The organism is Sphingopyxis sp. MG (genome assembly GCF_002953155.1).
GTDB classification, from domain to species: Bacteria; Pseudomonadota; Alphaproteobacteria; order Sphingomonadales; family Sphingomonadaceae; genus Sphingopyxis; species Sphingopyxis granuli.
In genome coordinates this window covers 506,079-563,249 of sequence record NZ_CP026381.1, presented here as the reverse complement: position 1 = coordinate 563,249, position 57,171 = coordinate 506,079, and the positions used below count along the sequence as shown (strand labels likewise).

At 67.2% G+C, this 57,171-nt stretch carries 53 protein-coding genes and 1 tRNA gene (2 of these 54 running past the window's edge); 22 read left to right on the top strand and 32 right to left on the bottom strand.

The genetic code is table 11. The features are described from left to right. The 7 genes from ruvB to pal all read left to right on the top strand — a co-directional run. Positions 1 to 30, top strand: the 3' end of a protein-coding gene (gene ruvB / locus C3E99_RS02580) for a Holliday junction branch migration DNA helicase RuvB (RefSeq protein WP_104959354.1). Its footprint begins 999 nt before the window's first position; only the last 30 of its 1,029 coding nucleotides appear in the window; its start codon lies beyond the left edge, outside the window; it ends in the stop codon at positions 28 to 30. A 99-nt stretch (positions 31 to 129) separates the two neighbouring features. Next, positions 130 to 594 (top strand): YbgC/FadM family acyl-CoA thioesterase, encoded by a 465-nt coding sequence (locus tag C3E99_RS02575; protein WP_067112396.1) that lies wholly within the window; start codon positions 130 to 132, stop codon positions 592 to 594. Beyond that, a complete protein-coding gene (tolQ, locus tag C3E99_RS02570) occupies positions 588 to 1,286 on the top strand; it encodes a protein TolQ (RefSeq protein ID WP_076074278.1) in 699 nt (232 codons plus the stop codon). Before C3E99_RS02575 ends, tolQ begins: the two co-directional genes overlap by 7 nt. Beyond that, positions 1,286 to 1,792, top strand: coding sequence for a protein TolR (tolR, locus tag C3E99_RS02565; protein ID WP_067181655.1), 507 nt, complete (start codon positions 1,286 to 1,288; stop codon positions 1,790 to 1,792). Before tolQ ends, tolR begins: the two co-directional genes overlap by 1 nt. A gap of 9 nt (positions 1,793 to 1,801) precedes the next feature. Beyond that, on the top strand, positions 1,802 to 2,626 hold the full coding sequence (locus C3E99_RS02560) for a hypothetical protein (RefSeq protein ID WP_076074275.1): 825 nt from the start codon (positions 1,802 to 1,804) through the stop codon (positions 2,624 to 2,626). Positions 2,627 to 2,632: 6 nt separating this feature from the next. Continuing rightward, a complete protein-coding gene (tolB, locus tag C3E99_RS02555; protein ID WP_104959353.1) occupies positions 2,633 to 4,006 on the top strand; it encodes a Tol-Pal system beta propeller repeat protein TolB in 1,374 nt (457 codons plus the stop codon). A gap of 105 nt (positions 4,007 to 4,111) precedes the next feature. Then, on the top strand, positions 4,112 to 4,624 hold the full coding sequence (pal, locus tag C3E99_RS02550) for a peptidoglycan-associated lipoprotein Pal (RefSeq protein WP_199775057.1): 513 nt from the start codon (positions 4,112 to 4,114) through the stop codon (positions 4,622 to 4,624). Here the strand turns inward: pal and C3E99_RS02545 are convergent. The 16 genes from C3E99_RS02545 to C3E99_RS02475 form a co-directional block, all read right to left on the bottom strand. Beyond that, positions 4,611 to 5,354, bottom strand: coding sequence for a prepilin peptidase (locus tag C3E99_RS02545; RefSeq protein ID WP_076074271.1), 744 nt, complete (start codon positions 5,352 to 5,354; stop codon positions 4,611 to 4,613). The two genes, pal and C3E99_RS02545, sit on opposite strands and share 14 nt — an antisense overlap. A gap of 6 nt (positions 5,355 to 5,360) precedes the next feature. Further along, a complete protein-coding gene (gene gspN / locus C3E99_RS02540; RefSeq protein WP_076074269.1) occupies positions 5,361 to 6,080 on the bottom strand; it encodes a type II secretion system protein N in 720 nt (239 codons plus the stop codon). Continuing rightward, positions 6,077 to 6,547, bottom strand: a complete 471-nt coding sequence (gspM, locus tag C3E99_RS02535) for a type II secretion system protein GspM (protein ID WP_234002569.1) — start codon at positions 6,545 to 6,547, stop codon at positions 6,077 to 6,079. Before gspM ends, gspN begins: the two co-directional genes overlap by 4 nt. An 8-nt stretch (positions 6,548 to 6,555) precedes the next feature. Then, positions 6,556 to 7,713, bottom strand: coding sequence for a type II secretion system protein GspL (gene gspL, locus C3E99_RS02530; protein WP_076074264.1), 1,158 nt, complete (start codon positions 7,711 to 7,713; stop codon positions 6,556 to 6,558). 1 nt (position 7,714) lies between these two features. Further along, the gene (gene gspK / locus C3E99_RS02525) at positions 7,715 to 8,719 is read right to left on the bottom strand and encodes a type II secretion system minor pseudopilin GspK (protein ID WP_076074263.1); all 1,005 of its coding nucleotides are present in this window, start codon (positions 8,717 to 8,719) and stop codon (positions 7,715 to 7,717) included. Further along, positions 8,716 to 9,591: a type II secretion system minor pseudopilin GspJ gene (gene gspJ / locus C3E99_RS02520; RefSeq protein WP_267894966.1), complete on the bottom strand. Its 876-nt coding sequence runs from the start codon at positions 9,589 to 9,591 to the stop codon at positions 8,716 to 8,718. The genes gspK and gspJ overlap by 4 nt, the downstream gene beginning before the upstream one ends. Continuing rightward, complete coding sequence (gspI, locus tag C3E99_RS02515; protein ID WP_234002568.1) at positions 9,588 to 10,049, bottom strand: type II secretion system minor pseudopilin GspI; 462 nt, start codon at positions 10,047 to 10,049, stop codon at positions 9,588 to 9,590. Before gspI ends, gspJ begins: the two co-directional genes overlap by 4 nt. Beyond that, on the bottom strand, positions 10,039 to 10,530 hold the full coding sequence (locus tag C3E99_RS02510; protein WP_104959351.1) for a GspH/FimT family pseudopilin: 492 nt from the start codon (positions 10,528 to 10,530) through the stop codon (positions 10,039 to 10,041). Before C3E99_RS02510 ends, gspI begins: the two co-directional genes overlap by 11 nt. Beyond that, positions 10,505 to 10,966, bottom strand: a complete 462-nt coding sequence (gene gspG, locus C3E99_RS02505) for a type II secretion system major pseudopilin GspG (protein ID WP_076077597.1) — start codon at positions 10,964 to 10,966, stop codon at positions 10,505 to 10,507. The genes C3E99_RS02510 and gspG overlap by 26 nt, the downstream gene beginning before the upstream one ends. Before the next feature lie 33 nt (positions 10,967 to 10,999). After that, positions 11,000 to 12,217: a type II secretion system inner membrane protein GspF gene (gene gspF / locus C3E99_RS02500; protein ID WP_076077589.1), complete on the bottom strand. Its 1,218-nt coding sequence runs from the start codon at positions 12,215 to 12,217 to the stop codon at positions 11,000 to 11,002. Next, complete coding sequence (gspE, locus tag C3E99_RS02495; protein WP_076077592.1) at positions 12,210 to 13,691, bottom strand: type II secretion system ATPase GspE; 1,482 nt, start codon at positions 13,689 to 13,691, stop codon at positions 12,210 to 12,212. Before gspE ends, gspF begins: the two co-directional genes overlap by 8 nt. Positions 13,692 to 13,708: 17 nt before the next feature. Continuing rightward, entirely contained in the window at positions 13,709 to 15,913 is a 2,205-nt protein-coding gene (gene gspD, locus C3E99_RS02490) for a type II secretion system secretin GspD (protein WP_076074257.1), read from the bottom strand. 4 nt (positions 15,914 to 15,917) lie between these two features. Continuing rightward, positions 15,918 to 16,787: a type II secretion system protein N gene (locus C3E99_RS02485; RefSeq protein WP_083675015.1), complete on the bottom strand. Its 870-nt coding sequence runs from the start codon at positions 16,785 to 16,787 to the stop codon at positions 15,918 to 15,920. 171 nt (positions 16,788 to 16,958) lie between these two features. Beyond that, positions 16,959 to 17,153: a hypothetical protein gene (locus tag C3E99_RS19600; RefSeq protein WP_158682067.1), complete on the bottom strand. Its 195-nt coding sequence runs from the start codon at positions 17,151 to 17,153 to the stop codon at positions 16,959 to 16,961. Between the two features lie 288 nt (positions 17,154 to 17,441). Further along, complete coding sequence (locus tag C3E99_RS02480) at positions 17,442 to 20,123, bottom strand: TonB-dependent receptor domain-containing protein (RefSeq protein WP_104959349.1); 2,682 nt, start codon at positions 20,121 to 20,123, stop codon at positions 17,442 to 17,444. 82 nt (positions 20,124 to 20,205) lie between these two features. After that, a complete protein-coding gene (locus C3E99_RS02475) occupies positions 20,206 to 21,786 on the bottom strand; it encodes a hypothetical protein (RefSeq protein WP_067113713.1) in 1,581 nt (526 codons plus the stop codon). A gap of 319 nt (positions 21,787 to 22,105) precedes the next feature. On the opposite strand from C3E99_RS02475, the gene C3E99_RS02470 reads away from it, so the two are divergent. Further along, a tRNA-Leu gene (locus tag C3E99_RS02470) sits at positions 22,106 to 22,192 on the top strand. 367 nt (positions 22,193 to 22,559) lie between these two features. Here C3E99_RS02470 and C3E99_RS02465 read toward each other — a convergent pair. From C3E99_RS02465 to C3E99_RS02410, 12 genes are all read right to left on the bottom strand, one after another. After that, positions 22,560 to 23,783 carry an NAD(P)/FAD-dependent oxidoreductase gene (locus C3E99_RS02465; protein WP_104959348.1) on the bottom strand — a complete coding sequence of 408 codons (1,224 nt, stop codon included), beginning with the start codon at positions 23,781 to 23,783 and terminating at the stop codon, positions 22,560 to 22,562. A gap of 13 nt (positions 23,784 to 23,796) precedes the next feature. After that, positions 23,797 to 24,861 (bottom strand): zinc-binding dehydrogenase, encoded by a 1,065-nt coding sequence (locus C3E99_RS02460; protein ID WP_067108300.1) that lies wholly within the window; start codon positions 24,859 to 24,861, stop codon positions 23,797 to 23,799. Positions 24,862 to 24,898: 37 nt separating this feature from the next. Further along, complete coding sequence (locus C3E99_RS02455; protein ID WP_067108298.1) at positions 24,899 to 25,192, bottom strand: putative quinol monooxygenase; 294 nt, start codon at positions 25,190 to 25,192, stop codon at positions 24,899 to 24,901. Beyond that, the gene (locus C3E99_RS02450; RefSeq protein ID WP_076074253.1) at positions 25,192 to 26,460 is read right to left on the bottom strand and encodes an acyl-CoA dehydrogenase family protein; all 1,269 of its coding nucleotides are present in this window, start codon (positions 26,458 to 26,460) and stop codon (positions 25,192 to 25,194) included. Before C3E99_RS02450 ends, C3E99_RS02455 begins: the two co-directional genes overlap by 1 nt. 68 nt (positions 26,461 to 26,528) lie before the next feature. Further along, on the bottom strand, positions 26,529 to 27,572 hold the full coding sequence (locus C3E99_RS02445; RefSeq protein WP_234002567.1) for a phosphotransferase family protein: 1,044 nt from the start codon (positions 27,570 to 27,572) through the stop codon (positions 26,529 to 26,531). Positions 27,573 to 27,632: 60 nt separating this feature from the next. Next, positions 27,633 to 29,180: an acyl-CoA synthetase gene (locus tag C3E99_RS02440; protein WP_104959346.1), complete on the bottom strand. Its 1,548-nt coding sequence runs from the start codon at positions 29,178 to 29,180 to the stop codon at positions 27,633 to 27,635. Between the two features lies 1 nt (position 29,181). Then, positions 29,182 to 29,997, bottom strand: a complete 816-nt coding sequence (locus C3E99_RS02435; RefSeq protein WP_076074248.1) for a VOC family protein — start codon at positions 29,995 to 29,997, stop codon at positions 29,182 to 29,184. Continuing rightward, positions 29,994 to 30,782, bottom strand: coding sequence for an enoyl-CoA hydratase/isomerase family protein (locus tag C3E99_RS02430; protein WP_067108291.1), 789 nt, complete (start codon positions 30,780 to 30,782; stop codon positions 29,994 to 29,996). Before C3E99_RS02430 ends, C3E99_RS02435 begins: the two co-directional genes overlap by 4 nt. Further along, positions 30,779 to 31,591 carry an enoyl-CoA hydratase-related protein gene (locus C3E99_RS20060; protein WP_076074246.1) on the bottom strand — a complete coding sequence of 271 codons (813 nt, stop codon included), beginning with the start codon at positions 31,589 to 31,591 and terminating at the stop codon, positions 30,779 to 30,781. Before C3E99_RS20060 ends, C3E99_RS02430 begins: the two co-directional genes overlap by 4 nt. Beyond that, positions 31,588 to 33,021 (bottom strand): aldehyde dehydrogenase family protein, encoded by a 1,434-nt coding sequence (locus C3E99_RS02420; RefSeq protein ID WP_076074243.1) that lies wholly within the window; start codon positions 33,019 to 33,021, stop codon positions 31,588 to 31,590. Before C3E99_RS02420 ends, C3E99_RS20060 begins: the two co-directional genes overlap by 4 nt. Beyond that, the gene (locus tag C3E99_RS02415; RefSeq protein WP_076074241.1) at positions 33,014 to 34,141 is read right to left on the bottom strand and encodes an NAD(P)-dependent alcohol dehydrogenase; all 1,128 of its coding nucleotides are present in this window, start codon (positions 34,139 to 34,141) and stop codon (positions 33,014 to 33,016) included. The genes C3E99_RS02420 and C3E99_RS02415 overlap by 8 nt, the downstream gene beginning before the upstream one ends. A 47-nt stretch (positions 34,142 to 34,188) precedes the next feature. After that, positions 34,189 to 36,603: a TonB-dependent receptor gene (locus C3E99_RS02410; RefSeq protein ID WP_076074238.1), complete on the bottom strand. Its 2,415-nt coding sequence runs from the start codon at positions 36,601 to 36,603 to the stop codon at positions 34,189 to 34,191. 175 nt (positions 36,604 to 36,778) lie between these two features. Here C3E99_RS02410 and C3E99_RS02405 point away from each other — a divergent pair, with 175 nt between their 5' ends. From C3E99_RS02405 to C3E99_RS02340, 14 genes are all read left to right on the top strand, one after another. Continuing rightward, positions 36,779 to 37,438: a TetR family transcriptional regulator gene (locus C3E99_RS02405; RefSeq protein WP_067108281.1), complete on the top strand. Its 660-nt coding sequence runs from the start codon at positions 36,779 to 36,781 to the stop codon at positions 37,436 to 37,438. 104 nt (positions 37,439 to 37,542) lie between these two features. Further along, on the top strand, positions 37,543 to 38,901 hold the full coding sequence (locus C3E99_RS02400) for a cytochrome P450 (RefSeq protein WP_234002566.1): 1,359 nt from the start codon (positions 37,543 to 37,545) through the stop codon (positions 38,899 to 38,901). 62 nt (positions 38,902 to 38,963) lie between these two features. Further along, positions 38,964 to 39,749, top strand: coding sequence for an SDR family NAD(P)-dependent oxidoreductase (locus tag C3E99_RS02395; protein ID WP_076074236.1), 786 nt, complete (start codon positions 38,964 to 38,966; stop codon positions 39,747 to 39,749). 25 nt (positions 39,750 to 39,774) lie between these two features. Further along, positions 39,775 to 40,629 carry a transketolase gene (locus tag C3E99_RS02390; RefSeq protein WP_199775056.1) on the top strand — a complete coding sequence of 285 codons (855 nt, stop codon included), beginning with the start codon at positions 39,775 to 39,777 and terminating at the stop codon, positions 40,627 to 40,629. Then, positions 40,626 to 41,624, top strand: coding sequence for a transketolase family protein (locus tag C3E99_RS02385; RefSeq protein ID WP_076074233.1), 999 nt, complete (start codon positions 40,626 to 40,628; stop codon positions 41,622 to 41,624). Before C3E99_RS02390 ends, C3E99_RS02385 begins: the two co-directional genes overlap by 4 nt. A gap of 5 nt (positions 41,625 to 41,629) precedes the next feature. Further along, positions 41,630 to 42,445: an SDR family NAD(P)-dependent oxidoreductase gene (locus C3E99_RS02380; RefSeq protein WP_067181582.1), complete on the top strand. Its 816-nt coding sequence runs from the start codon at positions 41,630 to 41,632 to the stop codon at positions 42,443 to 42,445. Beyond that, positions 42,418 to 43,275: an SMP-30/gluconolactonase/LRE family protein gene (locus C3E99_RS02375; protein WP_076074231.1), complete on the top strand. Its 858-nt coding sequence runs from the start codon at positions 42,418 to 42,420 to the stop codon at positions 43,273 to 43,275. Before C3E99_RS02380 ends, C3E99_RS02375 begins: the two co-directional genes overlap by 28 nt. A gap of 215 nt (positions 43,276 to 43,490) precedes the next feature. After that, complete coding sequence (locus C3E99_RS02370; protein ID WP_199775055.1) at positions 43,491 to 44,699, top strand: NnrS family protein; 1,209 nt, start codon at positions 43,491 to 43,493, stop codon at positions 44,697 to 44,699. A gap of 95 nt (positions 44,700 to 44,794) precedes the next feature. After that, positions 44,795 to 45,190 (top strand): MarR family winged helix-turn-helix transcriptional regulator, encoded by a 396-nt coding sequence (locus C3E99_RS02365; RefSeq protein ID WP_158682065.1) that lies wholly within the window; start codon positions 44,795 to 44,797, stop codon positions 45,188 to 45,190. Positions 45,191 to 45,249: 59 nt separating this feature from the next. Next, the gene (locus C3E99_RS02360; protein ID WP_067108263.1) at positions 45,250 to 46,383 is read left to right on the top strand and encodes a nitronate monooxygenase; all 1,134 of its coding nucleotides are present in this window, start codon (positions 45,250 to 45,252) and stop codon (positions 46,381 to 46,383) included. A 28-nt stretch (positions 46,384 to 46,411) separates the two neighbouring features. Beyond that, positions 46,412 to 48,016, top strand: a complete 1,605-nt coding sequence (locus C3E99_RS02355; RefSeq protein WP_234002565.1) for an AMP-binding protein — start codon at positions 46,412 to 46,414, stop codon at positions 48,014 to 48,016. Then, entirely contained in the window at positions 48,013 to 49,074 is a 1,062-nt protein-coding gene (locus C3E99_RS02350) for an acyl-CoA dehydrogenase family protein (RefSeq protein ID WP_076074223.1), read from the top strand. Before C3E99_RS02355 ends, C3E99_RS02350 begins: the two co-directional genes overlap by 4 nt. After that, entirely contained in the window at positions 49,071 to 50,258 is a 1,188-nt protein-coding gene (locus C3E99_RS02345; protein ID WP_076074220.1) for an acyl-CoA dehydrogenase family protein, read from the top strand. The genes C3E99_RS02350 and C3E99_RS02345 overlap by 4 nt, the downstream gene beginning before the upstream one ends. Before the next feature lie 149 nt (positions 50,259 to 50,407). Beyond that, on the top strand, positions 50,408 to 51,685 hold the full coding sequence (locus C3E99_RS02340; protein ID WP_076074218.1) for a M20/M25/M40 family metallo-hydrolase: 1,278 nt from the start codon (positions 50,408 to 50,410) through the stop codon (positions 51,683 to 51,685). Between the two features lie 142 nt (positions 51,686 to 51,827). On the opposite strand, the gene C3E99_RS02335 is transcribed toward C3E99_RS02340, so the two are convergent. The 4 genes in view from C3E99_RS02335 to C3E99_RS02320 are tightly spaced (each overlapping or abutting the next) and all read right to left on the bottom strand, a layout consistent with a single transcriptional unit that may run on beyond the window. Continuing rightward, positions 51,828 to 53,105 (bottom strand): alanine racemase, encoded by a 1,278-nt coding sequence (locus C3E99_RS02335; RefSeq protein ID WP_076074215.1) that lies wholly within the window; start codon positions 53,103 to 53,105, stop codon positions 51,828 to 51,830. Beyond that, on the bottom strand, positions 53,098 to 54,513 hold the full coding sequence (locus tag C3E99_RS02330; protein WP_076074212.1) for a D-arabinono-1,4-lactone oxidase: 1,416 nt from the start codon (positions 54,511 to 54,513) through the stop codon (positions 53,098 to 53,100). Before C3E99_RS02330 ends, C3E99_RS02335 begins: the two co-directional genes overlap by 8 nt. Then, a complete protein-coding gene (locus C3E99_RS02325) occupies positions 54,513 to 54,863 on the bottom strand; it encodes a c-type cytochrome (protein ID WP_199775053.1) in 351 nt (116 codons plus the stop codon). The genes C3E99_RS02330 and C3E99_RS02325 overlap by 1 nt, the downstream gene beginning before the upstream one ends. After that, on the bottom strand, positions 54,863 to 57,171 hold the 3' portion of the coding sequence (locus tag C3E99_RS02320; RefSeq protein WP_083675010.1) for a TonB-dependent receptor. The gene runs 22 nt beyond the window's last position; the window shows 2,309 of its 2,331 coding nt (coding positions 23-2,331); its start codon lies off the right edge, out of view; it ends in the stop codon at positions 54,863 to 54,865. Before C3E99_RS02320 ends, C3E99_RS02325 begins: the two co-directional genes overlap by 1 nt.

Here is a 57,171-nt window from a genome sequence, read left to right as displayed (position 1 = left end):
CAGGACGGGCTGTTCGACCAGGGAAAATAGGGGGCCGAACCGCCGCTTTCCCCATCAAATGCCGCGGACCTGCGACGAATTGCGAAACGGGGGTTTGCGACGAGTCGAGCACCCGCTATCGGTCTGTCGATGGTCGATGTTCCGCCACCCTTCATCCCCGGCGCTTTCGTGGGGGCCGCGCATCATTATCGCGTGCGCGTCTATTTCGAGGACACCGACCTGAGCGGCATCGTCTATCACGCCAATTACCTGCGCTATATGGAGCGCGCGCGATCGGACATGCTGCGTATCGCCGGCATCGACCAGCGCGCGGCGATGGAGGGCGGCGAAGGCACATGGGCGGTCACCGACCTTGCCATCCGATATCGCCGCCCCGCGAAGCTCGACGACGACCTGCTCGTCGTCAGCACGGTCGAGGCGGTGCGCGGCGCCAGCGTCGTCATCGCGCAGCGCATCCTTCGCGGTCCGGACGAGTTAACCAACGGACACGTCACCGCCGCCTTCCTGTCGCCCGAGGGCCGGCCGCGCCGCCAGCCCGCGGGCTGGGCCGACCGCTTCACCGCCATCATGAATGGAGAGACCATCCCTTGCTAGACAATATCAAGCTGGCCGCCGACGCGGCGACATTGTCCCCCGTGGCGCTGTTCCTGCAGGCCGACATCATAGTCAAGGCGGTGATGATCGGCCTGCTCGCCGCATCCGTCTATGTCTGGGCGGTGATCATCGGCCACGGCCGCAGCGTCGGCAAGATGATGCGCGCCTCCGAACGCTTCGAGCGCGATTTCTGGCGCGCGGGCAACATCGACAAATTCTATGACGAAAACGGCCGCGAGGAACTGCCGAGCGCCAAGGTGCTGTCAGCTGGGATCAGCGAGTGGCGTCGTTCGACCGCGGGCAAGACCGTCGACCGCGAAGGCACGCGCGAACGGCTGGGCGTCGCGATGAACGCGTCGGTCGAGGGTGAGGTCGACCGGCTGGCCGAGAAGATCGGCCCGCTCGCCACCATCGGGGCGGTCGCGCCGTTCGTCGGGCTGTTCGGCACCGTCTGGGGCATCATGCGCAGTTTCACCGCGATCGCGGCCGAGAACAACAGCAGCCTCGCCGTCGTCGCGCCCGGCATCGCCGAGGCGCTGTTCGCGACCGCGATCGGCCTGTTCGCGGCGATTCCGGCGGTGATTGCCTACAACGCCTTCTCGCAGCGGCTGAACCGGCTCGAATCGCGGCTCGGCCGCTTCGCCGACGGGCTGCACGCAACCTTCAGCCGCGAACTGGAGGTCGAGGGCTGATGGCGATGAGCGGCCCTTCGGGTGGCGCCGGCGGCCGGCGGCGCGGACGCGGCGGACGCCGCGCGCCGATGTCGGAGATCAACGTCACCCCGCTCGTCGACGTGATGCTGGTGCTGCTGATCATCTTCATGATCACCGCGCCGCTGCTCGCCTCCGCGGTGCCGATCGACCTGCCCGAAAGCCGGGCGAAGCCGGTCGAGACCGAGGAGCAGGAGCCGGTGCAGCTGTCGATCGGCGCCGACGACACCATCTATATCGGCGACCAGGCGGTGGCCGAGGCCGACCTGCCCGCGCGGCTGGAGGTCATCGCACGCGAGGATCGCAGCAAGGAACGCCCCCGCCAGATCATGCTGCGCGCCGACAAGGGGCTCGATTATGGCCGGGTGATGCGCGTGATGGGCGAGCTCAACCGCGCCGGCCTGTCGCGCATCGCGCTGGTCACGACCGGATCGTCGGACGCCGCACCCGCCGCGACGGTCACCGACGGTTCAGACAGCGGGCAATAGGCACGAGGCATGGCTGCGGCACAGGCACCAAGGGGCATGGAAAGGCACGGCATCGCCATCGCGGTGGCGCTGCACCTGCTCGTCATCGGCCTGCTGTCGATCCAGTGGACCGCGGGCGACCGGCGCTTCGACAATCCGCCGATGGAGGTCGATCTGATCGCGGAGACGGCGCCGCAATCGACCGCGCCGGTGATCGCCGAAACCCCGCCCGCCGCGCGGCTGGGCGAAGAGGATGCGACCGACATCGCCGCCCCGCCCGAGCCGGTGCCCGCGCCGCCGGAACCCGAACCGATCGTTCGCCCAACGCCCGCACCAGCGCCCAAGCAGGTGGCGAAGCCCGTTCCGGCGCCACCGAAGAAGGCGCCCCCCGCCGCCGAGAAACCGAAACCCAAGCCCGCGCCCAAGGCACCGCCGAAGAAACAGACCAGCGGCCCGACCGGGCGCCTCGACGGCATCGTCGACGGGCTTGCCAAGTCGCAGCCCAAGGCGCCGGCGAGCAAGGGCGCGCCCGCCGCGGCGACCGCGGCCGAGGTGCGCCGGTCGATCGACGTCAGCATCAAGTCGGCGGTCGCGCCGCGCTGGAACGGCTGCCGCGTGTCGGGGGTCGACGTCGACCAGCTCAAGACGGTGGTCAAGTTCCGGCTGACCGAATCGGGCGCGCTCGCGGGTTTCACCAGCGTCACCACGACCGGCGAGAACGACAGCAACAAGTTCCAGGTCCAGCGGCACCAGGAATGCGCGAAACGCGCCGTCGAACTCGCCGCCCCCTTCGACCTGCCGACCGAAAATTACAGCTTCTGGCAGAATTACACGCTCGATTTCATCAAAAGGTAGAGAGAGATGTCCTTTCGCACCACGCTTTCGCTCGCCCTGCTGCTCACCGCCGCGCCGATCGCCGCGCAGGCGCAGGATGCGAGCGCCCCCACCGCGCCCGCCGTCACCCAGACCGAACCGCGCGAGACGATCGAGGGCCAGCTTTCGCAGGAGCGCACGGTGATCGCGGTGCCCGCCTTCGCGACGCCCGCGGTGACGACGGTCGCCGGGCTGCGCACCGACAATCTGGGCCGCGACATCGCGAAGGTGATCGCCGACGACCTCGAGCGTAGCGGCCTTTATGCGCCGCTCGGCCCCGGCAGCGTCCGCGCGATCGGCATGGCAGAGGTCACCGCACCGCGCTTCGCCGACTGGAAGGCGCGCAATGCCGAGAATGTCGTGCACGGCTTCGTGCGCGCGACCGGCACCGGCGGCTTCGTCGTCGGCTGCTATCTCTACGACACCGAACTCGGCAGCGAGCTGGTGCGGCAGGGGTTCGAGATCCAGCCCGCCGACTGGCGCCGCGCCGCGCATAAATGCGCCGACGCCATCTATTCGCGCCTGTCGGGCGAATCGCCCTTCTTCGACAGCCGTGTCGCCTACATTGCCGAGAGCGGTCCGAAGGGGAACCGCATCAAGCGGCTCGCGATCATGGATTCGGACGGCGGCAACCACCGCTTCATCACCAACGGCCAGGCGCTCGCGATCAGCCCGCGCTTCTCGCCCGATTACAAGAAGATCGTCTATGTCAGCTATCTGAACAACCGCGTCCGCGTCTTCATCTACGATGTCGCGGCGGGGACGCAGAAGCTGGTGACCGAAAGCGGTAACGCGACCTTCGCCCCGCGCTGGTCGCCCGACGGCAGGCAGATCCTCTATTCGATGGCGGTCGGCGGCAATACCGACATCTATCGCGTCTCGGCCGAGGGCGGCACGCCGGTGCGGCTGACCACGACGCCGGGCATCGACGTCGGCGGCAGCTTTTCGCCCGACGGCAAGAAGATCGTGTTCGAAAGCGACCGGTCGGGCAGCCAGCAGCTCTACACGATGAACATCGACGGATCGAACCAGCAGCGGATCAGCTTCGGCGGCGGGCGCTACGCCACCCCCGAATGGTCGCCGCGCGGCGACCTGATCGCCTTCACCCGCCTGGGCGGCGGCGAATTCCGCATCGGCGTGATGACCCCGACCGGCGGCGGCGTCCGCATGTTGACCAACAGCTGGCAGGACGAGGCGCCGACCTGGTCGCCGAACGGGCGCGTCATCCAGTTCTTCCGCACCACGGCGGGCCGCGAAGGCAAGTCGACGCTGTGGCAGGTCGACCTGACCGGCGTGAACCTGCGCCGCCTGCCGACGCCGCAGGACGGATCGGACCCGAGCTGGGGGCCGATCCTGCCCTGATCCAATCGGAACCAAAGCGGGGGGCTGGGGTTGCATTATCGCGTGCAACATGGGTTAATCCCTCGCGAAACGACGACGGACCACAACAACAAGAGGACAGAAGACATGACGATACGCAAAAGCACCGCGATGATCGCGGCGATCACCATGCTTGCTGTCGGCGCCTGCTCGCCGAAGCCGCCGAAGGAACTCCCCCCCGCGCCCGAAGGCACCGGAACCGACACCGGCACCAATACCGGCACCGGCGTCGTCCCCGGATCGCAGGAAGATTTCGTCGCCAGCGTCACCTCCGACCGCATCTTCTTCGGCTTCGACCAGTATAATGTCGATGCCGAGGATCAGGCGACGCTGCAGAGCCAGGCGCAGTGGCTCCAGCGCAACCCGGCGGTGCGCGTGACGCTGGAAGGCCATGCCGACGAGCGCGGCACCCGCGACTACAACATCGCGCTGGGCGAGCGCCGCGCCAATGCCGCGAAGAATTATCTCGCCTCGCTGGGTGTCGATCCGTCGCGCATCCAGGTCATCAGCTATGGCAAGGAGCGCCCGGCGGCGCTCGGGTCGAACGAGGAAGCCTGGGCGCAGAACCGCCGCGCGGTGACGGTGGTCATCGGCCGCTGAGCCAGAGCCACAGCGGCACCGCGGCGAAGGCCGCGATGCACGCGAACAGACCGAAGGGGACCCGCCGAAACGCCAGCGGCCGGTCCCCTTTTCCTTGCGTCGCCAGCGTCCAGACCAACCCGGACAGGCTGGCGAGAAGCAGCATCAGCGGCAGCGCCTGCCAGCCGATCCAGCAGCCGATCGCCGCGACCAGCTTGGGATCGCCGCCGCCCATCCCTTCGCCGCCGCGCAGGCGGCGATAGCTCCAGCCGAGCAGCGCCAGCGCGAGCCCGCCGGCCAGCGCGCCGATCCAGCGGTCGAGCAGGCTCGTCCCCAGCATCGGCCCGGCAAAGAGCAGACCGACCGCGGCGAGCACGGCGTTCAGCCTGTCGGGAAGCCAGAGATGCCGCGCATCGAGCAGCGCGAGCGGCAGCAGCAGCCAGCCGAACGCCGCCCAGAGCCATCCGACCGGTCCGGGCACTATCGCCAGCGCAACAACACCGATCGTCGCGGCGCCGAGTTCGACGCGGGCGTGAAAGGGATCGATCGCCGCGCCACAATATCGGCACCGCCCGCGCTGCGCCAGCGCCGACAGCAGCGGCACCAGGTCGCGAACACCGAGCGTCTGCCCGCACGCATCGCAACACGACCGCCCGCGCACCGATCGCCCGGCGGGCCAGCGCAGCACCAGCGTCGCGATGAAGCTGCCCCAGATCAGCCCGATCGCCGCGGCAAGGATGATGTCGGCCACCGATCCTCAGAACCGGCCGCTGGTCGCGAGCCGGAACCCGTCCGGTCCGGGCTTGAATCCCAGCGCGCCGAGCGCCGCCGCCATCGCCGGGTCGCGATCGACATTGATCGCGAACGCCGCGCGATACGCGCCGCTGCCGTCGAACGACAGCGTCAGCCGCTCCATCCCCGACTGGCTCGACAGCGCCGCCTGCGCGCGGCCGTCCGCGCAGGTGAGCGGGCCCGACAGGCCACGCGACAGGTCGAGGCCGGCGATGGGGGCCGCGACCGACAGTTGCAATCGTCCTCCCGCTTCGACGCAGCGGCCATCGGCTCCGAAGCGGACGGTCGCGCCCTCGAAGCGCAGCGTATCGACGGGAATCGCGCCCAGTCCGCCCGACACGCTCGTCACGCCGTCGACCCCCGACAGCCCGCGCGGATCGCTGCCGTGGAGCCGCCCCGCCAGCGCGCCGAGCCGTTCGTCGCTGCGCGAAAAGGCGAGTTCGATCCGTCCCGTCAGCAACGCGAGCGGCGACAGGCTGGCGCGCACCGTGCCGAGCGGCAGGACGCCGAGCCGCGCGTCGATCAGCGTCCCCGACCAGATCGACCCGCGCACCTCACGCGCCGCGATCCCGGCATCATCCGCCCCCGCCAGTCCCAGCGCGAGCCGCAGCGGAAAGGTCGCACCGATCAGCAACAGCGCGAACAGCACCGCCGCCGCGATCCAGCGCCTGCGTCCACCGGTCACCGGCCGCCCTTTCTGAGGTCGGCGGTCATGCCGACGGTGCCGTCGGCGGCGGGGGTGATGCTGAGTTGATCGATCACGAACCCCTGCGCCTCGAGCGCGGCGAGCCAGTCGATCAGCACGGGGGCCTTCGCCGTGGCGATCGCGATCGTCGCCTGCCGCGCCCCGCGCGCCTCGTTGCGATCGAGCGTCAGGCCGATCTCGCCCGCCGACTGCGCCAGATACTGGTCGATCGATGCCGCATCGACCGCCGCCGCGACCGATGAGGCCGGGCGCCGCGAAAGCAGCCGCACCTTGGCCGCGACGCGCCCTTCGCGCTCGACCGCAGCGCGATGCGCGGTGTCCAGATCGACGAACGCGGCATAGGCGGGCCGCGCGAGCGCCCACAGCAGCACCGCAAACGCCAGCACGACGGCGATGCCGACCAGCCAGCGCTCGCGCTGCGTCAACCCCGCCCACCAGTTTTGCACGCTTTCTCTCATGGCACCGCCCGGATCGTCACATTGGCCATCTGCTGCCCGTCGGTGCCCGCCATCGGCTGCGCGGTGATGCGATAGCCGCGAGCCTGGAGCGCGAGGAGGACCTGGTTGACGTCGTCGATACGCGGCGCGGCGAGCGTCGTCGTCAGCGTGCCGTCGGTGCGGTGGGCCAGCGTGCGCAGCGTCACCCCCGGAACATCGCGCATCGCGTCGTAGAGCGCGGAGGCGGGCACCGAAAAGGCCAGCGGGCCGCCCCCCGCCCCGGCGAGGCGCCGGTCGATCTCCGCCTCCGCGGCCGAGGCGTCGGGCGCGGCGATCCCCGCCTGCTTCGCCGCCGCGACGGCCGCAGCATCGGCGCGCCTTGTGTCGGACGCCAGCCGGACGGCGTGCACGACCGGAATCGCCACGCTGACGAGAAGCAGCGCGAGCAGCCCCCGCCCGGCGAGACGCAAGAGCCCCGGATCGACCGCCCAGCGGCGCTTCGGCTTCCACGCCCCGCTGAGCAGGTCGAGCGCGGGCGCGGCGAGCGACAGCAGCAGCGCCTGTTGCATCCGGCCTGCATCGAGCGGCGCGATCGTTCGCCCAGCGGCGATCAGCGGGTCGATCTCCGGATCGGAAGCATAGGCGCGGTCGGGCGTGCGGATGATCCGTTCGCCGCCGACTTCGGCGAGCCAGAGCGCGTCGGCCTCGGGCGGCGGGACCAGCGCCGCGGCGGGCAGGATCGCGGCGGGCGCCAGCCCTTGCGCTTCGAGCCAGCCGGTCCACACCCGCATCGCGGCATGGGTGGTGGTCGCCACCGGCACCACCTGCCCCGCCTCGACCGGTTCGCCGGCGACGATGTGCAGCGCCGCTGCATCGCCCAGACTGTCGCGCAGCGCGTCGATCCGGGCGGCCGCGGCGGCCTGCGCCGGCGCCGCGTCGGAATAGGAGAGCCAGCGAAGCGGCGCATCGGCGGCGGGCGCGAGCGCGATCAGCCGGTCGTCTTCGCCCGCCTCTCCCCTATGCTCCCCGCTCCGTTCCCACGCGTCGACCCAGCCTTCGTCCTGCCCCGAATCGACGATCACGCCGTCGTCGACCCGCAGCCAGGCCGGAGGCGACGCCGATCGGTCGCCAAGCGCCGCGATGCGCGGCAGCCAGAGGAGCAGCGTGCGCGCCATCTCAGTCGCTCTCGCCCCAGTCGCGGCGCACGATCGCCGGCGGGACCGCCCCCGCCACGGGTGCGCCGCCGTGGGCATCGATAAGCGCATTGGCCGTCAGCACCCCATCCCCCATCGTCACCTGCGTCCGCAGCATCAGCCAGCGGCTGCCGACGCCCACCTGCGCGGCGGCATCCTGCGGCGGGTCGATCCGCGCGAGCGACGGCGCATTCCAGAATCGCTCGCTGCTGCCATAGCCGTCGGCGGGGCGTGCCGCCAGCGCCGCCCGCACGTCCGCGACCCCGATCTGGCCGGGGACCAGCATCGCGACCAGCGGCGCCTGTTCGGGCCGCAGCGTGTTGACGTTGATCTTCACCGGCTCGGCGACCGGTAGCGCGCATATCCACGGCCGCAGCCGTGCATAGAGCTTTGGCGTGACCCCGCGCACGGCGCGCAACTCGCTGCTGTCCGCCATCTTGCGGTTGGCGGCGAGGTAGGGCGTCGGCATCGCGCGATAGGCGCCGTCCTCGGCGCCGAGCGGCGCTTCGTTGGCGTCGCTGTCGATCCAGTCGGCGGTCGCGGCGGCGACCGCCTGCGCTTCGCCGCGATCGATGCCGAGCAGCGCCATCAGCTCCGCGAACTGCGCGACAGCGCCGGGCCGCTGGCTGAGCCGGCCCGGCATCGTCTCAGCCGCGAGGCTGTTGAGGTTGAAACAATTGGCGGCATCGGTGAGCCGCGCCGTTCCCGCGCCGCCGGGCAGCGGCAGATCGAAATCGCGGCCGAGCCAACCGCCCGCAAGCGTCAGCTTCGCCGGGTCACGCGCCACGAGGTCGGCGACGCGGCGCAGCGCGATCTGTTCGGCGGCGAAGGCATAGGCGCGCCCCTGATCGACCGTGGCGGCGCTGCCCGCGATGCGCGTCGCCAGCGTCAGCCGATCGAGCGCGGTCGCGGCGATCACCGCCATCACCGCGACGAGCAGCAGCACGCTGAGCAGCGCGGCGCCGCGTTCCTCCCGGCGCCGCTTCATGGCGCGATCTCCGCCGGAACCGGCGGCGGCGGCATGGTCGGCGCGACCAGAAAGGCCATGGTCAGCGGGGCGCGGCCGGTGCGGGTCAGCCGCACCTCGACCGCGCGCGGCAGGCGGTCGCCGGGCTCCGACGTCCAGCTTTCCGACCAGGCTCCGTCGTCGCCGCGATAGCGGATCGTGAGGCCCGTCACGTCGCCCACCAGCCGGTCGCCTTCGGGAAGCGCCGCGCCGTCTAGCATCGGCTGAACGGCGCGGCGCCACTCGCCGCCGACCAGCGCATAGCCGACGCGCTCGACCGAAGGCCGCGGCGCGCCGTCGTGGGCGGCCGCCCCGGCGTGGACGAAGGCGAAGCCGGTCGCCGATCCGAGGAAGGCGGGCACCGCCTCCCCTGCCGGGCCGCGCGTCGAGCGCTGCACCGCCTGCGCAAGATCGTTCGCCATCACCGCGCGCAGCCGGTTGGTCCCGCTCATCGCCTGGAGCCGCGCCTGCACCGCATCCTGCGTATCGACGCTGCTGCGGAGCAGGCCGACCCCGATCGCCGCGATCGCAGCGAAAAGCGACAGCGCGACGAGCATTTCGACGAGGGTGAAGCCGCGCTGCCCGTCAGGGTGGCGCGGCCCCGCGACGGTGCGGGGCCAGAGCGTGAACCCGCAAGGTCGAGTGTCGGCGCCCTGGGTCCCCGCCTTCGCGGGGACACACGGGGGGATTAGAGCGGCGTGCCATAAACCCGCAACACTCCCATATCCGTTCGTGTCGAGCGCAGTCGAGACACCTGTCAGCGCGGCGCAAGGCCGATGGGTGTCTCGACTGCGCTCGACACGAACGGGACGATGGGGCCGATTTAAGGCTCTATGCTCCAGACCCTTCCTCACCGCGACGACCTGACGATCGTCAGCGCCGCCTGACCGCGACCGCTTTCGGGGCGCACGATCAGGTCGATGCGCAGCAGACTATCGTCGGCGGTGCGCGCGACGCGCTGTTCGATGCGCCAGTTGCGGCCGGCGTTGGCAACGCCGACCGCGCTGGTGCCGATCGTCGGCGGCACGGGGTCGGTCCAGATTTCGACCGCGCGATTCTGCGCGACGATGCCCGCGACCGTGCGCTCGTCGAGGTCGCCCGCCGAGCGGACCGCATAGGCGTCGAGCCGCACCAGCGTCAGCGCCGCGATGCTGATGATGCTGAGCGCGACGAGCATCTCGAGCAAAGTGAAGCCGCGATCATCGGCCCTTGATCGCGCCCCGGCGGACGCCGGGGCCCAGAGCGGCGGCGAGCCGCGCTCGATGTCGTGGACCCCGGCTTTCGCCAGGGAACGGTTCCGCCTATTCGTCACGACCGATTTCCCCCGTCGCCGAGACGCGGATCATCGCGCGCGCATCGCCGCTCGACAGCCGCAGCGCCTGCGGCGTCGGGCTGGTGCCGACGCGGTCGAAGAGGATGCGCGCGACCGCCTGTCCGTCCCCGGCCGCGAACGCTGTTCCGGGCGGCCAGTTCCGTTGTTCGAACGCGCGGCCGGGAAGCGGCTGCCACGCGCCGTCGACGCGGCGCGCGAAGCCATAGCCCGAGGGCGCGAAATCGACCGCGACGCTGCGCCCCTCGATCACCGCGACGTCGCGCGCGGCGGCAAGCCGCGCCGCGAGCCGGTCGGCCTCGCTGCGAAGCCCGCGCTCCTCACCGGGAATGGTGAGCACGACCGCGGTGGCGGCCAGCGCGAGGATCGCCAGCACCACCATCAGTTCGACGAGCGTGAATCCCCGATCGCCGGCGCCGCGAAGCCGTGCCGTGGCCTTAGCTGTCTCCGCGGATATCGGCATTGTCGTCGGTCCCGCCCGGCGCGCCGTCGGCGCCGAGCGACCAGACGTCGAACGCCTTTCCGTTCGCGGCGGGCGCCTGATAATTATAGGGCCGTCCCCAAGGATCGTCCGGCAGTTTCTTGATATAGCCGCCGCGACGGTAGCGTTCGGGCTGGCCGAGCGAGGGCGGCGCGGTGACGAGCGCGTTCAGCCCGTCGCTGGTCGCCGGATAGGTGAGATTGTCGAGGCGATATTGTTCGAGCGCGTTTTCCAGCGTGGCGATATCGGCCTTTGCCTTGGTCACCATCGCCTTGTCCTGGCTCGGCAGCACGTTGATCATCACCACCGTCGCGAGCAGGCCGATGATGAAGATCACCACCATCAGTTCGGTCAGGGTGAAGCCGCGTTCGCCCTTGTGGCGGCGGCGCCGAACGGCCGGGCGCGAGGAATCGAGCATCAGGCGAAGGAAAAGCTGCATCAGCGACATCTATTATAGCCCCGCAAGGTTCTGCAACTGGAGGATCGGCAGCAGAATGGAGAGGATGATCAAGGCGACGCACGACCCCATAACGACAATTATGACAGGTTCGAGTAACGCCATCGACGCCGCCGTGAAGCGGTCGAACTCGCGCTCCAGATAATCGGCGGCGCGTTCGAGCATCGCCTCCAGCCGCCCCGCGCTTTCGCCGCTCGCGGTCATGTAGACGAGCAGCGGCGGGAACACCCCCGCATCGCGAAGTGCCGACGACAGGCTGCCGCCGGCGCGCACCTGATCGACGAGCCCCGCGGTCGCGGCGGCGAGCGCCGCGTTGCGAATCGTCGGCACCGTCAGCCGCAGCCCCTCGACCAGCGGTAGCCGGCTCGACACCATCGTCGCGAGGGTGCGCGCGAAGCGGGCGGCGTACAGGTCGCGCAGCAGCCGTCCGAGCAAAGGCAGACCCAGAAGCCGCGCGTCGACTCGCGCCTTGAACGCGGGGCGGCGCATCGCCGTCGTCCAGCCGAAGGCGGCCGCGGCGAGCAGCAGCGCGATCAGCCACCACCAGCCCGCGAGGAAGCCCGAGATCGCGATCACCGCGCGGGTCAGGAAGGGAAGCTGCTGCCCGACGTCGGTGAACTGTTCGACGACGCGCGGGACGACGAAGATCATCAGCGCCGCGACGACCCCGACCGCGACGATGGCGAGCACGATCGGATAGGCGAGCGCCGCGATCAGCTTGCCGCGCACCTCGGCCTGGCGTTCGAGCAGGTCGGCGAGCCGCGCGAGGATCAGCGTCAGGCTGCCGGTCGTCTCCCCCGCCGCGACCATTGCGCGGTAAAGCGGCGGAAAGCTGCGCGGCTGGCGCGCCATCGCGTCGGCGAGGCGGCGACCTTCGAGCAGCCCAGCGTGGACGTCGCCGATCACCGCGCGCGCGCTTTCCGCTTCGCTCTGACGACCCAGCGTGCGCAGCGCCTCTTCGAGCGGCGCGACCTCGGCCAGCGTCGCCAGCTGGCGCGTGAACAGCGCGAGGTCCCTCGCGGTCAGGCGCTCGCGGCGCCGCGCGAGAAACAGCGAACGGCCGGCCGGCCGCGCCCCCGCCTCTTCCACCGCGACGATGTGGAAGCGGCGCGCGGTCAGGTCGGCGCGCGCGGCATCGTCGTTCGCGGCGCGCAGGCGCCCGCGGCGCTCGCGCCCGCGCGGGTCGATCGCCACATAGCGATAGTCAGGCATCGACATCCTCGCGCCGCGCGATGCGGATCGCCTCCTCGGGCGTGGTCAGCCCCTTCGCGACCATCGCGCGCGCCGCACTGGCGAGCGTCGGGGCTTTCAGGAAAGCATGCTTGGCAATCATCGTCTCGTCGCCGCCGGCGTAGATGAAGCGGCGGATCGTTTCGTCGACCCGGATCGCCTCGAACACGCCGATGCGGCCCTTGAAGCCGCTGTGGCCGCACGCCTCGCACCCTTTCGGGCGCCAGATCACCGTGCCGATGTCGAGCCCGAGCACCGCGGCGATGCCGTTGTCGGCCTGCACCGGCTCGCGGCAATGGTCGCAGAGCTTGCGGACCAGCCGCTGCGCGAGCACTGCGCGCAGCGTCGAGGCGAGCAGGAAGGGCTCGACCTTCAGGTCCTTGAGGCGGGTGATCGCGCCCACCGCGTCGTTGGTGTGGACGGTCGACAGCACGAGGTGGCCGGTCAGCGACGCCTGCACCGCGATGTCGGCGGTTTCGCGGTCGCGGATTTCGCCGACCATCACGACGTCGGGGTCCTGGCGCAGGATCGCGCGCAGCCCCGCCGCGAAATCGAGCCCGACCTTCGGGTTCACCTGCGTCTGGCCGACGCCGTCGACGGCATATTCGACGGGGTCCTCGACGGTCAGGATATTCCGCTGCCCGTCGTTCAACTGCTTCAGCGCCGCATAGAGCGTCGTCGTCTTGCCCGACCCGGTGGGCCCGGTGACGAGGATGATGCCGTTCGGTTCGGCGAGCGCCTCGCGCAATATGCGGTCGGCCTCGCCCGTCAGGCCGAGGACATCGAAGTCGATCCCCGCCGTGTCCTTGTCGAGGATGCGCATCACCACGCGCTCCCCGGCGCGGCTCGGCAGGGTCGAGACGCGCACGTCGACCGCCTTGCCCGCGAGCGTCAGCGCGATGCGCCCGTCCTGCGGCACCCGGCGCTCCGCGATGTCGAGGCGCGCCATCACCTTGATGCGGCTGACGACCACCGGCGCGACGTGCGGCGGCATGCGCAGATGCTCGCGCAGCACCCCGTCGGTGCGCATCCGCACGACCAGCCCGCTTTCATAGGGCTCGACATGGATGTCGCTGACCCCCTGCCGCACCGCTTCGGCGATGATCGCGTTGATCAGGCGGATCGCGGGGGCGTCGTCGGCGCTGTCGAGCAGGTCCTCGGCGCTGGGCAGGCCGCCCGCGATCAGATCGATGTCGCCGCCTTCGAGCGACCCCGCCATCGCCGCGGCCGACGCGTCGACGGCATAATGATCGGACAGCAGGCGGTCGAAATCGGCAGGCGGCGCGGTGGCGATGCGCAGCGGCGCCGCGAGGTGGCGCCTGACCTCGATCAGCACCGCGGGATCGCTGCCCTCGCGCAGCGTCGCCAGCCACACACCGTCCTCGCCCGGCGCGATGACGACGCCGCGCGCGCGCGCGAAGCCATAGGGGATATCGACCGGCGCCGCAGGGGGCATGGCCGGTTCGGCGGCGTTCACCGATCCGCTCCCCCCGGCCGCGGCGCGTCCCCGACCGACGGCGGCACCTCGGTCGGCGTGACCGTGCCGTCGGCGCCGCGCAGCGCGGGAAGGTCGACCGGGCCGACGGTGGTGTCGGCGGCGGTCGGCGCGCTCGGCAGCGGCGGCACCGTGCCCAGATAGTCGCGCACCAGCGCATCGATCGCCGGCTCGGCATCGGGATTGCGGCGAAGCTGGGCATCGCGGATGAAGCCGTAGCGGCGCGCGGTGAGCGCGGCATTGTCCTCGCGGCTGCGCAGCACGGTCGGGCGGATGAACACCATCAGGTTGGTCTTGGCGCGGCTGCGGGTGCGCGACTTGAACAGCTCGCCGATCAGCGGAATGTCGCTGAGCAGCGGCACGCGCTCGATCGTCCGCCGCTCGTCGTCGTTGAGCAGGCCGCCGATCGCCAGTATCTGTCCGTCGTCGACGGTCAGCGTCGTTTCGAAATAGCGCTTGTTGAGGATCAGGTCGCTGTTGCGCGACGATACCGGGCCGGCGACGCTCGACACCTCCTGCCGCACGAACAGCTTGACCTCGCCCGCCGCGTTGACCTGCGGCGTGACCTCCAGCTTGATGCCGACCTCCTCGCGCTGGACGGTGCGGAAGGCGTTGTCGAAATTGTCGCTGAGCGCCTCGCCGGTGGTGATCGGCACCTCCTGCCCGACGAGGAATTTCGCCGCCTGATTGTCGAGCGTCACGATATGCGGCGTCGCCAGCAGGTTCGAACTCGTGTCCGACCGCACCGCGTTGATGATCGTGCCGAACACGGTATTCTTGCCGATATCCCCCGCGAAACCGCCGAAGCCGCCGGTCGCCTGGAGGATCGAGGCCGCCGCCGCTTCCTGCAGGCTGTTGCCCAGCGCGCTCGTCGTCTGGGTGACGGTGGTGGTGCCGTTGACCGTCGTCGTTTCCTGGGTCAGCCGGTTGGCCGCATAGGCGCCGCCGATCGTCAGGATGTTCGGCACCGCGTTGCTGTAATTGGTCGCGGCGAACGGGATATTCTTGCCGCCGAGCAGGAACTGGACGCCGAGCCGCTTCGCCGCATCGTCGCCGATCTCGACCACCACCGCCTCGACCAGCACCTGCTCGCGCCGTGCGTCGAGCTGGCGGATCAGTTCGCCGAGCATGCGCTGCACGTCGGAATTGGCGGCGACGATGATCGCGTTCGCGCCCTCGTAGCGGGTGACGATCGCGGGTCCGCGCGTCGCGATGCTGCCGCCCGATCCGCCGACGCGGGCGGACGCGGCGGCCGGCGCCGCGGCGGGCGCGGCCCCACCCTCGCCCGCCGATCCGAAGGAGGAGGATGCAGGGGGAAGCCCCGCCTTCTGCGCCGGGTCGCTGCCGCCACCAACGAGTTGTTGCAAGGTCGGAAGCAGCGTCTCGGCATTCGCATGTTCGAGCCAATAGACGCGCAATTCGGTGCCGCCCGCCGCCTTCTGGTCGAGGTCGCGCGCCATCTGGACGAAGCGCGCGACCATCGCCTGGTCGCCGCGCAGCGCGATGGCGTTGCTGCTGTCGATGGGGACGACCGCGAGCGGCGCCTGAGCCCCCTCCCCGGCCGCGGGCACCAGCGCCTGCAGGGCCGCGGCGATCTCTCGCGCGCCGGCATTCTTCAGCGACACGATCTCGCTGGTCGAGCTGTCGCGGTCGATGCTGGCGGCGAGCGCGCGGATGCGGCGGATATTGTCGGCGAAATCGGCGACGACGAGGCTGTTGGCGTTGCGGTTCGCGGTCAGCGACCCCTGCGCGCTGACCAGCGGACGCAGCGTTTCGACCGCCGCGACGGCGTCGATGTGGCGCAGGCGGATGATCTCGGTCACGAACTGGTTCTGCGCCGCGCGGTCGCTGCCGATGCGGCCGGGCTGCGCCGCGGCGCCGTCGATCGGCTGGATGCGATAGCTGCCGTTCGGGCCCGGCACCGCGACCAGCCCATTCGAGCGCAGGGTGGCGAGGAATATCTCGAAATATTCGCTGCGCGACAGCGGCCGGTCGGTGACGACCGACACCTTTCCGTTGACGCGCCCGTCGATGACGAAGGTCCGCCCGGTGATGCGCGCCGCGTCCTGGATGAAGGCGCGGATGTCGGCGTCGCGGACGTTGAGCGTATATTGGGCCGACGCGGGGGCCGGTGCGGCGGAAACGAGCGCGACGGCCAGCATCAGGGAAAGTTTGAAACGCATGAACCTACGGCTTTGACAGGAAGAGGGCGATGGGGACGACGCTCGCGCCGCGCTCGACCTCGAGCGACAGGCGCGCGCCCGGCGTGAGCTGGCCCGCGAGCGCGGCGGCGTCGCCCGCGGATGCGATCGGCCGGCCGCCGACCGACCGGATGACGTCGCCGGGGCGCAAGCCCGCGGCGCGGAAGGCGGTGCCGTCACCCTGCGGCTGAACGACGAGGCCGGTGACGCGCCCACCCTCGCTGCGCGGCGCGAAGGCGACCCCCGCCTTCAGCGCGGCGGGCGAGAGTTCGCCGCCGGTGGCGGGAGCCGCAGGCTCAGGGGTCGGCGCGGGAAGCGATGATGCGGGATTGGCGACCGGCGCCTCGCCGCTCTGGTCGAGGAAGAGACTTTCGCGCGCACCGCCGCGGTCGAGCACGACATGGTCGAAGGCGACGCCCGCGAGCGTCACCCCCGGTGCGATCTCGTCGCCGACCGCATAGCTCGCCTGCACGCCGTCCTCGCCCGCGATGATCGCCGAGCCGCCGCCGGTCGCCTCGTTGATATTGACGCCGTGGAGGGTCAGCCCGAGCGCGGTGACGGTCGCGCTCGCCGGTCCCTGCGCCGCGGTGCGGAAGAAGGGATCGAAGCCCGCGAACAGCGCGCGCCGTTCGGCGGGCGACGCGATCGCCGCGGTCTGCGGCTGCCACGCGCCGAGCGGCGCCAGCGGCACGATCAGCGCCCACAGCAGGCGCACGGCCTGCAGCACGAGCAGCGCGCCGAGCAGGCCGACGAGCAGCGTCGGCGCCAGCGCGCGCGGCGAACGCCGGCTGCCGCGCAGCCACGCGGGAAACGCGCGCGGCAGCCGCAAGGCCGATCCGGGCATCACCATCGCCATGAAATCCCTTTGTCCCCCCGAGGCTGAATCTGCGGCACGCGAATCGCCCTAGGGCCGATCGGTGACAATCAGTTGACGGGAAGATTACAGTTTTTTGTCAGTGGAGCGAGTCCGAGGGTGAATGCCCTTCCGTGAAGAGCAAGGCAGTCGCATTGCTATGGCATGATGCCGTCAAGGGACCGTTACCCGCGAGCGGCGCAGCCGCGCGGCAATCCAGAGCAGGCGGTAACCGCCCTGGATTGCTTCGCTCCGCTCGCAATGACGCAAAAAGGGGGTCGATCCGAAGTCATCGGAATCTACGGCCTGTGGGATTCGGGGTTCGGCGTGCTGCCCCATCCGTTCGTCATGCTGAACTTGTTTCAGCATCCATGGCCGGACCTTCCCTTTTGCGCCGTCGTTCAGTCGAGGGCAGACCATGGACCCCTGGATCGGGTCCGGGGCAGGCTCTGAAACAAGTCGGGGTATATACCCTTCACGCAAGTAGGGAGCTGTTCCCCGGCGAAAGCCGGGGTCCATGCGTGGTAGCGCTGCGCCATCTGGACCCCGGCATTCGCCGGGGAACAGTCACCTGTCGAAAAGGGATAATTGCCAAACAAGTTCAGGGTGACGAATGGGAAAAGCTGTGCCGAACCCTAAATCCCCGCAGGACGGAGTCTAGAATTTGAGCGACGCGCTCAGCGAGAAGGTGCGGCCGAGCTTGTAGCGGTTGAAATAGATGCGGTTGCTCCCCGATTCCTGCACCTCCTTGTAGGTGCGGCCGGTCAGGTTGCGGGCCTCGAACTTCAGTTCGATCTCCTTGCCGAGCAGCATCAGGCCCTGCCGCGCGATGAAATCGAGCGAGACGCCCGGTTTTTCGAGCAGGTCGGGCTGCCCCGACGGACCGCGGCTGGTGACGCGCGGGCTGGCATAGGTCAGCAGCAACGTCTGCTGCGACAGCCGGTCGGTGTCCTCCAGCCCGATCTGGACGTTGACCAGATGGTCGGACTGGCCGGTCAGCGGCGCGCCGTCGAAGAAATAATTGGCCGCGTCCTGCCGGTTCCCATCGATGACGGTGGTGTCGCCCGCGCCGACCTTTATCTTCGACTGCGTGTAGGTGTAGTTGCCGATCAGCACGAGCCGGCGGCTGGCCCAGAAGGCCCCATCCGACATATTGTCCAGCGGCACATATTTCTGAAGCTCGACCTCGGCGCCATAGAGCGTCGCCTTGGGCGCGTTGGCGTAGCTGGTGTTGATCGACGAATCCGAGATCGAGGTATAGGCCTCGATCGGATTATCGATCGCCTTGTAGAAGCCGGCGACCGACAGCCGCTGATCGCGCCCGAAATACCATTCGTAGCGCGCCTCGGCATTCCACAGCTCGCTGTCGGTGAGCGACGGGTTGCCGCGGTACAAGCGGTTCGATTCGGGGTCCTGATAGACCTGCGCCACCAGTTCGCGGAACTGCGGGCGCGCGATCGTCTTGGACCCGCTCGCGCGAAGCTGCATATCGGGCGCCAGTTCCCAGGTCAGCGTCACCGCCGGCAGCCAGTAATCGCGGTCGAGGTCGGTCGCCACGATCGCCGACGAGCCGCTGCCGAACAGGTCGACCGGCGCGACCGTCTGCTTCGCCTGTTCATAGCGGACGCCCGCATTGACGTTGACCCCCGGCACGATCTCGGCCTGAAGCTGGGCATAACCCGCGTGGGTGCGCAGCTTGGCATCGAAGGCCGCTGTGCCGTCCTGCGCCGAGGTTTCGATCATCGTGATGTCATAGAGCTGGATCGTCGCGTCGGAGAGCAGATAGTCGGGGCGGAGCTGCTGTACCGCCAGCGGCAGGTTCGAGGCGCGGAACAGGAAGGACCGGCGCGTCGCGACGCGGTGCGTGTCGCTGTAGGCATAGCCGACCGTCGCGCTGACGCGCGGCGCGATTTCGTAGGACAGGTCGACGCCGCCCGACCACAGATCCTCGTTCAGGTCCGAAAAGGCGATCGACGCGTCGCCTCGGCTGCCGCCGAGGTCGTTGACGAACTTGCCGCCGACCGGGTCCTGTTCGGGGGGCAGGTTGGTGCGGACATAGGTGAAGCTGCGCTCATAGGGCGCCTCGCGCTGCGAATTGGCGTAGGCGCCGCGCAGGTCGAGCGACAGCCGGTCGAACTTGAACTCGCCGACGAACTGGGTGTTGATCAGCTGTCGTTCGTACCAGGCGGTGTCCTGCTTCATGATGTCGCGGTCGGACTGGTTGCGGTCGGTGCCGAGCGCGAGCCGGGCCTGCTTCAGCGTGTCGCGGATATAGAGGCTGGTCCAACGCAGCTTGTGATCGCCGAGTTCCAGCCCGAAGCCGAGCAGGCCGTTCACGACGACGCGATTGTCGGTGACGACGCGGTTATAGCTCGACTGCGGATCGCCCGACAGGTCGCGCTCGACCGAGGTCTGCTGCAGCGTGTCGCGGGTGCGCCACTTGTTGCTGATCCCGGCGGTCGCGATGATGCCCAGTTCGCCGCCCGGAAGCGCGATCGTCGTGCCGCCGGTGAGCCCCGCCGACCAGTTGACCGGGATATGGTCGTTCTGCTGGAGGAGCGTCGTCGGCGCGTTCGACAGCTGCATCGCCATCGCCTTCAATTCGTCCCGGCTGAAATCGGCGCCCTCGAGGACCGGCTTGCCGCTGGCCAGCGCGGCGGCGAACAGCGGCGGCACGTCGCGGGTGCCGTCGTCGAACCCCGTCCAGTCGGTGTCGCTGCCATAATAGGTATAGCCGAGCTGGTTGGTCGTCTCGCTGTCCCAGCCGATGCCGCCCGACAGGGTCAGGAAGGGTTCGCGCGGGGTCGCCTTGGTCGTCAGGTTGATCACCCCGCCGCCGAACTCGCCGGGAAAGTTCGCCGAATAGCTTTTCTGGACCAGCGTCGAATCGATCACGTTGGACGGAAAGATGTCGAGCGGCACGACGCGCTTCAGCGGTTCGGGGCTCGGCAGCGGCGATCCGTTGAGCAAGGCCAGCGAATAGCGGTCGCCCAGCCCGCGGACATAGACGAAGCCGCCGCCGACGACCGAAAGGCCGGTCACGCGCTGAAGCGAGCCCGAGATGTCGCCTTCGCCGGTGCGCGCAATGTCGGCCGAGGAGAGCACCGACACGACCTCCGGCGTCGCGCGGACGACGTTGGGGGTGAAGCGGCCGGTGACGACGATCTCCTGCCCGCCGCCGCCGGGGATCGAGACGTCGCCCTGCGCCTCGTCGGACGCCGGGCGTTCGCCGGCGGGCGCCGCGCCTTCGGCGGCCGGCTCCTGCTGGGCGAGGGCGGCCGGCGCGACGAGCGCGGAGCTGAGGAGAAGCAGGCTGGCGAAGATCGGCCGCTTGGTCATGTGGAGTGTCCCCAAGAATAAGGCAGAAGGGGGAGCGGGCCGGTGCAGCGCCCGCCCGCTCCCCCGATCGGGTCGCGTCGGATCAGGTCGTCGGGATCGCGGTGCAGGCGCCGCTCGCCGACCCGAAGGAGGCGGTGGCCGAGTTGCACGTCCAGCCCTGATACCAGGTGTCGCTGGCGTCGCGGACGGCGCCGACATAGGCCGTGGTGTCGAAGAAGGCGTTCAGCGTCCTGGCATCGAACGGCTTGAAGCCGGTCTCGGTCGCGCCGTTGACGAACAGGTCGGCCAGCGTCGGCACATAGGTCGACCGGTTCTCCGCCCCCAGTTCGAAGATCGCCCGCACCTCCGCATCGGTGACGGCGGGGCTTCCGCCGCCGCGGAACGGCGTGCCGTTGCACTGCATCGAGACCGATTCGAAGCGCGGCGGGCCGGCTTCGTCGAGCGCGGGATTGGCGGCCTGCGTCGTCGTCGTGCTGTCGATGCGCAGGCAGCGGAACCCCGGCGCGACGATCAGGCCGTTGACGAAATTATAATCGGCCCCGCCGCGGATACGGATCGCGGCGCCGTTCCCCGCCGCATTGTTGCGGTGGATGAAGGTGAAGTTGGATATCGTCACGCGCTGGCGCGGCGACGCATTCTCGTTGCCGTCCGAATCGATCTCCATGATCGAGTCGCCGATCGTGCCGCCGGCGCGCTGGACCGCGATCACATATTGGATGTTGCCCTGATAGCCGACATCGGTGTCGAGGCTGTCGTCCTCGGCGCCGGTGATGACGAGGTGCTTCATGTTCACATTGCCGCCGAACACCTCGATACCGTCGTCGGAGCTGTTGTGGCTCTGGATATGGTCGAGCTGCGTGCCCGAACCCACGCCCGAGGGGGTCAGCGCCTGAAGCTCCTTGTCGGGCGCGAGGGTGAAGCCCGAATAGCGGAGCTGGACATAGGACATGCGGCCCGAGCTGTCGGCCTTGTTCGACCCGCCGTAATGGGCGCCGCTGGCACCTTCGGTCTCGCGGTAGCAGCTGTCGGTCCCCTCGACGACGCCCGGCCCCGGCGCGAAGCAGTCGGTGACCGGCGCGCGGCCCAGCAGCACGACGCCGCCCCACAGCTGCGAGGTGCTGTCGTCGGCCGAGCCGACGACGTTGCCGCGGCCGGTGAAGATGATCGGCTGGGTCGGGGTGCCGACCGCGTCGATCTTGTTGCCGCGGTTGACCGCGAGCCACGACACGCCGGTCGCGCCGAAGATGACGACGCCGGGGTCGATCGTCAGCGTGACGACCGTGTTGGTGCCCGACGGCCCCTCGTCCTTGCCGACATCGACGCGGCCCGGCAGCGAATAGATGACGCCCGGCACCTTGGGAATCGCGGTCGTCGCGTTGAAGCGCGCGGGGAAGCCGCAGTTGCGCCAGGTGCCCTGCGGGCCGCTGATCGTGCCGAGGTCGCTGAGCTGGTCGCTGCCCGCGATGGTCGGGCAGTTGGCGGCGGGGGTGACGGTGCCCGGCGTCGGGGTCGGCGTGGGGGTGGGGGTCGGCGTGGGCGTCGGCGCCGGAATGACGATCGTGCCCTCACCCGGCGAGGCGACGCCGTCGGCCCCGCAGGCGGCAAGGATGGAACAGGCCACGCCGCTGAGCATGACCAAACGAATGCGTGCGAATGCCGCCATGAAAATCTCCGTTCCCGGTGTGCGCCGCCTGGACGCTGCTGAAAAATCACCGGCGAACGAGGAGAGGCACCGCCGTCTCGCCCCCGGTGACGCCGCCACTAGGGTGATTCGATGACGGTCTGACGGTAGAGCGATGACAGAGGGATGACGCTTCGGAGTCGCTTCGATGACAGGCGCTCCGCCGCGCGGCGAAACGGCGCGCGCCGGGCGATGCGGGACGCGCGGAACAAAAGCGGCGAAGCTCGCTTGCATCCCCCCGAAAGCTTTGCTAGGCGCCCGCTCCTACCCGGTGCCGGACCCGTCCGGCCCAACATGATGTGCGGTCGTGGCGGAACTGGTAGACGCGCAACGTTGAGGTCGTTGTGGCCGAAAGGCCGTGGAAGTTCGAGTCTTCTCGACCGCACCATTATCGCCAGATTATGGCGTGTTTTTACTAGCCTGGCATAGTATCGGGTATTTTAGTCCACCTTCTGGCCCACCTTTCGATGCCGGTTGGCGTTTAGCCTGTAGGGACGCGACGATATTTCACACATATTCCAGGTGCTTACGAACCAGCATCGACTGCAGTTGGCCGTCTGCAGCCAGTCAGCTAGTGGTCAAGGATGCTGTAAAGCTGACGAAGAGCGTTGCTACCTCCGCTTGCCATGGGGATTGCGGTGCTTCTGGCGGTTGCGGCGGTGATTGTCATCGTGGTGCTGCGCCGTCTGCTTCGCGGCATCAGGACGACGCTGAAGCAGGCGCTGGGCGATGCGCCGCCTGGGGCTGTGTGAGCGTCAGGGTGCGAGGAGTTCCTTGAGCGGTATTCGGGTGTCGGCGAGCTGCCCGGGGGTTGCCAGCAGCCCCGCGGTGACGATCATGCGGCCCTGGACATAGTCCTTAGTCGCATTGACGCAGTCGATCGCGATCACCCTGCCCTGCTTCAGATAGACGACCGAGAAGCTGCGCGTCGCGGGGTCGCCGCGCAGAACCGCCCGGTCGTGCCCGGTCGACAGGCCCGCGGTCTGGAGCTTGAGGTCGTACTGGTTCGACCAGAACCACGGGATCGCATGATAGGGCGCCTCGTCGCCGCAAATGCCCTTGGCGACGACATTGGCCTGGTCATTGGCGTTCTGCACCGATTCGAGCCGGATCACCGCGCCTTCGGCAAAGGGGTTTTCGTGCGCCGCGCAGTCGCCGATCGCGTAGATGTCGGGAAGGCTCGTCTTGCAATGGCGGTCGACGAGCACGCCGTTACCACCCTCGGCACCCGCCGCGAGCAGCGGCTCGACCGCCGGGACGATGCCGATGCCGACGATGACGAGGTCGGCGGGGATGACCTCGCCGTCCGACAGGCGAACGCCGGTGACATGCGCCTCGCCCTCGATCGCCTCGACGCAGACGCCGAGCCGGAGGTCCACCCCATGCTCGCGATGCTCCTTTTCGTAGAAGCGCGACAGCGCCTCGCCCGCGACACGCGCGAGCACCCGGTCCTGCGCCTCGAGCAGCACGACCTTCTTGCCCGCCTTGGTCAGCACCGCCGCCGCCTCGAGCCCGATATAGCCGCCGCCGATCACCACGATCTGCCTCGCCGTCTCCGACGCCGCCTTCATCGCATCGGCATCGGCGCGGGTGCGCACCCCCTGCACTCCCGGCAGGTCGCCGCCCGGGATCGGCAGCATGCGCGGCGCGCCCCCCGTCGCCCAGACGAGCTTGCCGTAACCGATCGTCTCGCCGCCGTCGGTCGTGACGGTGTGCGCCGCCGGGTCGACGCTGACGACGCGCGTGCCGAGCAGCATCGTCACGTCGCGCTCGTCCCAATATCTGGCCGGACGCAGCTGGATGCGCTCGAATTCCTTCTCGCCCGCGAAATATTCCTTCGACAAGGGCGGGCGCTCATAGGGAAGCTCCGGCTCGTCGCCGACAATCGCAATGCTCCCCGCAAACTTCTGCGTCCGCAGCATCACCGCAACCTGCGCACCGCCGTGACCGCCGCCCACAATCAATACCTCAAAATGCATCGATAACGCTCGCTCAAGCGGATATGTGACCCGAAATGTCAGGCGCCGGCACGTCAAAGCTCACGATGATCTTGGCATGTTTCTCGGGATCCGCGAGCGCATCGAAACCAGCTGCGACCCCTTCGGGCGGCACGATTCCGGTCAGGACGGGTGTCACGTCGATCCGACCCTCGGCGATATTGTCGAGCGTGGAGCGGAATTCGCCCGAGGTGTAATTCTGCGCAAAGCAGATATCGATTTCCTTGTTGAAGGCGATCACCTGATCGATCGAGCTCGGTTCCAGGACGTTGCCGACGACGACGACAAATCCGTTACGCGGCAACTCTTCGATGATATGCTGTACGACGCCCGGCCTGCCGACACATTCGAACGCAACCGCGCGCTGCTTCCTGTTGCCGATCCGCGCCCAGACGGACGCCTGCGTCTCGTCAGCAGCATCGACAACGATGTCCGCCCCCATCGCCTCCGCGAAGCGGCGCCGCGCCGGTGAAAAGTCGATGGCGATCACCGGGCCCAGCCCGCGAGCCTTGAGCGCCGCGATCACGGCAAGACCGATGGGACCGCAGCCGACGACCATGATACGGGCATCTTCGGGGACGCGCGCACGCGCCACGGCATGCTCGCCGATCGCGAAGGGTTCGGTCAGCGCGGCGTGATCGGCCGACAATCCGTTGCCGACGGGAAACAGCAGACGTTCCGTCAATACCATCCGCTCTGCAAACCCGCCGGGGAAGCGGTTGGAATAGCCGACATATTCCGCGCCGGCAGGTCCGGTTATATAGGGCAGGCCGACCACCAGCGTCCCCGGCGCGAGCCGCTGGTCCGTGTTCGGACCATGATCCAGTATCTCCCCGCAAAACTCATGCCCGAACACGACATCCGCCCTGGGATCGGTCGGCAGGTGAGAGCCCGAGCGCGTCATCCCATCCAGGAAATTGGCCAGATGATGGCGTGCGTGCAGATCGGTGCCGCAGATCCCGCAGGTGCGGGTCCGCACGAGCACCTGACCTTCACCCGGAGCCGGTTCGGGTTGCTCGGCGACGATGAGTTCGCCGTTTCGGAGGACAACCGCGCGCATCAGCCTTTCCCCGCCGCGGCATAGTGATAATTTGCGATCATAATATGCCTTCCAGTTTCTCGATCGTGACGGGCGTGGCAAGGCATGGGCCAATGAGCCGCGCTCGCGCGCGGATCGTCTCGCGCTTGCCATGCGCCACGGCGGCATCCGCGGACGCATAGATTTCGAGCATGCGGTAGCGGCCGCCCTCGGCGTCGCGCGTCAGGCAATAGAGCAAGGTGTCGGGCTCGTTCGCCCGGACGTCCGCAATCATCGCTTCGATAATCGATCGGAACTCCGCGTCCTTGTCGGGCAGGATATCGAGCGTGACGATCGTCGCGACCTGCGCCATCAGACCTCCCCCACCAGCGCACGCGCCTCCGCTTCCAGCCGCGGGATGTGATAGGCGGGAAACAGGTCCGTCGACGGCACGACGTCGCGCAGAATCTGCCGCGCGACCGTGACCTTGTGCACTTCCGTCGGTCCGTCGGCGAGCCCGAGGACATAGGACATGGCGATCTGGTCCATGAAGGGCATTTCATGGCTCACGCCAAGCGAGCCGTGCAAATGCAGCGCCCGGCTCGCAACATCGTGCAGCACGCGCGGCATTGCCGCTTTCACGGCGGCGATATCCTTCCGCACCATCCGATAGTCCTGATATTTGTCGATCAGCCACGCGGTGCGCAGGACGAGCAGGCGGAACTGCTCGAGTTCGGTCCAGCTATCGGCGATCTTCTCCTGCACGGTCTGTTTTTCGGCGAGCAGACCGTCGCGCGTCCGCCGCGACACGACACGTTCGCACATCATTTCGAACGCCTTGCGCGCCTCGCCGAGCGTCCGCATCGCATGATGGATCCGGCCTCCGCCCAGCCGCGTCTGCGCGACCGCAAACGCCTGTCCGCGCTTCCCGAGCATGTTCCCGGCCGGAACCCTGACGCCATTGAAGCGCAGATAGGCATGCATCGGAACCTTCTCGCCGACATGGCCGACGTCACGGACGATCTCCAGGCCGGGCGTTCCCGCAGGAATGATGAACATCGACATCCGCTCGTGGCGCGGTGCGTCGGGATCGGTGACCGCCATGACGATGAAGAAGGCGGCGCAGCTTGCGTTCGAGGCGAACCATTTTTCGCCGTCGATTACCCATTCACCGTCCGTTTCGACCGCTTTCGTCGTGAACAGCGTCGGATCGGCGCCCCCCTGCGGCTCGGTGATCGAGAAGCAGGAGACGATCTCATTCTCGAGGAGCGGTTTCAGGAAGCGGTCCTTCTGCTCGGGTGTGCCGTAATGCGCGAGGATTTCCGCGTTGCCGGTGTCCGGAGCCTGGCATCCGAAGACTACCGATCCGAATTTCGACCGGCCCAATATCTCGTTCATCAGCGCGAGCTTGACCTGCCCGAAACCCTTGCCGCCGAGTTCGGGCCCCAGGTGGCAGGCCCACAGTCCGCGATCCCTCACCTGCTGTTGCAGCGGACGGACCAACCTGATGTTTCGCGGGTTGGTCACATCATAGGGATTGTCGAGTACATGGTCGAGCGGCTCCACCTTTTCGCGCAAGAACGCCGCCATCCAGTCGAGTTCCGCCTGAAAATCAGGATCGGTTTCAAAGTCCCAGCCCAAATCTACCTCCATGTTACATATATGAGTAAGTAAATATATCGTGAGTTTTGCCCTTCGGCGGCCTTTGCTCAATCGATAGTGGAAAGCGGAGGGTTACCCGCGATCAGTTTCGATGCGCGATCGAAAAGGAAAGCCGCCTGCGCATGAAGGCGATCGCCAATGGCAGGATCGGCTTTGCCCGCAAACGACCGCGCATGCGTTCCCTCGACCAATATTCCGAGCCGGAAACATCCAAGCACCGCGTACCAGCGGATGTGCGACAGATCGCGTGGACTGTTGCGTCCATAATGCTCGACCAGTTCCTGGGCCGTTGGAAAACCGATCCACGGATGCGCGCCGACCGTGCCCGGAACCGGGCCTTCGGCACCGGGCCAGGTCGCCACCACCCAGCCGAGATCGACCAGCGGATCTCCAATGCTCGCGAGTTCCCAATCGACGATGGCCGCCAGTTCGGGGCCATCGGGGCGAAACATGACGTTGGAGAGATGATAGTCGCCATGCACGATGCCAGGCGTGAAACCCTCCGGCTTGTGGGCCGTGAGCCAGTCGGCGACCGTCTGGACGCCCGGCAGACCGCTCGCACCCGGCCATCCTTCATACTGCCGATAGTCGTCGAGTTGCTTCAGCCAGCGCGGCACCTGGCGATCGAGATAGCCGTCGATCCGACCGATATCGCCGAGGCCCACCGCAAAGGGATCGATACGGCCGAGCGCCACGATGCCGTCGATGAGCGCGAAGCCCATCGCGCGCTGGATGCGCGCGCTTTCGGCATGAAGGGGCGGCAGACGGTCATGCGCGTTGAAGCCGTCGATCCGCTTCATCACGAAAAAGGATGCGCCCAGCACGTCGTGATCGGGGCAATCGGCGACGATCGGCGGGTGCGGAACATCGCTGCCGCGCAACGCGGTCAGAAAGCGCGCCTCGCGCCGGATCGTGGCATTTCCGTCATATTGGGGAAACAACGGCGGTCGGCGAAGAACATAACGCTCGCCCTCGCGGTCGAACGCCAGCAGGATATTCTGGGTTCCCCCCGCCAGAGGCACGACATTTTCCAGCGGCCCCGATCCGACGCCGGCATCGTCGAGCCATTGTTCCAGACGCGCAAGATCCACCAGACGGCTCGCGTCCCGATCGGCTCCGGCATGGCTGAGAAAAGAGTCCGACATCATCTGCTACGTCCCTGCCGTCGCCGCCTGGTCGGCGCGTTGCCGATATTCGTCGCGAAGCAGGCGCTTGTAGAGTTTTCCGGTAGGCTGGCGCGGCAGTTCGTCCCGAAAATCGATTTGCCGCGGCACCTTGAGCCCACTGAGGCTCGCGCGGCAAAACAGCTTCAGTTCCTCAGCGAGCGCTTCGCCGCCGTCGGCGGGATCGAGCGGCTGCACCACCGCGACCACGCGCTCCCCCATATCTTCGTCGGGTGCGCCGATCACCGCCGCATCCGCCACCTTCGGGTGCGTGACGAGCAGATTCTCGATCTCCTGCGGATAGATGTTCACGCCCCCCGAAATGATGGTGAAGCTTTTGCGGTCGGTCAGGAAAAGATAGCCGTCTTCGTCGAGCCGCCCGATGTCGCCGAGCGTCTTCCAGCCCAGCCTGTTGCGGCTTGCCGCCGTTTTTTCCGGATCGAGATGATATTCGAAATCGTTGCCGCCCGCGAAATAGACAAGTCCTTCTTTGCCTGCTGGCAGTGGTTCGCCTTCATCGTTGCAGATATGGACCTCACAGAGCCGCGCGCGGCCGACCGAGCCTTTCTTCACAAGCCATTCCTCGGTCGACAAATGGGTCGTTCCACAGGATTCGGTGCCGCCATAATATTCGTGGATGATCGGCCCCCACCACGCGATCATCGCTTCCTTGACCGGAACCGGGCAGGGCGCCGCGGCGTGAATGGCCGTGACCATCGACGACATATCGTATCGCGCCCGAACAGCTTCCGGCAGCTTCAGCATCCGCGAGAAATGGGTCGGCACCCATTGCGAATGCGTCACGCGATAGCGGTCGATCAATTCGAGCGCCCGCTCCTCGTCGAAACGCTCCATCAGGATCACCGTGCCGCCCAGACGATGGACGATCGTCGACCAGGACAGCGGCGCGGCATGATAGAGCGGGGCCGGCGACAGATAGACCATGTCGCGCGAACCGCCGTAGAGCGTGAGCATCAATTCGACGAGGTAATTGGGCTCGTCGATCGGGCCGGTCGGCAAGGGATGCTTGACGCCCTTCGGCTGTCCCGTCGTTCCCGACGAATAGAGCATCAGCGCGCCCGGCGATTCGTCGGCCACCGGCTCCGAAGGCATCGCCGCGACGGCATCTTCCCACGACCGAAAGGGCGACTCGATCCCGCCGGCCATATAGAGCGCGATGTCCGCCAGCCGATCGGCCAGCGGAAGCGCGACCGCCTTCAGCGCCGCGGACGTGACCAGAAGCTTTGCCCCGGCATTGCGAACGATATATTCGGCCTCGCCCGCCGTCAGCCTGGTCGAAATCCCGGTAAGATAGAGACCCGCACGCTGCGCCGCCCAGAAGATGGGATAATAATGCACGCTGTTTTCCATCAGCAGCGCGACATTGTCGCCGCGGCGAAGGCCGTGGCGGCGGAAAAGATGCGCTGCACGGTTGGCTGCCGCTTCCAGTTCGGCATAGCTCACCGCCTCGCCCGAACCGGCCATGATATAGGCGGGCTTGTCGGGCGTCGCGCGGGCATGAACGAACGGATGCATGTCAGCCCAACTCCCCGATCATCGGCACAGGCAGGAAACGCGCGCCGCAAATCAGGACGGCACCGTCCTCGACCGGCAGCCCGCGGCTTCGGGCACGCTCGATCGCGAGGCCCGGCTCGCGCATCGCAAGCGCGGTATAGGCGATACCCCGTCCATGCCGGTCGGTCGGGGTCACGAAACGAATCTCGGCACCGCGCAGCAACTCGATCCGCGGCGGCTCGTCACGGAGCGGCGCCGCGAGGACATGCGACCAGCGGCCCGCCGTGTCGACGGGATCGGCCGACTGGATCGCGACGGCGGCGATACCCTGAACGTCCGCGGTGCGCGCCGCAGGCCAGTTCGCGCCGCCCGCCGGATACCAGTGGCTATCGGCATCGCGCCAGTCCGGAGCGATCGGCGTGGAATCGATCGACGCCAATATGCCCCCGAACTCGCGCGGATGGATATGCGAACATTGGTGGTCCTCGACATCCATGACATCGACGATCTCGACCCCCGCCGCTTGAAGACGCGCGCGATGCGCCAGCGCGTCGGCCGCCTGCACGATGACCATATAGCCGCCATCTTCACCGCGTTTCGCCAGATAGCGGCCGGCCGAGGTGTTCGACTGAACGGGCTGGACCACCTCGATGAAATCGGAGCCCGCCGGCATCACGATATTCTTGAGGCCATAGTGGATGATCTCGGGGTCCCGGAAGGCGATTTTCAGTCCAAACACGGCTTCGAAATCGTCCGCCACCGGCTCGAGATCGGTCGACGCGAAGGCGACCTGTCGCAGCCGATAGTCCGCGCGGCCATTGTCGGCGACCGGCGTCATCGTCCCTGAAACCTGCCGGGGCGCTTCTCGGCAAAGGCGGCGAAAGCCTCCGCCCTGTCTTCGCTGTCGAACAGTTCCAGATGGCGCTCCGTCTCCAGCGCGACATAATCCGCGAAATCCATTCTCTCGGCGGCGAGATAATTGGCCTTCAATCCCCGGAGCGCCAGCGGCGCCATTCCGCAGAGCCGTGCAAGGAGAGCTTCGACTTCGGCCTCGAAAACTTCGTCGGGGAAGAGCCTGGCCAGCAGTCCGATCGCATGGGCCTCTGCGGCGTCGAACTTGCGCGGCAGAAAGGACAGATCGCGCGCGCGCGCCGCGCCGATCAGTCGGGGAAGCGACCAGGGAACGCCCATGTCGCCCGCAACCCCGACATCGAGGAACGCCGTGTTGAAACGAGCGCTGCGGTCGGCGACGCGAATATCGCACGCACACGCATATCCGAACCCCGCCCCGGCGCATCCGCCCCGGATCGCGGCGACCGTGACGGCGGGCATTTCATGGAGCAGAATGCTCGATCGGAAATCTTCGGGCCTGGCATCATCATGCCCCGCCTGAACATCGGGATCGCCATGATAAGCCTTCACATCGGCACCCGGACAGAAATCCTTGCCGTTGCCGCGGATCAGCAAAACCCGGATCGAAGCGTCCCGAGATGTCCGCTCAACCGCGTCGGCGAATTCGGCGGAGGTTTCGTCGGTCAGGCTGTTGCGGGCATGGGGCCGATTGAATTGTATCTGCGCGACCGCATCCCGGCGATCGAAGAGGATCGTGCGATAATCGCTCATGGCAACCGCACCTCCAGCGACCCGAAACGCGGCTCGCGGCGTTCGACGAAACTGCGCGCGCCCTCTTCGGCGTCGGAATGGGCGAGTGCTTCGTTCATCTGCCATTCGCACTCGATCGAGGCCTCGCGCAGGGCGGCCGACCAATGGGCATAGACCTGCCGCTTGATGACCGCCATCGCGCGCGGAGATACGCTGGCGGCGAGTTCCTCCACATAAGCCGCAACATCGTCGAGCAGCGCTTCGGGGTTGGAGATACGATCGGCGAGCCCGATCGCCAGCGCTTCGCGAGCGCCCACCTTGCGCGAGCTCCACAGCAGGTCGAGCGCGCGGCTGGTGCCGATCTGGCGAGGCAATATCCAGCTCATCGCATGTTCGGCGATCAGGCCGCGCCGCGAAAAGATCGTCGCCAGATAGGCATCGTCGGCGACGACGCGCATGTCGCACATCATGGCGAGCACGAAACCGCCACCGGCTGCCACTCCGTTGACCGCTGCGATTACCGGCTTGGGAACGCGCAGCAGGAAACTGAACAGCGCCGGAAGGTCGCCATCGCGGATATGATCGCGGCCCTCGCTCTCACGCCCCTCGGTCACGCTCTGTTCGAGGAGGCTCACGTCGATTCCGGCGCAGAAAGCACGCCCCGTTCCGGTGACGACGATCGCGGTAATCGCACTGTCCCGTACCGCCTCGTCGATCCGATCCCGAAAGGCCGCCAGCATGTCATAGGTGAAGGCATTCAGCTTGTCGGGCCGGTTCAGGCGGACGATCGCCACCCTGCCCTTCACCTCATAACGGATATCGTCGCTCACGCTCCGCGCCCGCCGGCCTTGCGCAGGACGATCGTCTGCGGATTGGTATATTCAAGCATGCCGTCGATGCCATTTTCGACCCCCATGCCCGACTGCTTATGTCCGCCGAAGGAAGCGAAAGGCGTCACATGGAGCACCTCGTTGATCCAGACCGTCCCGGTCTCTAGCCGCCCTGCAATGGCGAGCGCGGCTTGCTCGTCCTTCGACCAGACCGATCCCGCCAGACCATAGTCCGACGCATTGGCACGCGCGACGGCTTCGTCGACCGAGTCGAATTTCATCAGCGGCAGAACGGGACCGAACTGCTCTTCCGCGACGATCCGGGCGTCATCCGGCGGATTGTCGACGAAGGTGATCGGAACGAAGTAGCCGGGCCCGTCCGGCACTTCGCCCGCCGTGCGCAGCGCATAGCCTTGCTGCCGGGCGTCTTCTATCAGATCGACGACCCGCCGATATTGCAGCCGGTTCTGGATCGGCCCGAGGTCGACGCCCTGATGCGCGCCGTTCCCGACCTTCACCGTCGCGGCATAGGCGGTCAAGGCGTCGAGCAGTTCGTCATAGATATCCGCATGGATATAGACGCGCTTGGTCGCGATGCAGATTTGCCCGGCGTTGAAGAAAGCCGCCCAGAACAGCTTCTCGGCGGTGTCGCGGACATCGACATCGGGCAGGACGATCGCGGCATCGTTGCCGCCAAGCTCAAGCGTCACACGTTTCAGCGTGGCGGCCGCCGACGCCATCACCTTGCGGCCTGTCTGGGTCGAGCCCGTAAAGCTGATCTTGTCGATACCCGGATGCGCGGTCATCCACGGGCCCAGTTCGTCCTGCCCCGTCACGATGTTGAGCACGCCCGGCGGCAGTACCGCCTGCAACGCCTCACCGATGCGAAGCGTCGTCAGCGGCGTGAAGGGCGACGGTTTCAGCACCATCGTGTTCCCGGCGACCAGTGCCGGTGCGACCTTCCACATCGCCAGCGCGATCGGGAAGTTCCACGGCGCGATTCCGCCGACTACGCCGATCGGCACGAAATGCGTTTCGGACCGTCGTTCCGCGTCATCCTCGTTGACGATCAACGGCGGCGACAGCGTCGACACCGCTTCGCACCAACGCGCGCCGTCGAGCAGATCGGCCTCTGCGGCCGCGTGCGGCTTGCCCTGTTCGGCCGTGAGGAGGTATTTCAGGTCGCCCGCCAGCTCGCGGATCACCTCGCCGATCCTCGCCACCAGCCGCTGCCGTTCGGCAAGCGGCGTCGCCCGCCAAGCCGGAAACGCCCCCCGCGCCGCCTCGACCGCTTCGTCGAGTTGAGCGCGGCTGCAATCGGGTGCGCGGCCGACGACCTCCTCGGTCGCGGGATTGAGGACATCGAACCATGCGGTGCCGGCAACCGGACGGCCGCCGATGGTCATGGCGAAAGCGCCCGGTTCAGTCATTGGCTTCCCCCTTGCCGTGATCGGGAATGAGGACCGCCTTGATGCAGCGCCCCGCATGCTGGTCTTCGATCGCGCGGTTGATGTCCGCCAGCGGATAGGTCGTCACCAGCCGGTCGTATGGAAAGCGCCCGGCCTTGTAGTGCGCGATCAGTTCGGGAATGAAGACGTCGGGATCGCTGTCGCCTTCGATGATACCCTGGACATGATGGCCCGCCAGGATAAAGCTGTTGACGTCCAGTGTGATCGTCGTGTCCGCCGCCTGCGCCGAGACCATGCCGAAATGACCGCGCACGGCGAGCGATGCCAGCACGGCGGCGAACGAGTCCGGCCGGCCGGTGGTATCGAAGGCATAATCGACCCCATCGGGAAGGATATCCCGCACCGCAGCCGCCACGTCGTTGCCGATCGGATCGATCGCATGCGTCGCGCCGAGTTCGAGCGCGAGATCGCGGCGCGCGGCATGCGGCTCGACCACGATGATCGTGCCGCACCGCTGCACCGCGCCACCCATCACCGCCGCCAGCCCCACCGATCCCCCGCCGACGACGAGCAGCGACGAGCCCGCGGGGCAGGCAAGCAAACGCATCACGCCCCCCGCCCCGGTCTGGATACCGCAGCCGAGCGGCCCCAGCAGTTCAAGCGGAACCTCGTCGTCGTCGATACGCACGACATTGCTTTCATAGGCGAGCGCATATTCGGCAAAGGAGGATTGGCCGAAGAAGTTGGACGAGATCGGCTGACCGTCGAGCCGCACCGCCTTGCTGCCGTCGGGACGCGCGCCGCTCATGTTGAGACCGCCGAAATGCTGGCAATAACTCGGCATGTGATCGGCGCAACTGCGGCACGCCCCGCACGAACGGAAGCTGAGGGCAACGCGGTCGCCGGGCCCCACTTTCGTCACGGCGGACCCGACCTTGACCACTTCGCCCGCGCCCTCGTGCCCCAGCACCGCTGGCGATCCGACCGGGATGAACTGGTCGCGGGCGATGAGGTCGGTGTGGCACAGGCCGACGCCCGCAATGCGGACGAGAATCTCGTCGGCGCGCGGTTCGTCCAGTTCGACCTCGCTCCAGCCGAATTCGGCAACATCCTCACGCGCGATCGCAGCCTTGCACTTCATCGGTCATACCTCTTCATGATTGCGGCACCTGCCTCGATCTGGGCCGGTCACCGGAATTTTGTCGAGAAGGAAATGCCGAAGGTGCGCGGCATTCCGGTGAAGCGGATATAGCTGTCCTGTTCGCTGTCGGTGTTGGTCCAATAATATTTGTCGAGCAGATTCTTGCCCCACAGCGACACCTTCCAGTCGCTGTCGTTGCCGAAGAGGAAAATCGACGCATCGACGAGCGCGCGCGCGTTGATCGCGAGCAACGGATTCGATTCGAGTTGCCCCTTCGAACCCGACTGATAGTTCACGCCGACCGAGAAGCCCGCGCCCAGCGCATCGGATACGGGCGTCTCATAGTCGACCGAGGCCGTACCCATCCATTTGGGCGAGAGCTGGAAGGCTTCGCCGTCGAAATTGGCGGGTGTTCCGGCCAGCGTGAAGGCCGTGAAATCCTTGACCTCGGTATGCAGATAATTGCCAGAGAGGCGGAAGGTCAGTCCTTCGGCCACCCGCCCGGTCAGATCGGCTTCGAAGCCATAGACGACCGATTTCGGGATATTGACCAGCCGCTGCAAGGTCCCGAACACCGGGTCGAAGACACGCGCCGAAAGCTGCTTGTCGCGATAGTCGTAATAATAGCCGGCCATGTTGAGCTGCAGCTTGCGATCGGCGAGCGAAAGCTTGGTGCCGACTTCATAGGCGAGCACCTCTTCCTGCTTCGCGGGAAGCAGTTGCTGCTCGACATTGGCGGAGCTGAACGGGAACGCCCCCGCCTTGTAGCCGCGCGAGAAAGACGCGTAGAACAGAGTGCCCGGCTGCGGCGTCCAGTTGAGCGTGCCCTTGAAGGAGAAATTATCCTCGTTCAGCGGAATGGTGACCAGTCCCGACGATCCGCTGAAATCATCCTTGTAGGTCAGGCATTGGTCCGGCTGCAGATTGACATTGGTCCCCGTGATCGCTGCAAGCGCGGTGTTCCAGATGGGCGCCGTATTGCCCATGAAATCGGCCGAGCATCCTTCGAACCGCTGCTTTTCCTTCGTGTAGCGCGCGCCGACGATCAGCTTGAACTGGTCGCTCAGTTCCAGATCGACATTGCCGAAGACGCCGAAGGTCTTGTCGCGGATCGCGATGAGCGCCCGATAGGCACGGAAACCGCCCGCGATCTCGTCGGGCGTATAGCTGCTGGGCACGCTGGCGGCCACGGAGCGCAGCAAGCCGATGATCGACATGTCGGTGTCGAACCCGACCAGCTCGTCCTGGACCTTGTCCACGCCATAATAGGCGCCGACGAGCCAGGTCGCGGGGCCGTCCTGTCCGGTTATCCGGAACTCCTGCGAGAAGGAATTGATCTTGCCGATGGCATAGCGGCCGGCCGTTTCGAGCTGGGTGCCGCCCTTGTCGGTCATCTGCTCGCGATCGACATGGTTGAAGCCGGTCAAAGAGATGAACTGGTGATTGTCGTCGAGATCGAATTCGGCGCGGCCCGACAAGGCCTGGAAATTCGCGCTGACGCGGTAAGGCGGGCGCTCATATCCGTTGGCAAACGGGCCGGGATAGTCGAGCGGCGTCCAGTCGGCATCGCGGTTCGACTTGCCCGTGATCACGGACGCCGACCCCAGCGGGTTGCCGAACGCGGGCTGCTGCGGGTCATAGGCGATCGCCTGTGGGGCCTGCGTATCCGATCGGTCGCGCCAGAAGCTGCCGGTCAGCGTGAGCTTCACGCCACCCCCGTCCCACGCCAGAATCGCTCGCCCCGCCTGCTGCGCGGCCTTGCCGAGTTCATCGTCGCGGGTGACGCTGCGCTGCCATTCATCGGCCCGGCCATTAACGCGAAGCGCCAAGCGCGCGCTCAGCCCCTCGGCAAGCGGCCCGGTGACATAGGCGGTCGCGTCATAGGCCAGGAAATTGCCCGCCTCGACCGCCACGCCCGCTTCGAACGTGTCGCTCGGCTTCGCCGGCACAAAATTGACGAGCCCGCCCGTCGTGTTGCGGCCATAGAGCGTCCCCTGCGGCCCCTTCAGAACCTCGACCCGCTCCATGTCGAAGAGGATATTGGTGCTCATGTACGGATAGGCGTAGGCAACCTCGTCGACATAGATGCCGACCGGCGATGTCGCCGACATGGAGTCGGTGTTGAAGCCGATGCCGCGGATCGTATAGATCGGCGTGCCGCCCGCCGACTTGGCCTCGGTGAAACCGGGGACCACGCGCGTCAGGTCCGCGACATCGCGGATATTCATGTCGCGCAACTGATCACCCGACAGCGCCGTGATCGAGATGGGGACCTTGTTGACCGACTCCTCGCGGCGCTGCGCCGTCACGATGATTTCGCCGACGCCCGGCGCACCGCCCGACGCGCTCTCCTTCTGCGCTGCCGCGTCCTGCGCGTGGGCGGCACCCCCGGCTGACATCGCCGCAATGGCGACCAACGATACGGCGGCGGCCCTGGACCATCCCGAAAAACGCGTGTTCATCTCCCAACCCTCCCATTTGCCTTATCGCATCGATATCCCGACTCGGGTTCGACATTAATAACTTACTTGTGTATGTAAAAATGATTGTCAAGACAACTTGAGTCGAGTTAGGCAAAATGCCAGACAGGATGGAGCAAGCTCACTTGCACGGGCAAAGCATGGGGATTTTGACGGGATGGCCGATCTGGCAATGAAGAAAACGACGCGCGCCACGCGCGCAAAAGGGGCGCAAAGCTCGCCCGAAGCCCTGCTCGACGCGCTGCATTCGCTGATGATCGAACGCCGCGGGCTCGATGTGGCGATCGCCGACATCTCCGAACGCTCCGGCCTCAATACGGGACTCGTGCGCTATTATTTCAAAAGCAAGAACGGCATGCTCGTCGCGCTGCTGGACCGCATCGTGAACCTGCCCATCCGTAACCTGCGGGCGCTGATCGACGCGCCGATTACGCCATGGGAAAAGCTCAAGCGGCATCTGAGCGGCCTGATCAACACCCATTACCGCTATCCCTATATGAACGAGCTGGTCGCCTATCTGATCAACGGGACCGACGAAGAGATCGCGAAACACGTCTACACCAGCAGCGTCGAACCACTCCTGATCGCCCAGCGCGCGATCATCCAGCAAGGCGTCGAATCCGGCGAGTTTCGCGACGTCGACCCGACATTCAGCTATTTCACGCTCACGGGCGCTTGCGACTATATGTTCACGGCTTCCTATGTGCATCGCCTGGGCCTTCACGCCTCCGAAGTGAGCGACGAAATGCGCCAGCGCTACACCGAACATGTCCTGAATTTCGTGCGCGCCGGGCTGCAGGCCGACGTCGCCGGATAGCAATCCGGAAACCTCGCTTAAAATCTGCGGAAACTTCGCATAGCCTATTGTTACTTACACGTGTAAGGTGTAAAGGATAGGCGGCGCCGCAAAAGAGATTCGCCATGACGGAACGAGGCGGCGCCAATCGTCACGACAGGAAAAGGAGTTGGGAGATGTCGGCGCAAAATCTGGTCACGCAGCCCCAAGAGCAAGGCAATGCGCCGCAATTGCCGGCAGACATGGCGAGCCGGTTGACCGACCCCGCTGTCTGGGCGGACGAGGCGGGCTTGCACGAGCTGCTGGCGACGATCCGCGCGCAATATCCGCTCGCCATTGCGGACGTCCCTGGTTTTCGTCCCTTCTGGGTCGTCTCCAAATATCAGGACATCATGGAGATCAGCCGGCAGAACAGCCTTTTTCACAGCGGCGACCTGTCCGCCGTTCTGATGCCCGAAGAGGAGTATCAAAAGCTCGCGGGAGGCGGCGAAGACGCCGAGAAGGTCCACCGTAGCATCGTCTATATGGACCCGCCCGAACACGGCCGGTATCGAATGCTCACCCAGGCATGGTTCCAGCCGGGCAGCGTCAGGAAGCGCGAAGAAGAGATTCGCGCCATCGCGAAAAAGACCGTCGAACGCATGCGGGCCGCCGGCGGGACATGCGATTTCGTCTCCGACATCGCCGTGCATTATCCGCTCGAGGTGATCATGAACATCCTCGGCATCCCGGACGAGCATTATTCCCGCGTGCTTCGTCTCACGCAGGAGGTCTTCTCGGTCGCCGATGAGGAACTGGGGCGCGAAGGCGACGATACCTTCTCCCTCGGATCGGACAATGTCTTCCGGGATTTCAATGCCTTCCTTCGCCCCTTCCACGAGGATCGCAAAGTCAATCCGCGCGACGACGTCCTGTCGATCATCGCCAATGCGCAGATCGATGGACAGCCGGTCCCCGAGATCGAGGCCCTGAGCTATTACGTCACGGTGGCGACGGCCGGCCACGACACCACCTCGTCGACTTCGGCCACGGCGCTCTGGGCCCTGTCGCGGTCGCCCGAGCTGTTCCGCGAACTCAAGGAAGATCCGTCGCGCATTCCGGCGCTGATCGACGAAGCGTTGCGATGGACGACGCCGGTCCGCCATTTCATGCGCAGCGCCACCGAGGATTATGAATTGCGCGGACAGCTGATCCGCAAGGGCGACTGGCTGATGCTCTGCTATCCTTCGGGCAATCGGGACGAGGAGATTTTCGAAAATCCGCAGCAGTTCCAGCCCGGCCGGTCGCCGAACAAGCATGTCGCCTTCGGCTATGGTGCCCACGTCTGCCTCGGCCAGCATCTGGCAAAGCTGGAAATCCGCATTCTGCTCGAAGAACTGCTTGCGAATCTCGACGCGATCGAGCCCGCCGCCCCCCCCAAATATACCAAAGCCATTTTCGTGGGCGGCCTGAAATCATTGCCGATCCGCTACCAGACGGCCTGACCGGCCCTCCGCGCAAGGCGATTGCCTTTTTCCGACATGCGAAACGGGAGTGACTTTCGGACATGAACGCTACATTTGATTTCACCGGCAAGGTGGTCGTCGTGACGGGCGGCAGTCGCGGGCTCGGCCTCGCGATGGTAGAGGGATTCGCCAAGGCGGGCGCGACGGTGGCGATCGCGAGCCGCAAGCTCGACGCCTGCGAAGAGGTCGCCCGATCGATCAGGGATCGCGGAGGAAAAGCCTCGGCTCACCAGATGCATGCCGGACGCTGGGAAGACTGCGACCGCCTGTTCGAAGAGGTGAAGCGCGAATGGGGCGGGGCCGACATATTGATCAACAACGCCGGCATGTCGCCGATCGCGCCCTCCTCGGTCGAGACGAGCGAAGAGCTGTTCGACAAGATCATATCGGTCAACATGAAAGGGCCCTTTCGACTTTGCAGCCTGTTCGGGGCGGACATGGTCAGGCGCGGCGGGGGGTGCATCATCAACATCTCGTCGACCGGTTCGCTGCGTCCCGAGTTCGGCGCCGCACCTTATGATGCCGCAAAATCGGGCGTGAATATCTTCACGACCACCTTCGCGCAGGAATATGGCCCCACAGTGCGCGTCAACGCCATCGCGCCCGGTCCGTTTCACACCGACGTGAGCAAGGCCTGGTCGCGTTCCGAAGCCTTTACCCGCCACGCGAAAAAGTCGATCCCGCTCGGCCGCGCGGGCGATCCGCCCGAGATCGTCGGCGCCGCGCTCTACCTCGCCAGCGATATCGCCACCTACACCAGCGGCGCGATGATCGTCGTCGATGGCGGCCAGTCGGTGGGCATGATGCCCGGTGCATTCTCCGACTGATCTTTCGCCAGCCAAGGATTTCATCATGGACAACGCCATCCTGCCCCGTAACCGGGCAGCGGACCCCCGCATGCTCGAAAAAAAGGCCGACTGGATTCGCCTGGAAACGATCCGGCTCGTCGAGATCGCCAAAAGCGGCCATTATTCGAGCGTCTTTTCCTGCGCGGAAATGTTCGCAGCGCTCTATTATCACACGCTGCGCCTCAAGCCGGCCGATCCGCGGTGGCCGGATCGCGATCGCTTCCTGCTGGGCAAGGGCCATGCCGCGATCGGCCAATATCCGATCCTTGCCGAACTGGGCTATTTTCCCGAGGACTGGCTCGACACCTATACCCGCCTCGGCTCGCCGCTCGGCGATCATCCCGACATGAACAAGGTTCCGGGCTGCGATTTTTCCTCGGGGTCGATCGGTCACAATCTGTCCGTCGGCGTCGGCATGGCGCTGGCCGCGCGACTGCAGCAGCGCGATTTCCTGACCTGGGTCATGATCGGCGACGGCGAACTGGCGGAGGGTCAGGTCTGGGAGGCTGCGATGGCTGCCGGGCACTACGGCCTGTCGAACCTGATCGGGATCGTCGATGCGAACGGCATGGGGCTCGACGGCAACACGGAAGATGTGATGAACATCGAACCGATCGCGGCGAAGTTCGAGAGCTTCGGCTGGTCGACGAACGAGATCGACGGGCACGACATGCAGGCCGTCCTCGCGGCCTTCGACCGCGCCCAGCAAAGCGACCGGCCGCACATGATCGTCGCCCGCACCAAGAAGGGCAAGGGCGTCGGGTTCATGGAAACCACCCCCTATTGGCATCTCGGATTTCTGGGGCCCGCCGACAAGGCGGTGGCGGTCGCCGAAATTCAGGAAAGGCTCGACGCATGACCATCGCCGAACTCGAAAAGCCGCTCGACCCGGCAAGCTGGAATATCCAGACATCGATGCCGAAACTGACGGCGCTGACGATGAGCGCCGAACTCGAAGAACTGGCGGAAAGGCGGCCCGAACTTGTCGTGCTCACGGCCGACCTGGCGTCGTCGAACGGCCTCGATTCCTTTCAGCGCCGTTTTCCGGACCGCTTCATCAATACCGGTATCGCCGAACAGAATATGATGTCGATCGCCGCGGGGCTCGCCGCGTCGGGTCATATCGCCTATGTTTCGACCTTCGCCTCCTTTGCCTCGCTTCTGTGTGCCGAGCAGGTCCGGACCGACCTGGCCTACACCCGTCAGAAAGTCCGCATCCTTTCGCACCATGCGGGCATCTCGATGGGCTTTTACGGCACGTCGCACCATGCGGTGGAGGACATCGCCATAACCCGCGCCATGGGACATATGACAGTGGTCTCGGCGTGCGACGGAAACGCGATCCGCGGGTTGATCCGCAGCACGATCGATATCGACGGCCCGGTCTATATCCGCATCGGTCGCGGCGCGGAAAAGCCCGTCTACGACGACGTGCCCGACTTCACCCACGGCCGCTTCAGGACATTGCGTGATGGACGGGATGCGACGATCATCGCGACGGGGATCGGGGTGAAGGCCGCGCTCGACGCCGCCGACATTCTCGCCGATACGGCGCCCCGGCTTTCGGTTCGCGTCCTCGACGCCGCCTATATCAAGCCGATCGACGCCGATGCGATCCGCGCCGCAGCGCGGGAGACCGGAGCGATCCTGACCGTCGAGGAACATAATCCGCACGGCGGGCTGGGCGGCGCGGTCGCCGAAATACTGGCCGAAGGCGGCATTGCCGTGCGCTTCGCCCGGCACGCGCTGCCGGACGAATATGCCCTCGTCGCGCCCCCGACCCATCTCTACCGCCATTACGGCCTGACCGGAGATGGCATCGCGACGGCGCTCCGCACCCTGATCGGTCGGTGAAGGCCGTGCGACGTTTCGAGGGCATGGTCGTCGCCATCACCGGCGCGGCATCGGGGATCGGCGAAGCGACGGCGCGTCGCTTCGCCGCCGAAGGTGCGATCCTCGCGCTCTGCGACCTCAGCGAGGATGCGCTCGCGCAGATGGTGACGCGCACCGGCATTGCCGAATCCGCCAGGACCCTGCGCGCGGTGGATGTCTCCGACATCGACGCGATCAGCAGCTTCATCGACGATGCGGCGCAATCGCTCGGCCGCCTCGACGTGCTGGTCAACAATGCGGGTATCGGATGCTTCGGCCATGTCGACGAGATCACCGCCGAACAGTGGCGCCGGACGATGGCGGTCGACCTCGATGCCGTCTTCTTCGGCAGTCGGGCGGCCCTGCCCTATCTGCGCACCGCAGGGGGCTGCATCGTCAACACGGCTTCGATTTCCGGACTGTTCGCCGACCCGGGGCTCGCCGCCTATAATGTCGCCAAGGCAGGCGTCGTCAATCTGACGCGCAACATGGCGGTCGATCACGCCGGCGAAGGCATAAGGGTCAATTGCATCTGTCCCGGGGGTGTCGGAACCGCCATGCTGAAATCGCACCTTCGCGATGCCGCGATCATGGAGGATTATGAGCGGCTTGTTCCGATGGGCCGTGTCGGAACCGCCGACGAAATGGCGGCCGGCATAGCCTTTCTGGCATCGAGCGACGCCTCCTACATCACCGGAACGACGCTGACGATCGATGGCGGCGTGACGGCGCAGACCGGACAACCCAATTTCGATCGTCTCTACAGGCAGCGCGGATGGGACAAGAAGATACTGCGCGGCTGAACGAGCTCGCGGCCGGCCTGGTCCTTCCCGAGGGACTGCGCTGGCATGATGACCGGCTGTGGTTTTCCGACATCGAAGCCAAGCGCGTGTGTTCGGTCGATCTCGAAGGAAAAATGAGAATCGAGCTGGAACTCGACGACAATCCATCGGGGCTGGGCTGGCTGCCCGACAAAACCTTGCTCGTCGTGTCGATGCGACGGCAGCAAATCCTGGCCGTCGTCAAGGGACGGCCCGTTTTGCATGCCGACCTGACCGGGCTGGCCCTCGCGCATGCCAACGACATGATCGTCGACGCCCAGGGCCGCGCCTATGTGGGCTCGATGGGGTACGACATATGGGCGGGTGAACGCTTCAGGCCCGGCAATATCTGTGCCGTCCGGCCCGATGGATCCGCCTTTGTAGCGGCGGACGGCCTGGCTTTCCCGAACGGCATGGCGATCTACAGCGACCGATCGCTGATTGTCGCAGAAAGCGTCGCGGGGAAGCTGACGGCATTCGACATCGCTGCCGATGGCGACCTTCGGTCGAGGCGAACCTGGGCAGCGATGGACGGCGAGACGCCGGACGGGATCGCGATCGAGGAAACAGGAGCGCTCTGGGTCGCTGGAGCTTCTTCGGGAAGCGCCATCCGTTGCATCCGGAACCGTGGCGCCATTCAGCGGATTTCCTTGCCGGCCGGATGCACCGCCTATTCCGTCGCCATTGGCGGCCCAAAGAAGACCATACTTTTTATCGGCTGTTCTTCGCCATTCTCTTCTCATGCATCGTCCCGAATGACGACGCGTCCGGGAACGATAAAATGGATCGATCTGACTATCGGATCAGAATGAGGCCGCCTCTCGGAACCCTCGCTCCAAATGCCGCCGGCTGAAAAACCAGCTCAAGGGGCGTGACGGCTTCTTATCGGCTGGAAGACCGGAGCCTGGTTTCAAGCACCGATGGATCAGGAACCGGAGCAAGCATCGCTCACGCATAAGTTCACCCATGCGCGTTTCCCTTCGCGCCGGAAAAAGCTATCCTTCATCCGGAACGGCAAGGGGGCGACATGGGACAGAGCCGCGCGCGCGAGACGATGCGGACGACCGCGCAGATCATCCGCGCCTATCGCGGCCCGGCGCTGTTCAGCTTCGGCTTCCGCCCCTTTTTCCTGCTCGCCGGGGTCTTTGCCGCGCTTGCGGTGCCCCTGTGGATCGCCGTGCTGTCGGGGGGCGGTCCGCTGGCGGGCGCGGTCACACGCGACTGGCACGTCCACGAGATGCTGTTCGGCTATACCGCCGCGGTGATCGCCGGCTACATGATCATCGCCGGGCCGAACTGGACCGGACGCTATCCGGTCGCGGGGGCGCCGGTCGCGGCGCTCGCCGCGCTGTGGCTCGCCGGGCGCGCGGCGATGCTGCTGGCGGAGCCCGGGAACGGCGTGACGATGACGATCGACGCCGCCTTCCTGCCGGTCTTCGCGGCGGCGCTGTGGCGCGAGCAGATCGCCGCGCGCAACGGCAAGGGGTTGGTGCCGTGCCTTGTCGTGACCGCGCTCGCGCTTGCCAATATCGCCTTCCACCTCCGCTTCGCATGGCCCGGGGCGGGGCCGGTGGCGGAGCGGCTGGCGCTGGGCATGATCGCGCTGCTGATCGCCGTGATGGGCGGGCGGCTGGTACCCAGCTTCACGCGCAACTGGCTGGCCCAGCGCAAGGCGCCGCGCGAACCCGCGCCGCACGGCCGCCTCGACCGGGCAGCGACATGGCTGACCGCAGGCGCCCTGCTGGCATGGCTGGCGCTTCCCGACGCGCCGATGACGGGCCTACTCCTCGCCGCCGCCGGCATCGGCACGGGATTGCGCCTCGCGCGGTGGCGCGGCTGGGAAACGTGGCGCGAGCCGCTGGTCTGGGGGCTTCATCTCGCCTATCTGTGGCTCGCGGTCGGCTTCGTCCTGCTGGGCGCCGCGATCGGCTTTCCGCAGCATGTTCCCGTAACCAGCGCGATCCACGCGCTGACCGCCGGCGCGATCGGCGCGATGACGCTGGCGATGATGGCGCGCACCACGCTCAGCCACACGGGGCGCGCCCGCAGCGGCGGCGCAGCGGCGGCGGCCGCGCTGCTGCTTGTCCACGCGGCCGCGCTGGTGCGCGTCGCCGCGCCCCTTGCGGCCGACCTGTACGCCGATCTGCTGATGCTCTCCGCGCTGCTGTGGAGCGGCGCCTTCGGCCTCTTCACCTGGGTCTATGGCCCGATGCTGATGATGCGCCGGGCCGGTTGACGCGAGTGGCCGACTGTCCCTAACCGGGGGCCGGCTTTCGAGGGATTGCGAGAAGACTATTGGACACGGATCGACGATGGATCCTGCTGACGCGGGTGGTCGTGGTTTTGCACCGGCTGCTGGAGCGCTTTGCCCAGGGGGCGGAGCTGACCATCGCCCAATATCGCTTCCTGCTGACGCTGAAGCGCGAGCCGCGCCGCGCCAGCGTCCTCGCCTCCATGTCCGGCATCGGCCGGCCCGCCGCCTCCGCGCTGGTCACCGGGCTCGCGAAGCGCGGCATGATCGAACGCTATACCGACCCCGACGACGGCCGCGCGGAAATGCTGCGCCTCACCGATGCCGGGCTGGCGGAATATGCCGCCTTCGAGCGCGCGCTCGCCCGCGACCTTTCCGCCTATCTGGCGATCGACGAGCCCGAAGGCCTGCTCGACCGGATCGAGGAGCTCGCCCATATCATCGACAGCAACCGGACGCCCACCCTGCGGGATTGACAGTCCTCCCTTGCAAAGTTAGTTCGTTTGACGAACCAATTACAAGGGTGGAGAGAGCGATGACCTCACAGCTTTGCGACATGCTCGGCATCGAGTTTCCGCTGCTGGCGTTCAGCCATTGCCGCGACGTCGTCGCGGCGGTGAGCCGCGCGGGCGGTTTCGGCGTCTTCGGCGCGACCGCGCATACCCCCGAAACGGTGCGCGAAGAGCTCAAGTGGATCGACGATCATGTCGACGGCAAGCCTTATGGCATCGACGTGCTGGTGCCGGAGAATATGGCGACGCGGGGCGAAGGCAGCGTGACCGCCGCCGCGCTCGAGGCGCGGATTCCCGAAGCGCATCGCCACTTTGCCGAACGCCTGCTCGCCGATGCCGACGTGCCGCCGCCCGCCGAGCCGGTCAGCCGGAACCGCGCCCAGCCCTTTGATCCCGAAACGGCGCTGCGGACGCTGGAGGCCGCCTTCGAGCATCCGATCCGGCTGATCGCCAACGCGCTCGGCGTGCCACCGCCGGAGATGATCGCGATGGGCAAGCAGCACGGCGTTCCCGTGGCGGCGCTGGTCGGCGCGCGCGAACATGCGATCCGGCAGGTCGAGGCCGGCGTCGACATCATCGTCGCGCAGGGGACCGAGGCCGGGGGCCATTGCGGCGAGGTCAGCACGCTCGTCCTGGTGCCCGAGGTCATCAAGGCGATCCGGCCGATCCGCGAGGTGCCGGTGCTCGCCGCGGGGGGCATCATGACGGGGCAGCAGATGGCCGCCTGCATGGCGATGGGCGCGGCGGGCGCCTGGACCGGATCGGTGTGGCTCGCGACGCCCGAAAGCGAGACCTCTCCGGTGTTCCGCGAGAAGATGATCGCCGCCAGCAGCCGCGACGCGGTGCGCGTGCGCAGCCGCACGGGCAAGCCCGCGCGCCAGCTGAAGTCGACGTGGACCGAGAATTGGGAGAAGAGCCCGGACAGCCCCGGCGCGCTGCCGATGCCGCTGATGAGCCTGATCAGCGAAAAGTCGCTGCGCGCCGCCGACCGCGCGGCCGAGGCGGGCAACGGCAAGGCGCGCGACATGGTGACCTATTTCGTCGGACAGGGCGTCGGGCTCGTCGACTCGGTGCGCGGCGCCGGCGCGGTGGTGCAGGATTTCAAGGAAGAGTATCTCGAAGCCGTCGAGCGGATGAACAGCCTGCTCGCCGATTAGGATCAGCACATCCACAGGGGAGAGCGCGGTGTTCAATTTCGGCGACATGCTTGACATCGTCGAGCGCAACCTGCCCCCCGACGCGCCGCTGTGCCTGCACGGCGACCGGCGGATCGACTGGGGCGAAGCCGGCCGCCTCTCCAACAATCTGGCGCGCAGCCTGCGCGAGGGCGGGCTGAAGGCCGGCGATTCGCTTGCCATCTACCTGCGGAACGGGCCCGAATATATCCTCGGCCTGGCCGCCGCCTTCAAGGCGCGGCTGGCGGCGGTCAACGTCAACTATCGCTATACCGACGCCGAGCTTCGCTACCTGCTGAACGACAGCGACGCGCGCGCGGTCGTCTATGCCGCGGAGTTCCGCGACCATGTCGAGGCGATCCGCGCCGACCTGCCGCTGGTGACGCGCTGGATCGAGGTGACGGACGGCGCCCCAGCACCCGGCTTTGCAGAGGATTTCGCAGTCCTGACGCAAAGCGGAGACGGCGCGCCGCTGGACATCGAGCGATCGCCGAACGACATCCTCTTCATCTATACCGGCGGCACGACCGGCATGCCGAAGGGCGTGATGTGGGAACATGGCGAGCTGCGCGAGATATTGGTGAGCGCGGCGCGCGCGCTGCAACCGGTTCCCGACACCCCCGACGAGCTTGCGGCGTCGATCCGCGAGCTGGGGCCGGGCCCCCGCATCCTGCCGGCCTGCCCCCTGATGCACGGCACCGGCCTGTTGCCCGCCATCGCGACGATGGTCGCGGGCGGCAGCATCGTCACGCTGACGCACCGTAGCTTCGACGCGCGCGAGGCGATCGAGGCGATCGAGCGGCATCGCCCGCAAGCGCTGGTGATCGTCGGCGACAGCTTTGGCCGGCCGCTGCTCGCCGAGCTGGAGAGCGGCGCGCAGGCGCACGACCTCGGCAGCGTGCTGTCGGTCACCTCATCGGGCGTGATGTGGAGCGCGGACATCAAGCGCGGGCTGTTGCGGCACATGCCGGACGCGGTGCTCAACGACGTGCTCTCCTCCTCCGAAGCGCTGGGTCTCGGCGCGTCGGTGATGACGCGCGACTGCGAGGTGAAGACCGCGAGCTTCACGCTCGGCGAGCGCTGCCGCGTCTTCGACGAAACCGACCGCCCCGTCCTCGCGGGCTCGGGGGGCGTCGGGCGGCTCGCGCTCGGCCCGCCCAACCCGCTCGGCTATTACAGGGACGCGGAGAAATCGGCCGCGACCTTCCGCGTCATCGACGGCGTGCGCTATTGCATCCCCGGCGACTGGGTGCGCGTCGAGGCGGACGGATCGCTGACCTTCCTGGGCCGCGGCAGCGGCTGCATCAACACCGGCGGCGAGAAGGTCTTCGCCGAAGAGGTCGAGGAGGCGCTGAAACGGCACGACAGCGTCAGCGACGCGCTGGTCGTCGGCGTGCCCGATCCGACATGGGGACAGGCGATCGTCGGCGTCGTGACGTTGCACGCCGATGCCGCGTTCGACGCCGAAGCGCTGCGCGACCATGTCCGTGCGCAGCTCGCCGGATACAAGGTGCCGAAACGGCTGCTGGTCGCCGACCGGCCGCTGCGCGCGGCCAACGGCAAGGCCGACTACGGCGCCGCCCGCGCCATCGCAGAAGGAGCGACCGCCCGATGACCGACGCGACGATGAACCAGGAGGAGCGGGCCGCGCTGCGCGACACGGTGCGCCGCCTGTTCGCGGACCAGTGCACCGAAAGCGACGTGCGCCGCATCATGGAGAGCGACAGCGGCCACGACCCCGCGCTGTGGCGCAGCCTTGCCGAGCTTGGCATCGCGGGGCTGCTGGTCGCGGCCGGTACGGGCGGATCGCAGCTTTCCGCCGTCGAACTGGAACTGGTGATGGAGGAAGCGGGCGCGGCGCTCGCGCCCGTGCCGCTGATCTCGACCGCCATGGCATCGGTGCTGCTCGACGGCGAACTGGCCGAAGCGCTGGCGGCGGGGCGGACGATCGCGGCGGTCGCGCTGCTCGGCGCGCTCGACTGGACGGGCGGCAGCAACGTGCGGATCGAGGGCGGCCGGGCACAGGGCACGGCGCGCTTCGTTCCCGATGCCGGTATCGCCGATATCTTCCTCCTCGCCAGCGACGAGGGCGTCCATCTCGTCGAGCGGGCGAGCGCCGGGATCACGCCACTGCCCACCTTCGACCGCACCCGCCGCATGGCCGACGTCCGCTTCGACGGCGCCGCGACGCGCATCGGCGACGGTGCCGCGGCCCGGCGCGCGCGCGACATCTGGCTGGTCGCGCTGGCGGGCGAACAGACCGGCGGGGCGCGGCGCATTTTCGACATCACCGTCGATTACGCCCGCGAGCGCCACCAGTTCGGCCGCGCGATCGGCAGCTTTCAGGCGATCAAGCATATGGCGGCCGACCTGCTGCTGGAGGCCGAAAGCGCGACGAGCGCGGCGCGCGACGCGGCGCGGCAAGTGGCGGAGGGCGCGGTGGGCAAGGATGCGGCGGTCGCGCTCGCCGCCTTCACCTGCGCCGATGCCTTCCTGCGCTGTGCGAAGGACGGCATCCAGATGCACGGCGGCATCGCTTTCACCTGGGACCATCCTGCGCACCTTTATCTGCGCCGCGCGCGGTCGGGCGTGCAGCTTTTCGGTGACAGCCGCGTCTGGCGCGACCGCTATGTCGCGGCGCTGGACGCGATGCAGAGGGAGATGGCGGCATGACCGACGCGGACTTGCAGGCCGAGGTCGAAGCATGGCTCGCCGCCAACTGGCGCGGCGCGCCGCCGCGCGAGGAAAGTTTCGGGCGCGACCCGCGCACCGAATGGCTAGCGCAGGTCCGCGACGCGGGCTGGGCCGTCCCGCGCTGGCCGCGCGACTGGTACGGCCGCGAACTGTCGGCCGAGCAGGCGAAGATCGTCGAGCGCGCCTTCGCCGCGGCCGGGGCCCCCGGCGCCGGACAGGACCGCAGCAACCTGTGGGCCAATACCGCGCTTGCCCACGCGACCGACAGCTTCAAGCGCGTGATCGTGCCGCAGCTGCTGGCGGGCGAAGTCGGCATGTGCCTGCTCTATTCGGAACCGGGCGCGGGCAGCGACCTCGCCGCGATCCGCACGCGCGCCGAGAAGGTCGAGGGCGGCTGGCGCGTGACGGGGCAGAAAATCTGGACATCGGGCGCGATGATTGCCGATTACGGCATGCTGATCGCCCGCACCGACTGGGACGTGCCCAAGCATCGCGGCATCAGCTTCTTCTTCCTGCCGATGCGGCAGGACGGCGTCGAGGTGCGGCCGCTGCGCCAGATTACCGACGAATCGCATTTCAACGAGGTGTTCATCACCGACGCCTTCGTCCCCGACGAAAATCTGCTGGGGCCGCTGAACGGCGGCTGGGGCGTGCTCCAGACCGCGCTCGCCTATGAACGGTCGGTGATGGGCGACATGGCGCGCGGCGCGCGGTCGGGCGCCGCCGGGGCGAAGGGCGATCATGCCATGCTCGAACTGGCGCGCGAGGCCGGGAAGCTGGACGATCCGGTGGTGCGGCAGGACGTCGCGCAGGTGATCGCATGGCGCGTGCTCAACAAGCTCAACACCCAGCGCGCGAAGGCGGAGCTGGCGCAGGGCACGTCGTCGTCGATCATGTCGCTCGGCAAGCTCGCGATGAGCCGCATCCTGCACGAGGAAGGCCGCCTGCGCACCGAATTGCTCGGTCCCGAAAGCCTGCTCGAAGGCCCCGATCACCCGCGCGCCGAGGATGCGAATTTCCTGTCGCTCAACGCCTATTTCACCTCGATCGGCGGCGGCACCGACCAGATCCAGCGCAACATCATCGGCGAGCGCGTGCTCGGACTGCCGAAGGAGCCCGAGATCGACCGCACCATTCCGTTCCGCGAGGTGCGGGCAGGCTAGGTCACGCCGAGCGGGACGGGGCGACGAGGCAAGCAAAATCACGCGCTGCTTTTTCGAACGGCATCGCCATCCGGGGCGGACGTCTCTTGACATCGGGCGCGGCGAAGCATCCAGAGGATGCGGGACCCTGTTCAGCAAAAGGATTTTTCATGCGACATATCGCCTTTCTGCCCCTGGCGGCGCTGATGCTTTCTGCCGGCGCGGCCATGGCGGCGCCCGCCCCGAAGCCCGAGGCGGTTCTGAAGAACAAGGCCTATGACGCCGCGGTCCGGATTCTCGACCGCGACCACGACCGCATGGTCGCGGAGATCATCGCGCTGACCGAGATTCCGGCGCCGCCCTTCAAGGAAGCGGCGCGCGCGGCCGCCTATCGCGAGATGCTGCGCGATGCGGGGCTGACCGACATCGAAACCGACGAAGAAGGCAATGTCATGGGCGTCTATCGCGGCACCGGCCCCGCGGGCGGACCCGTGGTGATGATCGCGGCGCATCTCGACACGGTGTTTCCGGAAGGTACGCCGATCAAGGTTCGCCGCGAAGGCACCCGCCTCCACGCCCCCGGCATCGGCGACGACACGCGCAGCCTGGCGGTGCTGCTCGCCTATGCGCGTGCGATGAAGGAAAGCGGCATCAAGGTGCGCCGCGACATCGTCTTCGTCGGCAATGTCGGAGAGGAAGGGCCGGGCGACCTGCGCGGCGTCCGCTACATGATGGCGAAGGGCAAGTACAAGGACCGGATCGAATCCTTCTTCTCGATGGACGGGACCGATCCGTCGCGCTTCGTCAACGGCGGCGTCGGATCGAAACGCTATCGCATCACCTACAAGGGGCCGGGCGGGCACAGCTTCGGTGCCTTCGGCCTCGTCAACCCGATGGTGGCGATGAGCCAGACGGTCCTCGATCTCTATCGGATTCCGGTGCCCGCGACGCCCAAGACCACCTATTCCGCCAGCGTCACCGGCGGCGGCACTTCGGTGAATTCGATCCCGAACGAGGTCTATATGGACTTCGACATGCGGTCGGAAAGTCCCGAAGAACTCGCCAAGGTGGAGAAAGCCTTCCTCGCGATCGTCGACAAGAGCGTCGAGGGCGAAAATGCCGCGCGCTCGACCCGCGAAGGGCCGATCACCACCGACATCAAGCTGATCGGCGACCGGCCGGCCGGGCAGACGCCCCTGACCGCGCCGATCGCGCGCACCGCGGAGGCGATCATCCGCGCGAAAGGGTTGACCCCGCGCGCGAGCTTTTCATCGACCGACTCCAACATCCCGATGAGCCTGGGCATCCCGGCGATCACCATCGGGTCGGGGGGCGAAGCCGGACGCGGGCACTCGCTCGACGAGTGGATCGACGTCGAAAAGACCAGGAGCCTCGACGGGGCCAGCGTCGGCCTCGGCATCCTGCTCGCGACGGCGGGGCTGCAATAAGCGGCGGCGACAGACCGGCGTTGCCATAACCGTCATTGCGAGCGAAGCGAAGCAATCCAGGGCGGTTTACGCCACTCTGGATTGCTTCGCTTCGCTCGCAATGACGATATCAGGTTAAGTCAAAGCAGCCCCGCCCGCAGCGTCAGGCGGAGACCGGAAAGGTCGGCCAGACGCCGCTGATCGTCTCGCCGTCGAACAGCGCGATATCGCCGAATTGCAGGAACACCGCCTCGCTCTGGTTCGGGCGGAAGAAGACATGGTCGTCGGGCTTCAGCGCCACCCGCGTGGACCCGGTCAGCATCTCCTGATTGCTCGACCGGCCGTACAGGTCGCTGAACTGCAACCCCGGCGGCGACACCGGCGTCGCGAGCCAGTGGCCGCCATAGATGAAGAAGGCGCGCGCGGCATTCGGGTCCATGAAGGTCAGCGGGCCGGTAAGCCACTCGTTGCCCGGCAGTTCCATGCGACCCGCCTTGATCACCGGCGTCGCGATGAAGCTGGCGGGAACATGGCGCGCGAGCGACGCGAGGTCGAAATCGACCGGCTTGACGAACGCCGACCCCACCGACACCTCGTTCGCGACCGTGCCCTGCGCGTGGCGCGCATAGGTCGGGCTGCCCGCGCCGTTGAGCGTCAGCGTCGCCGGATCGACGCCCAGCTTATCGCGCAGCACGCCGATCGCGGTGCGATAGAGCTTTTGCGAGGCGGCGTAGGCCGCGTCGGGATCGCTCATCTTCGGCACATGCGCGTCATAGCCCATCAGGCCGCCGACCGCGACGTGCGGGAAGGTGCGCGCTAGTTCGACCGCCTCGGCCAGCGTCCGGCCGTCGGCGAAGCCGCCGCGATGCAGGCCGACGTCGATTTCCATATTGGCGCGCAGCCCCGCCCCGCGCGCCGCCGCGATCTCCGCATATTGCCGCAGCCGCGCGGGCGTATCGATCAGCCACTGGACACGGCCCGCCGCTTCCGCGCCCGCCCGGTCGACGAATTCGGCATATTCCATCGCGGGCAGCGGCTTGCCGAGCAGCAGGTCGGCATCGGCGCGCCCCGCCATGCTGTCGAGCATCGCGCCGTTGAAGACCATGAAGCGGTTGGTGGCGAGGCCGCGCGCGACATGGTCGATCAGGCCGGTCGCGGGGAGCGACTTGACGACGACGCGCAGCGGCAGTCCGGCGGGTTTCAGCGTCGCGCGCGCCGCGGCGATGTTGCGGTCGAGCCGCTGCTGGTCGACGACCAGCACCGGATGCGCGATCCCCGCCTTGCGCAGCGCCGCCGACAGCGCGAGGAAATAGCGGTCGTGAGCGCCACCATGGTCGCCCTTGCGCGACGCCAGCACCGCCGCGCCGCCGAGCACGACTGCGCCGCCGCCGACAATCGCCGCCCGGCGCGTCCAGCGCCTCGTCCGTCCAGCCTCAGCCATCGAGGAAGATTCCCTTCAGATAGTCGTTGAGCATCCGCCCCTCGGGGTCGAGCGCGCGGCGCACCTCGCCCGCTTCCTTCCAGCGCGGATAGAGCAGCGCGAGGTCGGGCGCCTTCAGGCTGTGCAGCTTGCCCCAGTGCGGGCGGCCGCCGTGGCGACGGAAGATCGGCTCGACGATGCTGAAGAAGAAATCATGCTCCTCGCGATAATAGGCGTGGACCGCGATCGACCCGCTCTCGCGGCCATAGAAGGGAGAGAGCCACGCGTCGTCGGCGGCGATCACGCGCACCTCGATCGGGAAGAAGACGTCCTTGCGGTGTGTCTCGATCGCACTCAGCACCTCGCGCAGCGCCGGGACCTGCGCCTCGATCGGCAGATGATATTCGATCTCGTTGAACCGCACCGGCCGTTCGTTGGAGAGCAGTTTCCACCCCTCGTCGACGACCTCCTCGGGCGGGATCTTCGCCAGTTCCTCGGCGGCCAGCTTGCGCCGCAGCGACGGGGCGAACTCGAACCAGTCGCGAAGCTGCTTCAGCCCCATCAGCGTTTCGGTGTCGGCGTCGGGACCGCGCGGCTTGACCGGCCTGTCGGTGACGTCGTTGGAGATCACCACCGAATGGCCGGTGAAGGGCAGGACATAGAATTCGACGTTGCGGTGCCGCTGGCGCAGCGCCGGCCAATCCTCCAGCACCTCTTCGGTAGGGCGCACCTCGGTGCGCTTGAGGATGCGGTTGAGCGGCTGGTTCTGGAGCGTGACCTGCGTCACGACGCCGAAGGCGCCGAGGCCGACGCGCGCGGCGTTGAACACCTCCGGGCGGGTGACGGCATCGCAGTCGATGACCTCGCCCGTCGGGGTCGCGATCCGCATCGCGACGACCGATCCATGCATCGCCTGGATGCCGCGCCCGGTGCCGTGCGTTCCGGTGCCGATCGCCCCCGCGATCGACTGCTTGTTGATGTCGGGCAGGTTGACCATCTCCTGCCCCACCGCGGCGAGCGCGGGGCCCAGGTCGGCGAGCCGGGTGCCGCCGCGCACCGTCGCGCGATTGGTCGCGGCATCATGGCCGACCAGCCCCGCCATGCCGTCGAGGGTCAGCAGCGTGCCGTCGGTCGGCACCAGCGCGGTGAAGCTGTGCCCCGACCCGACCGGACGCACCGGCGCGGGGGCGCGGGTCAGGATGGAAAGCAGTTCCTCCTCGCTTTTCGGCGCGCCTCGCTTTTCGGGGTAGCTGTGCGCAATCCCCGACCAGTTGCTCCACAGCAGGCGGCCTTCGGCGTCCTGCGCCGCGAGCGATGCCGGCTCGCGATCGCGCAGCCAGTTGCGTCCGGCCAGACCGCCGACGCCGACCGCGCCCGCTCCGATGACGCCGCCGCCGACCAGCAGCGCGCGCCGCGTTACCTTGCCCATCAATCCCTCCCCGCCATGAAACGAATGAGCGCCGTATAGTCGTCGGGCGAGCAGGCGAAGCATTGTCCGCCCGCCGGCATGCCGTTCAGCCCGCGAATCGTGCTTTCCAGCAACGCCGCCTCGCCCTTTGCCCAGCGCGCGTCCCACTGCGTGCGGTCGCCGGTCAGCGGCGCGCCGGTGTCCGGAACCGTGTGGCACGACTTGCACGCCTGCTCGTAAAGCCCGGCGAGGCGCACGCCGGCGGGCTTCAGCGCCGCGCTCTGCTCGGGCGTCAGCGGCTTCGCCGGCGGCGGCTCCGACTGGCAGGCCGCCAGCAGGAGCACCGCCGGGACCAACAGCAGCCTGCGCATCAATATTTGACCCGGAACTCGACGCCGAAGCTCCGGGGCTGTCCCTGGAACTGCTCGACGAACCCGAAATCGGCGAGGTCCACGGCGAAATTGATATATTTCTTCCGCGTCAGGTTCCGCCCGAAAAGCGCCGCTTCCCAGCGCCCGTCCTCGTCCTTGACCGCGATACGGCCGCCGAGCAGCCAATAGCCCTTCTGCTTCAGCAGCGGATTGTTGTCGGTCGAGAAGAACTGGCTGCTGCGATAGGACACCGACGGCTGGAGCGCGAGCGCGACGGCGTTCGACAGCGGGATCTCGTAATTGGCGACGCCGCTGAAATTGACCTTGGGCGACAGCGCCAGCCGATTGCCCGAATAGTTGGTCCCGGCGCTGACGAAATCCTTGATCTCGGTATCGAGCAGGCCGAGGTTGAGCGTGATGTCGAGCCGGTCGACGGGCCGCGCGATCATCTCGAACTCGGCGCCATAGATGGTCGCATTCGCCGCATTGGCGAGCAGCGAAACCGGGATCGCGCCGGTGTTGATCAGCGTGTAGAGCTGAAGATCCTTGTAATCATAATAGAAGGCCGCGGCGTTGAAGCGCAGGCGCCGGTCGAGCAGCGTCGATTTCAGGCCGATTTCATAGGCGGTGAGCGTTTCCTCGTTGAACGGCTTCGCCTGTTCCTCCGCCTCGACGGGATCGAAGCTCAGATAGCCGCCGTTGAAGCCGCCGCTCTTGAAGCCGGTCGAGATGGTGGCATAGGCCATGACATCGTCGGTTATGTCATAGTCGAGGCCGACCTTGAACGAAACATTGTCGAACGACTTGCGATTGTCGAACGCATAGAGCGGCAGGATGCCGCCGGGGACGGGGGCGGTCACGATATTGCCGTCCTCGTCCGAGAAGGTCATGATCTCGTCCTCGAACTGCGCCGCGGCGCGGAAACGCTTGCGCTCGTAATTGTAGCGGCCGCCGACGGTCGCACGCAGCGACGGCGCCAGCTCGATTTCGGCCTGGCCGAAGATGGCGGCGGCTTCGGTCGTCTGGCGGTTGAGCGTGCGCGAGAAGAGGACCGGCGCGCCGCCGGTCGTCAGGCCTTCCGGATCGGCGCCGCCGTCGGGGGTCAGCACGCGCAGGTCGCGGAACAGGTCACCCGTCTGGTCCTGCTTCAGCACCTCGTGCAGATAATAGCCGCCCGCGACCCAGGTGACGCTGCCGGTCGATCCCGACAGGCGCAGTTCCTGGGTGACGGTCTTCGACCGCACGCCATAAGTGAGGTGGAGCAGCGCGGCGGGGCTGGCGTCCGAATCCTCCTGGTGCAGCTTGTCGTCGAAATCATAGGCGGAGATCGAGGTCAGCGTCACGTCGCCCAGATCCCAGTTGAGCCGTACCGCGGTACCCCAGCTTTTCGATTTCAGCCGGTCGCTGCGGTCGTAATTGCCGTCGTAGAAGCCTTCGGGGCTGACATAGCCGAGGACGTTGCCGCACTGGTTCGCCATGATCGCGTCGGCGGCGCAGGGCGTCGTGAAGCCGGTGTCGGGATCGAGCAGGCCGAGGCTGCGGAATTGCGGCGAGCGCACGTCGACGCGGCCGCCGTGGACGTTGACCAGCGCGTCGAAATTGTCGGTGACGTCGACCGCGAGCTGGCCGCGCAACGCGAAACTGCCCTGCCCGTTCTCGCGCCGGCCGGTCAGCAGGTTGTGGATATAGCCGTTCGCATGGGTGCCGGTGCCCGCGATGCGGAAGCGGACGCTGTCCGAGATCGGGCCGCCGATCGCGGCCTCGCCGGTGATGGTGTCGAACGAACCATAGGAAAGCGACGCCTGCGCCTGGAAATCGCGGCTCGGCTTCGCCGCGATGAAGTTGATCGCGCCGCCGGTCGCGTTGCGGCCGTACAGCGTGCCCTGCGGCCCCTTGAGCACCTCGACGCGCTCGAGATCGAAAAGCTGGAAGGTCTGCGCGCTCGGCGAGCTGATATAGACTTCGTCCATATAGACGCCGTTCGGACCCGAGTTGTTGCGGTTGGTGTCGCTGAGCCCGACGCCGCGAATATAGATGAGCGGCTGGTTGCCCGCGCCGCCGGGAAGCCCGATCTCGAGGTTCGGCACCACCCCGGCGATGTCGGAGCTCGACTGGATGCCGAGGTCGGACAGCGCGTCGCCGGCAAAGGCGGTGACCGCAACGGGAACGTCCTGAAGATTCTGCTCGCGCCGCTGCGCGGTGACGACGATGTCACCGATGCCTTCGTCGGCGGGCACCGCGTCCTGCGCTGCCGCGATCGCCGGAACGACCAGCGCGCAGCCCGTCAGCATCAACAACGCACGACGCC

Excerpts from the sequence above, each read along its gene's own strand:
- C3E99_RS02575 (WP_067112396.1), top strand. The coding sequence starts at position 130 with ATGGTCGATGTTCCGCCACCCTTCATCCCCGGCGCTTTCGTGGGGGCC.
- tolR (WP_067181655.1), top strand. The coding sequence starts at position 1,286 with ATGGCGATGAGCGGCCCTTCGGGTGGCGCCGGCGGCCGGCGGCGCGGA.
- C3E99_RS02560 (WP_076074275.1), top strand. The coding sequence starts at position 1,802 with ATGGCTGCGGCACAGGCACCAAGGGGCATGGAAAGGCACGGCATCGCC.
- tolB (WP_104959353.1), top strand. The coding sequence starts at position 2,633 with ATGTCCTTTCGCACCACGCTTTCGCTCGCCCTGCTGCTCACCGCCGCG.
- pal (WP_199775057.1), top strand. The coding sequence starts at position 4,112 with ATGACGATACGCAAAAGCACCGCGATGATCGCGGCGATCACCATGCTT.
- gspL (WP_076074264.1), bottom strand. The coding sequence starts at position 7,713 with ATGGCGCGCACGCTGCTCCTCTGGCTGCCGCGCATCGCGGCGCTTGGC.
- gspK (WP_076074263.1), bottom strand. The coding sequence starts at position 8,719 with ATGAAGCGGCGCCGGGAGGAACGCGGCGCCGCGCTGCTCAGCGTGCTG.
- C3E99_RS02510 (WP_104959351.1), bottom strand. The coding sequence starts at position 10,530 with ATGCCGATATCCGCGGAGACAGCTAAGGCCACGGCACGGCTTCGCGGC.
- gspG (WP_076077597.1), bottom strand. The coding sequence starts at position 10,966 with ATGCTCGATTCCTCGCGCCCGGCCGTTCGGCGCCGCCGCCACAAGGGC.
- gspF (WP_076077589.1), bottom strand. The coding sequence starts at position 12,217 with ATGCCTGACTATCGCTATGTGGCGATCGACCCGCGCGGGCGCGAGCGC.
- gspE (WP_076077592.1), bottom strand. The coding sequence starts at position 13,691 with ATGCCCCCTGCGGCGCCGGTCGATATCCCCTATGGCTTCGCGCGCGCG.
- gspD (WP_076074257.1), bottom strand. The coding sequence starts at position 15,913 with ATGCGTTTCAAACTTTCCCTGATGCTGGCCGTCGCGCTCGTTTCCGCC.
- C3E99_RS02485 (WP_083675015.1), bottom strand. The coding sequence starts at position 16,787 with ATGGCGATGGTGATGCCCGGATCGGCCTTGCGGCTGCCGCGCGCGTTT.
- C3E99_RS19600 (WP_158682067.1), bottom strand. The coding sequence starts at position 17,153 with ATGCTGAAACAAGTTCAGCATGACGAACGGATGGGGCAGCACGCCGAA.
- C3E99_RS02480 (WP_104959349.1), bottom strand. The coding sequence starts at position 20,123 with ATGACCAAGCGGCCGATCTTCGCCAGCCTGCTTCTCCTCAGCTCCGCG.
- C3E99_RS02475 (WP_067113713.1), bottom strand. The coding sequence starts at position 21,786 with ATGGCGGCATTCGCACGCATTCGTTTGGTCATGCTCAGCGGCGTGGCC.
- C3E99_RS02465 (WP_104959348.1), bottom strand. The coding sequence starts at position 23,783 with ATGCATTTTGAGGTATTGATTGTGGGCGGCGGTCACGGCGGTGCGCAG.
- C3E99_RS02460 (WP_067108300.1), bottom strand. The coding sequence starts at position 24,861 with ATGCGCGCGGTTGTCCTCCGAAACGGCGAACTCATCGTCGCCGAGCAA.
- C3E99_RS02455 (WP_067108298.1), bottom strand. The coding sequence starts at position 25,192 with ATGGCGCAGGTCGCGACGATCGTCACGCTCGATATCCTGCCCGACAAG.
- C3E99_RS02440 (WP_104959346.1), bottom strand. The coding sequence starts at position 29,180 with ATGCATCCGTTCGTTCATGCCCGCGCGACGCCCGACAAGCCCGCCTAT.
- C3E99_RS02435 (WP_076074248.1), bottom strand. The coding sequence starts at position 29,997 with ATGACGCCGGTCGCCGACAATGGCCGCGCGGACTATCGGCTGCGACAG.
- C3E99_RS02430 (WP_067108291.1), bottom strand. The coding sequence starts at position 30,782 with ATGAGCGATTATCGCACGATCCTCTTCGATCGCCGGGATGCGGTCGCG.
- C3E99_RS02420 (WP_076074243.1), bottom strand. The coding sequence starts at position 33,021 with ATGACTGAACCGGGCGCTTTCGCCATGACCATCGGCGGCCGTCCGGTT.
- C3E99_RS02415 (WP_076074241.1), bottom strand. The coding sequence starts at position 34,141 with ATGAAGTGCAAGGCTGCGATCGCGCGTGAGGATGTTGCCGAATTCGGC.
- C3E99_RS02410 (WP_076074238.1), bottom strand. The coding sequence starts at position 36,603 with ATGAACACGCGTTTTTCGGGATGGTCCAGGGCCGCCGCCGTATCGTTG.
- C3E99_RS02405 (WP_067108281.1), top strand. The coding sequence starts at position 36,779 with ATGGCCGATCTGGCAATGAAGAAAACGACGCGCGCCACGCGCGCAAAA.
- C3E99_RS02400 (WP_234002566.1), top strand. The coding sequence starts at position 37,543 with ATGACGGAACGAGGCGGCGCCAATCGTCACGACAGGAAAAGGAGTTGG.
- C3E99_RS02395 (WP_076074236.1), top strand. The coding sequence starts at position 38,964 with ATGAACGCTACATTTGATTTCACCGGCAAGGTGGTCGTCGTGACGGGC.
- C3E99_RS02390 (WP_199775056.1), top strand. The coding sequence starts at position 39,775 with ATGGACAACGCCATCCTGCCCCGTAACCGGGCAGCGGACCCCCGCATG.
- C3E99_RS02385 (WP_076074233.1), top strand. The coding sequence starts at position 40,626 with ATGACCATCGCCGAACTCGAAAAGCCGCTCGACCCGGCAAGCTGGAAT.
- C3E99_RS02375 (WP_076074231.1), top strand. The coding sequence starts at position 42,418 with ATGGGACAAGAAGATACTGCGCGGCTGAACGAGCTCGCGGCCGGCCTG.
- C3E99_RS02370 (WP_199775055.1), top strand. The coding sequence starts at position 43,491 with ATGGGACAGAGCCGCGCGCGCGAGACGATGCGGACGACCGCGCAGATC.
- C3E99_RS02360 (WP_067108263.1), top strand. The coding sequence starts at position 45,250 with ATGACCTCACAGCTTTGCGACATGCTCGGCATCGAGTTTCCGCTGCTG.
- C3E99_RS02350 (WP_076074223.1), top strand. The coding sequence starts at position 48,013 with ATGACCGACGCGACGATGAACCAGGAGGAGCGGGCCGCGCTGCGCGAC.
- C3E99_RS02345 (WP_076074220.1), top strand. The coding sequence starts at position 49,071 with ATGACCGACGCGGACTTGCAGGCCGAGGTCGAAGCATGGCTCGCCGCC.
- C3E99_RS02340 (WP_076074218.1), top strand. The coding sequence starts at position 50,408 with ATGCGACATATCGCCTTTCTGCCCCTGGCGGCGCTGATGCTTTCTGCC.
- C3E99_RS02335 (WP_076074215.1), bottom strand. The coding sequence starts at position 53,105 with ATGGCTGAGGCTGGACGGACGAGGCGCTGGACGCGCCGGGCGGCGATT.
- C3E99_RS02330 (WP_076074212.1), bottom strand. The coding sequence starts at position 54,513 with ATGGGCAAGGTAACGCGGCGCGCGCTGCTGGTCGGCGGCGGCGTCATC.
- C3E99_RS02325 (WP_199775053.1), bottom strand. The coding sequence starts at position 54,863 with ATGCGCAGGCTGCTGTTGGTCCCGGCGGTGCTCCTGCTGGCGGCCTGC.